The organism is Bacillus sp. BS1807G30, from assembly GCF_040047675.1.
Lineage (GTDB): Bacteria > Bacillota > Bacilli > Bacillales > Bacillaceae > Bacillus > Bacillus altitudinis.
On the sequence record NZ_CP157353.1, the window covers coordinates 1,612,326 to 1,669,996 of the forward strand.

Consider the following 57,671-nt stretch of genomic DNA (forward strand, 5'->3'; position numbering starts at 1 on the left):
GACACCTGAACCGGTGGCAAATGATCCTGAGTTTGTCAAAATGTTTGAAGAGTCGGAGACCCCGCTCCTTGGAGACGATTTAAGAAGTCACTTAGGTGCAACCACACTGCATACAGCTTTAATTGAACTATTAAAATCCCGCGGGATTGATATCACCAATACGTACCAACTAAATGTTGGAGGCAATACGGACTTTTTAAACCTAGCCAACCCTATGAGATCAACGAGTAAGCAAAAATCGAAGAGAAAAGCATTGTTCGCTTCAGGTATTGATGCCAGTGAAGTGGCAGCAGGTCCAAATGGTTATGTCAGCTACCTAGGGGATCATAAGGTCTGCTTCCTGCGATTAGAAGGGAATTCGGTTTTAGATTCTGACATTTCACTTGAAATTCGTTTACAAGTAGAAGATAGTCCGAATTCAGCTGGTGTCATTGCGAATGCGATGCGTGTTGCAAAAGCAGCGAAAGATATGAATCATAGCGGTGTCATACATGACGTCTGCCCATTCTTATTTAAGAGTCCACCAATTGGACAAGTCGATTCAGAATCATTACGTCTGTTCAATGAATATGTGGCAAATGCTGAGCTGAAAAAGGTGTAACCAGTGGAAGCGGAACTCAATCTTCGCAAGATAAAATTTGCCGCTTTTGACTTGGATGGAACATTAATTGATGACAGAGGCGAGCTTATTGGTGATGTCCATGGCGCAGTGAACATGCTGCGCCAAAGAGGCATTATACCCATTATTGTGACAGGAAGAACCTATGATTCTTTCTTCTCTCTGGATTTAGATCGATCTCTACTCGCCTTATTTCATCATGATGTTTTGCTGAATGATGGGAATGTCATTTGTCATCATGAAAAGAAAACATTTGAGGTGAAGCAGTATGTAGATGCAGCTTTATGCCAACAGATCATCACATCACTTGATGGAAAAGCTGAATTTGTCATGGAATCTCATGGAAAGCACGTGGCATCAAGTAAAAGCGCTAAGTTGAAATACTGCATGCTATACACCTTTCCACGAGAAAAAATAGAGGTTGGTCACAAGAAAGAATTTAGCTTTGACCATGTAACTAAACTATTTATTTTACCAAAAGAAAAAGTGGATCTTGCTCATCAATTAAAAAATTGTCATTGCGACGTAGCAGATGCCCAGTTTTTAAATGCTCAAGTGATATCTCCAAAAGGGATTTGTAAGGCAGACATGCTTGAGCACCATTTATTCGATTGTTTTGGAGAAAGAGATTTAGATCGTGTGATTGCCTTTGGAAATGGTCATAATGACAGGCTGATGCTGAAGAAGGCCAAGTGGGGGCTAGCCGTTCAAGATAGTCATCCGTCGGCGATTGAGTTGAGTGATGTTCATTTACAGGAGCCTATTTCTGATTATCTATATAAAGTTTTACAATCATTTGAAACGACGCACGTTATCAATGAAAAGGGAGGTATTTAGTTGAGGACCCTTCAACTGCCTTTACCAGAAGCATTAGAAGATACAATGATATCGGATTTTATGGAAAGAGTTTCATTTCTATCTGCTCATATTGTGCACGTGGCTCTTAACGAAGAGGAATCTATGATTGAAGTAACCGTAGATAAAATGGGAGACAAAGAGGCAATATCAACTGCGTTTTCGAATCTATCGTCAAATATAGCACAGCTGCGGAGATTTCGTGAAAAAGAAATAAAATCAAATATTCATTTATCTAGTGAGTCTGTTCATTCAAAACTAAGCGAGGAAGATCAGAAAAGAACCTTCTATGATGAAGTTGAATTGGAACTTTCAAACTACTTTGATCAATTATTTTTAAATATAGGGATTTCACTTGGAGCAAAAGTAAGGCGATATCCTTCGACGATCAGTAAAGATTTAATGGAAAAATGTAAGTATCATACGAATTTTCCGCAAAATATTTATTCTGTTTTTGAGATCCCTCATGATTATCAAATCATTGATGATATTCGAGAAAAGCATCATGGTTTTCAGCCTGAACACTTCCAGCAGGCAGGCCGTTTTTTACAGCCGTGTATTTGTTATCACTGCTATGAGGAATGGGAAGGGAAGACGTATACAGACAATCAAATGATGACAGCAACGGGGCAATGTTTTAGACATGAAATCTCTTGGAAAGTGGACCCTCTCAGGAAAATAGAATTTAGTATGCGCGAAATTGTCTTTATTGGTCATCAAGAATTTATCAATGAAACGAGAAAAACACTCCTTGAAAACACATGGGAATGCTTTCATCAACTTGGTCTAAGTGGAAAGGTCACGACCGCAAATGACCCTTTTTTCTTTTATGATGATATGGATAAAGCGAATTATCAATTAATGGCTAATAGCAAATATGAATTAGTCGCTGTGACAGAAAAGAAAGACGTTTCGATCGCTTCTTTTAATGACTGCGGAGAGATGCTTTGCGAAAGGTTCCATATTAGCGGAGAAGATGGTATGCCGCTTTATTCAGGTTGTGCGGCATTTGGGATCGATCGTTGGGTTCAAGTGTTTTTACAAACATACGGTCGAAATCGAAAGGATTGGCCGAAAGACATGCGTCATTTAAAGGAGGAGCGCTATGCTGCAAAGTAATCTGACTCAAGAAGAACATACAGCTCTCATCTTATCCACTCCTTTTTTAAAAGCCAGTCAAATTGAAGAGATGCAGGAGCTTTTGTATAAGCAGCAAGACTGGAATGTCATTCTCGGAATGCTGCATGTTCACCGGACAGCAGGAATTGCGTGGAAGAATATTAAACGTTATGCCATTCATTTAAGAAAAGAGTTTAAAGCGACTTATTTTTTAAAGTCACTAGAGATTATGTATAAGGGTCAATTAGAAACGGCTCGAGACAATATCAAGTTCAATGATCAGTTATTTCAAGCACTTGATCAAAAAGGAATTGAGTATGCCATTGTAAAAGGAAGTGTGATTGGCCAGTGGGCCTACGGTGATGTTGGGCTTCGCTTATTTGGAGACAACGATCTCTTTATCTCACAAGATCAGCTGCAAGAAACTGGACGCGTATTAAACGAATTAGGTTATATTCAAGGTTCTTGGAACTATGAAACGGAGACAGTCACACCTGCCAAACGCAAAGACATCCTTTACCTCATCATGAACTCACATCAAACCTACACCTATATGAAACCTACACCAGATTGCCGCTTTATTGATTGTCATAAAATTGATGTTCAGTTTTCAGTTGATCTCATGACAGGGAACCGAACGGATTCAATCGTCAAAGAAATGCTGTCTAGACGAATTCAAACGTCTGTTGATCAGCACGATGTATGGTCTTTAAAAGAAGAGGATATGCTTCTTTTCCTATGTATTCATTTTTATAAAGAAGCGATTTATTTAAATGAAGTGGAGTCAATGAAAGACTTACTGCTTTATAAACTGCTAGATATATATGGCATGTTTATGAAGGAAGACCTACTCGATGTGGATTTGTTTGTCCGCCAGACGAAAGCGTATGGCTTTGAAAAGATGGTCTATTTTGCTTTTCATTATGTGAATGAGGTCTTTCCTCAAACGATTCCTGAACTTGTCATGAACGCACTTCAGCCTGAATCGCTTACTTATTTATCCGAAGTGCTGGATGCAAATGATGTCGTTCATACTTGGAATCAACCAATTCGCAAACGATTCTTTCATATTAATCGATCTTTAGATATTAACAAGCATTCTGTGCATAAGGAGTAGTGTCATGAAAGATCCGGCATCGCTATTTGATTTTAAGGGAAGAAATGACGTGATTTGGTATGGGAATATGAATCAAGAACAAAGCTGGGATCAAACAAGAGCTTTACCAGTCATGACAGATCATGTTCAAAATGAACTGGTTCTTCAGCAAGAACAACAACTGCTTTTGATTGCATCTAAAGAGCATCATGTCATCTTGCATCATCAGCCTGATAAAGCTTTTTTAGCCTATTTGGAAAATCAAGGTGTCCAGCTTCCGCATATGACTCAACTAGACCATGCATTTACATTAAATGGACTGATTGTACCGTATCTTTTAGATGAATCCCTTGAAAAAGAAGCATTGATTGAAAAAAGAACGATATACGGCTCAAATGCTACACTCGTAAAGCGGTTCAATCATAAGATTTCTACTAGAAGATGGGCAGAAGAACATCTGTTTAACGTCACGTGCGGAGCTATCTGTCATCATGCTGACGAATTAAAACAGACGTATGAAGAATTAAAGGCGAAGAATTTCTCAAAAATGGTTCTGAAAATACCTTATGGATCATCTGGGAAGGGGCTGCGTATTTTAAAAAATGACCGAGAATTTATGCAGCTGCTGACCTTTATTGAAAGAAGGAATATCGAAACGGATTTGCTCTTAGAGGGATGGCATCCGATTAAACGGTCCTTAAATGCCCAATTGCTCATTCAAGAGGAGGGGTCACACTTACTCTCCATTACAGAGCAGAAAATTAATGAGGACGGCATTTACTTAGGCACGGATTTTGCGCCTGTGTATGAATTGGACAAAAAACGTGAATACGAAGCAAGCATGCATCGAATCATAGAGCTTCTTTATGATGAAGGGTATCGTGGTGTGGTTGGTGTCGATTCAATTATTGATGAAAATGAACAGCTCATACCGATCATCGAAATAAATGCCCGGTTCACACAGGTCACTTATTTACTCCCACTGATTTGTCGTTTTTTTTCAACTTACGAATATATCGAAAGCCGCTTTAAAAGATTCTCATGCAGCGCTGACCTGCCATTTGAAGATGTCTTAACGGAGGTAACAGAAGCACTCAATCCGGGAGAAGATGGCGGGTTCTTTATTTATACTTTTGGTAAGACGAGATCTGATGATACGTGGCACTATCGATTGTTTATCTTGTTTTACCATATGAAGAAGGACAAGCAGATTCATATGCTGACAATGTTTGATGAGATGGAATTTTCATCAGAAAGGAGGAGGAGATGTGCTGGAAAATGACTTTACGCTCTTAGAGAAAGCAAATCGTTATGGGACGCCGATGTATGTATACGATGGAGATGCATTGAAAGAGCACTATGAGCACATTACATCATGGCTCCATCAAACAGCTGAGGTGTTCTTTTCATTTAAGGCCAATGGAAATGTCTCGATTGCATCATTGTTACGGTCTTTTGGGGCTGGTATAGAAGTGGCTTCTGAAGGAGAGCTTTTCATGGCGATAAAAGCAGGTTATTCACCGCAGCATATCATTTTTTCTGGACCGGGTAAGCAGAAGGAAGAGATTGATACCGCTGTTCAGCATGAGATCTATTGTATTATCGCCGAATCTAAGGAAGAACTCACCTACATCGCTGAGTCTGCAAAACGTCAAGATAAGCAGGCATCAGTAGGCATTCGGATCAATCCAGAATCAATTGAATCACGAGCCAAAATAAAAATGGGCGGAGTTCCAAGTCCGTTTGGAATAGATGAATCTAAACTGAATGATGTATTTGATCTGTTTCAGAAGTATGATCATTCGCTGCTATTTAAAGGTATCCATATGTATCTGGGAACTCAAGTTCTTGATGAAACATCGCTTTTATCATCGTTTGAATACACACTTAACACAGCTGTTCGAATCAAGAATGAATATGGACGAACATGCCAGATGGTTGATTTAGGTGGCGGTTTTGGCATTCCGTATTTTCAAAATGAAACACCGCTACATGCTGAAAGGCTATTTCAACACGTAGCGGATTTGATTAGATCATATGAAACGGAGCTTGAATTTCCGAGATTTATTATAGAAATGGGGAGATTTCTTTTAGCAGAATGTGGTGTTTATTTAACAACCATACAATATGTAAAAGAATCAAAAGGGCAGCCGTTTTTAATAGCAGATGGCGGGATGCATCATCATCAAGCGATGACGTTTAGAGGCAGACTGCTCCGCAATAATTACCCTATGCGGCTTATTAAACATTCCAGCAACACCGCCGCAGACGTAGTGAAACAATCAATTGTTGGTCCGCTTTGTACACCAGAAGACTTAATTGGCAGGCAGGTGGAGCTTCCGCAAGGGGAAGTAGGGGATCTTCTTTGTATTGAGAAATCTGGTGCATATGGACTGAGCTACAGCCCCACCTTATTTTTAGGTCATTCTTCGCCGCTTGAGCTACTGTTGTTTGAGGGGAACGATTATGTTGTGCGAGATAGAGGGACACCGGAAGATCTCTTATTGAAACAAAATAGATCACTCTTTAGACAAAGGAGGGGTGAAGATGAAACTGACAGAGCTTCGACAAGAAACGATTGATCGTCTCATTCACCAATTTTCAGAAAGAGCAGGGCAGCTGGATGCCGAATTTCAGTTCCCGCATCAGAATCTAGAGGAGCTGATTGATTGTGGATTACATGTCGCCAATATGCCGAAACAAGACGGAGGTCTTGGATATGGATTTGAAGAAACGATCACCTTGTTGTCACACATATCTAAAGGGTGTGCGTCAACTGGTCTCATTATGGCGATGCATTACTATTCGCTCGGCGCATTTTCTGAAGTGCTGACAAGTGAGCAGCAGGCTTCGGTATTTGACGATATTCGGCATTCAGGAGAGTTCATCGCTTCTGTCAGCGACCCGAATGTGATTTTTATTTATCAGCGAAAGCAAATGGAGGGAATTCCAACCATCACCGCCGAAAAAACAGATGGCGGATATCTTGTGAGTGGAACTAAGTTTACTGTGACAGGTGCACCGCGCATTAAATATTTGCCAATCTATTGTGAGTATGCCCCGTCGTCATGCACATCTCAATATGGAATGACGGCGCTCTTAATGACATTACCGAGTGAAGGTGCTGAGGTGGAGGAATCGTGGAATTATTCGGGAATGAGAGCATCGATGAGTCATCACATTCATTTTGATCAAGTGTTTATACCCGATCATCAGCTCATCGGGCGGGAAGGCTACGCAATAGAAGATACTGAACATTTAATCTATTGGTTTCGTTTAGCTGTTACCGCTGTTTATTACGGGATTGCAAAGGCAGCATATGAACATGCCCTCGGTATGGCATATAAAAGGAATGATCGAATTTCTAAGAAGAAATCAGCCTTTTTACCAGGTCAACAATTTCGTATTGCAGATATGAAAATGAAATTAGATGTTGCACATTCTCAGCTCATGGCCTGTGCCCAGCAAGCAGATCGAGAAAAGCAACAAACTCATTACTCGAGTGAGTTGTATACGAAGACGCTGATTACTAAACACTTTGTGACGCAGGCGGCAGAAGAAATCGTGGAGCTGGCTTCTCAGGTCGAGGGTTTTTCTTCATTACAGCAAGGATCTTTGCTCGAGCGCTTAAGCCGAGATGTGAAAGCGGCAAAATTTCATCCGCCTTCAGAAGATGTATTAAAAGAAGTGATTGCGAAAAAAGAGCTGGGCATTATCCCGTTAAAAAATCGCTGGGTATGATGGCGTAAAAAAGGAGGAGACATATGTGGCTACTGCAGCACCTATTTACCGAAACAATTATTTAAACTGTTCTCAATTAACGATTGCAGCCATGCTTCTTAGAAAAGGAATTCAAATCGACAGGATTTGGAGGCAAGCTGGTCTTGTTTATAGATCTCAAGACCAAGGATTTGTTTTGATCGGTTCCTTTAAACACTTTCGTGAAGATATTCTGCATCATAATGGCATTCATTTAGAAGAAATTTTTTACACCGAAGAGGAATTAGACCTCTATATGAATCGGGTATTTAAACAGCATCCAAAGAGAGGCACTGTGTCTGTTTCTTTAGATATATTTGAATTACCGTACTGTCCATTTTTTGAAAGAGAACACGGATATCATACATTGGAAGTACTTGAGGTGAATGATGATCATGTAGTGATCAGTGACCATGCTTATTCTTATCATGGCACTTTGAGTAAAGATCATTTGATGAAAGCCGCACGCTCTGTCTACGAACATACGCCTCGAACCGAAAATCGTTATAAATGGATCAAACAGGTTGATCTTGAGAAAGAACCGGATGTAATGAAAGTTTTAAAAGAGCATGTCGCCATATTAGAAGGTGCACCGCCACATTTTGAATTGCCTGGAGCTATCACAGGTCTTGACGCAATTTCAGTCATTCAAAGAGATTATATTGATAGTATTAAAGGTGATGAAAATGGTAATTTATTAGACAATGTTTATTTTGAAGGACTAAAGGATGTCGCCAACTCCAGAAAACATATGGTGACATTTTTATCATCATATGAAAAAGAGCATTTACAACCCCTTATTCAAGCATTTGAAGATGCTTATCAAAGCTGGACAGTGCTTGCTAATTTTACAGCTAGAGTCGGCCTCAGCAAAAATCCTCGCAGTATGATTGAAAGGACGTCGAATCGGTTTCAAAAAACATTAGAAGTGGAGACAAGCCTTCTCACGCAACTAAAAGAGGTGATTCAAAATGAAAACCTATCAACCCCTCACTCTTCATGATTATGTCAATAACAGAGGCATCACATATCAAAATGAATATGAAAAAGGCCAATTAACCATTGGCGGGGCTTCTTTGCCGGCTGAGTTGGTCATGAACGTGAAAGACTCTTTGGTCGAAGGCATTCCTTTTCAGTTCATTTATCAAGATCAAGGAGACAATATTGAATTAGAGGGTCAATCTATTCAACTTCAGGCAGTTGAAGCAGAAGCGCTCCATGTCGTTGGCTGTTCATCTAATGGTAATCTCTACGAAAAGATGACATTATTACGAGAGGGGACCGTTGTCTTGGAGTCTCGTCTTTCATTAACCGATGTGATTGAACGTGAACCTGCATTTGATGATCGATTGGCTTATGCATTTGATTATATTCATACGGTAGCCGGCATCAATCACCATTTGACATCAAACCTATGGATTGATTCGCTTTCCTTCTCGCAAAAAATCGTTTTTGATGAAATCCGCTTTCAAGATAATCCATTTATGCATATTTTCGCAATGACGATCCAGCAGTCAGATCATTGATGGAAGGGAGCCATGTTTATGTGCGGCATTGCAGGTTATTGTCATTTTAACAAAGCACTACTTGATCCACACATCTTACTGAAGATGAAAAACGCACTTAGTGTGCGTGGACCTGATGATAGTGGTGTATATCAAGACGACTCAGTTGGTTTGGTTCATACGCGGCTTTCCATTATCGATATTCAATCTGGGCCGCAGCCAATAACGAATGAAGATGAGTCTATTTGTGTGATTTTAAATGGCGAGATTTATAATTTCCAAGAATTAAGAGAGGACTTATGGAATAAAGGTCATACGTTTCGTACGCTGACAGATACAGAAGTACTTGTTCATGGCTATGAAGAATATGGGATTTCTTTTATTGAGCAATTAAATGGAATGTTTGCAGCTGCGATATGGGATCAAAAGAAGAAAGAATTCTTTTTATTTAGAGACCGGTCTGGGATTAAGCCGCTTTATGTTTCAGAATGTGGAGGAGGGCTTATTTTCGGATCGGAAATGAAGGCTCTTCTTCAGCATCCAGATATACAAATTGCCATTCAGCCAGAGGCTGTCCTTAGTTATTTATCCTTCCGTTATGCGATTGGCGAGCAAACTTTCTTTCAAGGAATTCAAACATTACCCCCAGGTGTCATCTTGAAAATAGATGAAACAGGAATGACAAAAGAGGCCTATTGGCAATATCCTTTCCCATCTGATGGAATTGACAGGGGAGAACGTTATTATCAAAAGGGATTGTTTGAATTACTTCAAGATAGTGTGCAAAAACAAATGATGTCTGATGTACCTGTAGGAGCTTTTTTGAGTGGAGGAGTGGATTCGACTTCTATTGTTGCTTTGATGTCCAAATATGCGAACGAGAATATTCACTGTTTTTCGACCAGCTTTGAAGAGGAAGGTTTTTCTGAAGAAAGCTATGCCAAGCTCGCAGCAGAACAATACAACGTCAAGCTTCACTCACATCGAATGAGTGAAGAAGAGTACTTTCAATTATTGCCAGAAGTTGTGAAACGAAGAGATCATCCTCTTTCCATTCCTCATGAAGTCGCTTTTTACCATATGTCACGTGAAGCAAAAAAGCATGTAACGGTTGTTTTGTGTGGTGAAGGAGCGGACGAATTGTTTGCAGGGTATGGACGTGTATTTAGGAGTCCGGCAGATTGGCGTAAAGTTTTATGGCTTCAAAAAAACCGAAAGCTGTCATCCATCCTTTCAAAGGTATTATTTGAACCATCCTTTCAGCAGCAGGTGCATCAATTTATCCATCTTGATGGGGAAATGGAACATTATAAAAAAAGATATGCTTGGTTTACTGATAGCGAAAAAGAGCAGCTCTTAGGTCAGCACGCTCATTCAATTGATTCTGCTGACTTGCACATGAATCAATTGATCGCCCATTGCTTTCAAGAGATGGAAGGGGCGTCGTATGAAAACAAACTGCTCTATTTATTTCAACAAATCCATTTACCCAACTTGTTAGACCGGCTTGATATGATGACGATGTCACACGGACTAGAGGCACGTGTACCGTTTCTTGATCATCGCATCATCCAATTTGTCAACGATATGCCTTTCAAGTACAAACTTCCTTATAAAGGGCTACCTAGCAGAGTGCAAGCATTTTTTCAATCGAGCCTTAAAACAAGTGAGGTCCAAGATATTCCGAAATATATGTTGAAAAAGACAATGGAGCAAACGGTGGATAAGCGTATATTATATAGAAGAAAAATGGGTTTTCCGGTTCCGGTGTATCATTGGATGAACAAAAGAATGGAAGAAATCGAAGAGAAACTTCTTGATCAACAAAGCTTTGCAACACAATTATTTCAAAAAGAGCCGCTAGAACAATTTTTGCGACATCATTCGAATCAGAAGAACAAAAATGGAGCGGACCAAAAAGTGTGGATGCTTTACAACTTGGAATTATGGCATGATCACTATATCAAAGGGGCGCGTCTTCCGCTCCAAACTAGTCATTAAGAGGCCCGGTCTATTCCCCTTGCCTGCTGCATATATGATATGGAAGGGGAGTGATGCGATTTTGAGGCTGAGTGAGCTGTCAGGAAAAGAGATCGTCGATATTAAAAGAGCGGAGCGGCTTGGCGTGCTTGGACAAACCGACCTTGAAATAAATGAACAGGACGGTCAAATTACAGCACTCATCATACCTTCCGTCAAATGGTTTGGCTTTCGAAAACAAGGAAATGACATCCGCGTTCCGTGGAATCACATTCAAAAAATAGGATCAGATATGATCATTCTCGATGTGCCTGAAGAACTTCAGCCGCACGGAGAAAAAGAGCACCCATCATAAATGGGTGCTCTTTTTCTTTTCTCTCCCCGATTTGTTCACAGGCTGAATCCTCTCCTCATATGCTGAAAGGGAGATTCGGAAAATATTACAGACTTTTTTAAATAAAGAAGGTGAACGGTCAGTATGTTGAGCGGTTTAACGGTTGCGGTGATCGGGGGAGATGCTAGGCAGCTTGAAATCATTCGCAAGCTGTCACAGCAGCATGCCAAAGTGTTTTTGGTCGGATTTGATCAGCTGGATCATGGATTTATTGGTGCTGAAAAGCTGAAAATGTCAGAGCTTCCATTTGAGCAGGTAGACAGTATGATCCTTCCGGTATCAGGTGCTACAGACGAAGGGGTCGTTGCCACCGTTTTTTCAAATGAGAAGGTCGTGCTAGAAGCTAAATATTTAGAAAGAACCCCTGCACATTGTACCTTGTACTCAGGTATTTCTAATATGTACTTAGACAATATGGCAAAGCAGGTGAACCGGAAGCTTGTGAAGCTGTTTGAGCGAGATGATATTGCCATATATAACTCTATTCCAACAGTTGAAGGGATTATCATGATGGCCATTCAGCAAACGGATTATACGATTCATGGGTCACATGTCGCTGTTCTCGGGCTTGGTAGAACAGGGCTCACCATTGCCCGCACATTTCGGGCGCTAGGTGCGGAAGTGAAAGTTGGTGCTGCGGATACAGCCCATTTAGCGCGAGCCTTTGAGATGGGACTTGATCCATTTTCAATGGACCGTTTAAAAGATGAAGTAACGGATGTCGACATCATCATCAATACGATTCCAAGCTTAGTATTAGATTCATCTGTCATCGTCAGCATGACACCAAAGACACTCATTTTGGATATCGCCTCCCGCCCAGGTGGAACAGACTTTGACTTTGCACAAAAGCATGGAGTGAAGGCGCTTCTTGCACCAGGACTTCCAGGGATTGTGGCACCAAAGACAGCCGGGCAGATCATTGCAAAAGTGCTTTCTGGGCTCTTATGTGAACTTGCGGAGGAAAAAAGGGGGATGGAATCATGACAACACTAAAAGGGAAAAGAATCGGCTTTGGTTTAACAGGTTCCCACTGCACGTACGAAGCCGTTTTTCCGCAAATCGAATCACTCGTGAAAGAAGGGGCAGAAGTTCGTCCTGTCGTGTCGTATACGGTGCAGAATACAAATACGAGATTCGGAGAAGGAGCGGACTGGATTGAGCGGATTGAGAAGCTGACAGGATTTCAAGCGATTGACTCAATCGTCAAAGCAGAGCCACTCGGACCTAAACTTCCACTTGATTGTATGGTCATTGCGCCTTTAACAGGCAATTCAATGGCGAAATTTGCAAATGCACTGACAGACAGTCCAGTCTTAATGGCTGCTAAGGCGACCATTCGTAATCATCGCCCTGTCGTTTTAGGCATTTCCACCAATGATGCATTAGGTTTAAATGGTACAAATCTCATGAGACTCATGTCGACAAAGAACATTTTCTTTATTCCATTCGGCCAAGATGATCCATTCAAAAAACCGACTTCCATGGTAGCGCATATGGATCTACTGACGAAAACAGTAGAAGAGGCGCTCGAGCATAGACAAATTCAGCCCATTTTAATTGGATCAAACGAATAATAGATTCACTAGAAAATCATGAAAGATTCAAAAAAGGTACTTCAAGCCTTGCTTTTCTATGGTAAAATAAAATGTAAAAAGTCATAGGATGGCCATCCGAAAGAAAAGAATCATGGATGGGTCGGAAGGAGTTTTACTGATGGGAAGAGGATTGCATGTAGCTGTAGTTGGAGCGACTGGAGCTGTCGGTCAACAAATGTTAAAAACACTAGCTGACAGAGATTTTGAAATGGATACACTTACTCTACTATCCTCAAAACGTTCTGCTGGAACAAAAGTGACATTCAGAGGTCAAGAGTATACCGTTCAAGAAGCAACACCTGAAAGCTTTGAAGGGGTCAATATTGCACTATTCAGTGCGGGAGGAAATGTTTCCAAAGCGCTAGCTCCTGAAGCGGTCAAACGAGGTGCAATTGTTGTCGATAATACAAGTGCTTTTCGTATGGACGAAAATACCCCTCTTGTCGTACCAGAGGTAAACGAAAAAGATTTGCATGACCATCAAGGGATCATTGCAAACCCTAACTGTTCAACGATTCAAATGGTGGCGGCGCTAGAACCGCTTCGTCAAGCGTATGGCATGAAAAAAGTCATTGTGTCTACTTACCAAGCAGTATCAGGTGCAGGACATGAAGCCATTGACGAACTGTACAGCCAGTCGCAAGCCATTCTAAATAAAGAAGATGTGAAACCAGAAGTCATGCCTTATCAAATTGCCTTTAATGCGATTCCGCAAATTGATAAATTCCAAGACAATGGCTATACATTTGAAGAAATGAAAATGATCAATGAAACGAAAAAAATCATGCACTTGCCAGAGCTGCAAGTAGCGGCAACATGTGTGAGACTGCCAATTGAAACGGGTCATTCAGAATCGGTTTACGTTGAACTGGAATCAAATGACGCAACGGTTGATGACATCAAGTCCATCCTAAAAGATGCACCAGGCATCACATTACAAGATGATCCGTCTCAGCAAATTTATCCAATGCCTGCAGATGCTGTTGGTAAAAACGACGTATTTGTCGGCCGCATTCGGAAGGATTTGGATCGTCCAAATGGCTTCCATATGTGGATTGTATCTGATAACCTGCTAAAAGGCGCTGCATGGAACTCCGTTCAAATTGCAGAAAGCTTACGAGCATTAAAATTAGTTTAACATTCAATGGATGATGAGGACGAATAGAAGAGAGTTAGGCATCTTTCGCCTACTCTCTTCTGTTACGTCAGAATGAACTTGGAGTGAAAACAGTGAAAATAATTGTCCAAAAATTTGGCGGTACATCTGTCAAAGATGATCAAGGGAGAAAAAGGGCACTTGCACATATCTTATCTGCAAAAGAGAAAGGCTATAAATCGGTCGTTGTCGTGTCTGCGATGGGACGAAAAGGCGATCCTTATGCGACAGATACGCTGCTTGGTCTGCTTTACGGCAATGCGCAGCATATGACAAACCGAGAAAAAGATTTACTCGTGTCTTGCGGAGAAAATATTTCAGCTGTTGTTTTTTCAAGTATGCTGAATGAAAACGGGCTAAAGGCTGTTGCGATGACTGGATCACAGGCAGGTTTTGTGACAGATAAAGAACATACAAATGCGAAAATTATTGACATGAAGTGTGAACGTCTTGAGGCGGCACTTTCAGAGCATGATGTGGTTGTCGTTGCTGGATTCCAAGGCGCTGCGAAAAATGGAGACGTGACAACAATCGGACGAGGCGGCAGTGATACGTCAGCTGCTGCGTTAGGCGCTGCATTGCAGGCAGATTTCATCGATATTTTTACAGATGTAGAAGGGGTCATGACAGCAGATCCCCGTATCGTAGAAAATGCAAAACCACTGAGAGTCGTGACATACACAGAAATTTGTAACCTCGCATACCAAGGGGCAAAAGTCATTCACCCGAGAGCTGTTGAAATTGCCATGCAAGCAAAAGTACCAATGAGGGTCCGTTCAACATACTCTGATGATGAGGGTACACTCGTGACATCGCACTACTCAGATAAAATGAGTCATGATGTGTACGACCGCCTGATTACGGGTATTGCACATGTCAATGATGTCACACAAATCAAAGTCCCAGCTAAAGAGGGACAGTACAGCGTACAAACAGAAGTCTTTAAAGCAATGGCAAATGCCCAAATCAGTGTCGATTTCTTCAACATTACACCGAGCGAAATCGTCTATACGGTGACAGGTGCAATGACTGAAAAAGCAACGGCGATCCTAAAAGATCTGGGCTATACGCCGATTGTCACGACAAACTGTGCAAAGGTATCAGCTGTTGGAGCAGGCATTATGGGTGTACCAGGTGTCACATCTAAAATTGTATCTGCACTATCTGAGCAAAATATTCCGATCTTACAGTCCGCTGACAGTCATACGACGATTTGGGTGTTAGTGAACGAAGAAAACATGAGAGCGGCTGTCAATGCCCTTCATGAAGTGTTTGAACTTTCAAGATAAATGTGATTGAATCATGATGAGGTGAAAAAAATGAATTTCGGAAATATCGCAACAGCTATGATTACACCTTTTGATAAAAAGGGCAACATTGATTTCCAAAAGCTATCAATTCTCATTGATTACTTGTTAAAAAACGGCAGTGACTCTTTAGTCGTTGCAGGGACAACAGGCGAATCGCCAACTTTATCGACTGAAGAAAAAGTCGCTCTTTTTCAGCAATCGGTGAAATTAGCAAATGGTCGTTGTAAAATCATTGCAGGAACAGGCAGTAATAACACAAATGCGTCTATTAAACTAACGAAAAAAGCAGAAGAAGCGGGCGTTGATGCAGTGATGCTTGTCGTACCTTACTACAACAAGCCATCACAGGAAGGCATGTATGCACACTTTAAAGCAATTGCCGAGTCTACATCTCTTCCTGTCATGCTTTACAATGTACCAGGAAGAACGGTTGCTTCATTAGCACCAGAAACAACGATTAAGCTTGCGCAAATACCGAACATTGTCGCAATCAAAGAAGCAAGCGGTGATCTAGATGCCATGACAAAAATCATTGCAGAGACACCAGAAGATTTTGACGTTTACTCTGGTGACGACAGCCTAACGCTTCCTGCGGTTGCGATTGGTGCAAGAGGAGTTGTCTCTGTGGCTTCTCATATCGTAGGCCTTGATATGCAACAAATGTTAAAAAGCTACGCTTCAGGACAAACAGCGAATGCGGCATTGATTCATCAAAAACTGGTGCCGATCATGAACCAGCTGTTCTCAGCGCCAAATCCAACGCCTGTCAAAACAGCTCTTCAGCTGAAAGGATTAGATGTCGGATCCGTTCGACTCCCGCTTTTACCTTTATCAGAAGAAGAAAGACTGAATTTAAGCAGCGTATTAAACAGCTGATCAAAACAAAAAAATTCGTAAGCGGTCATTCTCAGATGTCCCTGAGTATGACCGTTTTTTATACATAAACACTTTCTTAAAATGTGACTTCATCTTGTTTTCTAAAATTAGATTCAGTTATAATAGCATTAAGCGATGATGGACGGGCTTGAGACTAGGAGGATAAGAATTTTGAAAAAGAAAAATACAGAGAACGTAAGAATTATTGCACTGGGAGGCGTTGGAGAAATCGGGAAAAACTTATATGTCATTGAGATTGATTCCGACATATATGTTGTAGATGCAGGACTCATGCATCCAGAAAACGAAATGCTAGGCATTGACGTGGTCATTCCTGATATCTCTTATTTAACAGAACGAGCTGATCGGGTGAAAGCAATTTTTCTTACCCACGGACATGATGAAGCAATCGGAGGCGTATTCCATTGCTTAAGTAAATTGTCTGTACCAGTTTACGGCACGAAGCTGACCCTTGCGTTACTTCGAGAAAAGTTAAAGCAATACGGCTTCAATCAAAAAGCTGATTTGCGTGAGGTTCATGCAAAGTCAGTCATTACATTTGAAACAACAAAGGTATCATTCTTTAGAACGAATCACAGTATTCCTGATTCAGTCGGAATCAGCTTCAAAACATCTCTTGGTTCAATCGTATGCACAGGTGATTTTAAATTTGATCAAACCCCAGCGCTTAACCAAGCCTGTGACATCGGAGAGATTGCGAAAATTGGAAACAATGGCGTTTTAGCACTTCTTTCAGACAGTGCAAATGCTGAAAAACCAGGCTATACACCTTCTGAGGCGCTCGTCCAAGACGAAATCTCAAATGCGATGTACAATGCTGAAAATCGTGTGATTGTCGCTGTATCTTCATCAAATATTAACCGTGTACAGCAGATCATTAATGCCACAAACCAAAATGGCCGTAAGCTTGCAGTAGCAGGAAAAAATATGATGACAACTCTTCAGCTTGCGATCAAACTTGGTTATGTGACAGCAGACGAAGAATTATTTGTTCCAGTCCAAGAAGTGAAAAAAATGGCGAAAAACAGTGTGGTCATTCTCACAGCAGGAAGCCACGGTGAGCCTCTCGCTGCTTTAACAAAAATGGCGAAACAAAATCACAAACAGCTTCATATTGAAAAAGATGACACGGTTGTGATTGCGTCTACACCTCTTCCGGGACAAGAACTCACATATTCAAAAACGGTGGATTTCCTTACAAGAAGCGGAGCACAAGTAATTTTTGCTCAAAAACGAGTGCATGTATCTGGACATGGCTGTCAAGAAGAGTTAAAGCTCATGCTGAACTTACTGAAGCCAAAGTATTTAATTCCAGTAAACGGCGAATATCGCATGCAAAAAGCACATTCTCGTATTGCTGAAGAAGTGGGAATGAAACGAAGCGACATTTTCTTAATTGATAAAGGCGATGTTGTAGAATTTAGAGGACAAAACGTAAAGATCGGTGAAAAAGTGCATCAAGGGAACATTTTGATCGACGGTCTTGGCGTTGGTGATATCGGGAATATTGTCTTACGTGATAGACGCCTATTGTCTCAAGATGGCATCTTAATTGTGGTCATTACGCTCGATAAACAAAAGAAACAATTAATTTCTGGACCTGAGATCATCACAAGAGGATTTGTTTATGTAAGAGAATCCGAAGAGCTGATTGTGAAAGCAACAGAAATGGTCAAAGGGATTGTGAAAGAGCAAACGGAAAACTCAATTGTTGAATGGTCAACACTGAAACAATCCATGCGCGATGTACTAAATCAATTCCTATATGAAAAAACAAAACGTAAGCCAATGATCATTCCAATTATTATGGAAGTGTGATGAGAAAAGCCCAAAGAGCACAAGCTCTTTGGGCTTTTTTGATGTGACATGATGAATGCGGATGGAATGTGACGATCTTGTTCATAATAGGAGGAGAGTTTTTAGGAAAGGATGGAGACAAATGGACGAACAGAATGAACAGCAGCCTGAGCGAAAACCAGAAGAAAAAGATAGCATTATGAGCAAAATACAACAGCTTGGTGAAACAGCCGTCCCGCAGTTGTCACAAGATACAAACATACATTGCCTGACTATTATTGGACAAATTGAAGGGCACATGCAGCTGCCGCCACAAAATAAAACAACCAAATACGAACATGTCATTCCACAAATCGTAGCAGTTGAACAAAACCCAAAAATTGAAGGGCTTCTGATCATTTTAAATACAGTGGGAGGCGATGTAGAAGCAGGACTAGCTATTGCAGAAATGCTCGCTTCTTTATCAAAACCGACTGTATCCATTGTGCTTGGCGGCGGCCACTCTATTGGGGTTCCAATCGCCGTATCGTGTGATTATTCATACATTGCCGAAACAGCAACGATGACCATTCACCCTGTACGCTTAACCGGTCTAGTCATCGGTGTTCCGCAAACCTTTGAATACTTAGATAAAATGCAGGAAAGAGTCATTAATTTTGTCACGAGTCACTCAAACATTACAGAAGAGAAATTTAAAGAGCTTATGTTCTCTAAAGGCAATCTGACAAGAGACATCGGGACAAATGTCGTTGGCCATGAGGCGGCTGAATACGGACTAATGCATGAAGTCGGAGGCGTTGGACAAGCGATTAAAAAGCTGAACGAGCTTATTGGCGAACGGGCTGCACAAAACGAGGGGCTGATCCAATGATTTTATATACACCTATGCCTTATGAAGCCATTTACGCTGAGGAACAAGGAGAACGCAAACTCCAGCAGGTAAACATTCAGGGCGTGCCAGTGATGGTTGAAATGAAAGAAGATGAAGCGGAAATCGTTCAAGTAATGAGTACAAATCCAATGGACTTTTTGAATCAGGAGCTTGCACCAGGTAAGCGATTGAAGTTACATTTAGGCACCAATCAAACCGACTCATATGAATGATTCTATGCTATAATAAAGGGAAAACTTACAACAAGATGCAGCCAAAACCAGGCTGCTTTCTTTCTGATCTTTTCGTAGGTTATATTTTCTTTTGTAGTAAGGTGATGAGTATGGCGAAAAAGAGAAAACGTAAAACAAGAAAAAAACAAAATAAACAGCTAAAACTGAAATATGAACTAAATGGGTTAGTCTGTATTGCCATAGCGATCATTGCCATTTTACAGCTAGGTGTAGTTGGACAAACCTTTGTACATCTATTTCGATTCTTTGCAGGTGAATGGTTTATTCTCTGCCTTATCGGATTATTTCTTTTTGGTGTGACGATCTTTTGGAAAAAACAAATTCCTGATTTACTGACAAGAAGAAAAGCAGGTTTATACTGCATCATTGCGAGTATCTTGCTTTTGTCACATGTGAAGCTTTTTCAGCATCTTTCAGCTGCAGGCGTGATAGGCTCTCAAAGTGTGATCAGAAATACGTTTGAGTTATTCTTAATGGATATGAAAGGTGAGACAGGCTCGCCCGATTTAGGAGGAGGTATGATCGGTGCTGTATTATTTGCGGCCTCCTATTTCTTGTTTGCACAAGCAGGGTCGCAAATCATGGCCATTGTGCTAATGCTGATCGGAATTGTGCTGATCACAAACCGGTCACTGCAAGAAATGGTCAAAAAAGTGACGCTGCCTGTATCACAATTTTTGGTGAAGCAGTGGAAAGCATTTATTGAAGATATGAAAGGCATAAGGCAGGCGAAAAAGAATGCACCTGCGCAGAAAACAAGTGAAAAGAAAAAACGTTCACGCTTGCAAGAAGAGGCCGAAGAAGATCATGATCATATCTTGATCGAGGATGAAGAACAGGCTTCTGACAATCGTCAGCCGATTATCTCAAGTTTTGCTGATCGAGATGACATGCTCACACCGCCGGTTCAAAAAGATCAGCCGGTCAAAGAGCCAGATCCTCTTCAAGAAACTGTACAAGGCACTCCGTCTCATGATAATGGGGATGAACCGAAAGAAGCTCCGCCTATGACGTTTACGGAGCTTGAAAATAAGGATTATGAGCTGCCATCGCTTGATATTTTAGCTGAGCCGCAGCATTCAGGTCAGCAAACAGATAAGAAGAATATTTATGAAAATGCAAGAAAGCTTGAAAAGACCTTCCAAAGCTTTGGTGTAAAAGCAAAAGTGACACAAGTTCATTTAGGGCCGGCCGTCACAAAATATGAAGTATACCCTGATGTCGGCGTGAAGGTAAGTAAGATCGTCAACTTGAGTGATGATTTAGCCCTTGCATTAGCTGCAAAAGACATTCGAATTGAAGCGCCGATTCCTGGTAAATCTGCCATCGGAATTGAAGTTCCCAACGCAGAAATTGCAATGGTTTCTTTAAAAGAGGTTTTAGAATCGAAACAAAATGACCGCCCAAATGCCAAGCTGCTCATCGGACTGGGCCGAAATATTTCTGGTGAAGCTGTGCTGGCTGAAATGAACAAAATGCCGCATTTACTTGTGGCTGGCTCGACAGGAAGCGGAAAGAGCGTATGTATCAATGGCATTATCACAAGCATTCTCATGAGAGCAAAACCTCATGAAGTGAAGATGATGATGATTGACCCGAAAATGGTTGAATTAAATGTTTATAACGGCATCCCGCATCTGTTGGCTCCAGTTGTGACTGATCCTAAGAAAGCCTCACAGGCACTTAAAAAAGTGGTTAGTGAAATGGAGCGCCGTTATGAATTGTTTTCGCATACGGGCACAAGAAATATTGAAGGGTACAATGATTACATTAAACGAATGAATCAATCAGAAGAGGCGAAGCAGCCAGAACTACCTTATATTGTCGTCATTGTAGACGAGCTTGCTGATTTAATGATGGTCGCTTCCTCTGATGTAGAAGATTCCATTACAAGGCTTTCTCAAATGGCACGTGCTGCGGGGATTCATTTAATTATTGCTACACAAAGGCCTTCGGTTGATGTCATTACAGGTGTCATTAAAGCAAATATCCCTTCCCGCATTGCATTTAGCGTATCGTCACAAACCGATTCAAGGACCATTCTTGATATGGGAGGCGCAGAAAAATTGCTGGGCAGAGGGGATATGTTGTTCTTACCTGTCGGTGCGAACAAACCAGTTCGTGTACAAGGCGCCTTTTTATCAGATGAAGAAGTGGAACATGTCGTTGATCATGTCATCACGCAGCAAAAAGCACAATATCAAGAAGAAATGATCCCGAGTGAAGAAACGCAAGATCAGCTTGGGGCTGTGGACGACGACTTATATGATGAAGCAGTTGAACTGATCATTGGCATGCAGACGGCCTCTGTTTCTATGCTGCAAAGGAGGTTCCGCATCGGTTATACCCGTGCCGCACGTCTTATTGACGCAATGGAAGAACGCGGGGTTGTCGGACCATATGAAGGCAGTAAACCGAGAGAAGTCCTCCTCTCAAAAGAACAACATGACGAGCTCTCTTCATAATTCGAAGAGAGCTTTCCTAACAATAAGTTAACGATATATTGATTATGTTAACTGGATGTCAGACTATTTATTTATTTGCAAAAACGTGATATAGTTATGTTCATCTTATCTCGGAATAGAGATTTCTCATCTTATCATTTGCATTGATTAGACGGAGGGAAAACATGTCGACCAAAACAGACAATCGCCATTTATATTTGAAAGTGATTGACCGTATTAAAGAAGATATTCAAACAGGTGTATATGCCGAAAAAGAAAAGCTGCCTTCTGAGTTTGAGCTCTCAAAGCTTTTAGGCGTGAGCAGAGCGACCCTTCGTGAAGCCCTTCGTATATTAGAAGAAGAGAAGTATTTAATTAGAAGGCATGGTGTGGGAACTTTCGTCAACTCAAGACCGCTTTTTTCTACTGGCATTGAACAGCTGACAAGTGTCACAAAAATGATTGAACAGGTCAATATGACGCCAGGTACCATCTTTTTGTCCTCACAAGAAGGAGAGCCGACAGAGAATGATGTCATTCGTTTTCAGTGTGATGAATCCGAGAAGGTTTTTTCAATGGAACGCGTTCGAACAGCAGATGGACAGCCAGTCGTCTATTGTTTAGATAAAATTCCGGTCAAACATCTTCCCGCTTCTTTTACTCATGAGGAAGAATCGCTTTTTGAGCTGTTTGGCAGAGAACCGCACAGCGGAATTAAATATGCAGTGGCAGACATCGAACCGATTGGTTATCACGATCAGGTTTCACCGATACTAGAATGTGACCCAGAAACAGCCTTACTATTACTGAAACAAATGCACTATGATCAAGATGATCAGCCGGTCTTATACTCGCTCAATTATTTTCGAGCGGATAAATTCAGCTTCCATGTCATACGTAAACGATTTTAACAAAGCAGTCGCTTCCATAGGCGGTTGCTTTTTGTTTGCCCATACATAAAACCCGTGAAACATGCCACACTAAACGTAACAGTATATAGAATTGGGTGAATGATGTTGGGCGAGAAAACGGTCAGTAAAAAGAATATTATTGCATTATCATCAGTGCCTCTAATCATGACACTTGGGAACTCGATGCTAATACCCGTATTACCAGAGATAGAAAAGAAACTCTCAATCACTTCCTTTCAAGTGTCACTCATTATTACGGTATACTCCGTTGTGGCGATTTTGTGTATTCCGATTGCCGGTTATTTATCTGACCGAATTGGGCGGAAAAAGGTACTTTTGCCGTGTCTTTTAATCGCAGGACTTGGAGGAGCTGTGGCAGCTGTTGCCTCAACCATCATGAAAGAACCCTATATGTGGATTCTATTTGGCAGGGTCCTTCAAGGAGTTGGCTCAGCCGGGGCAGCACCTGTCGTTATGCCGTTTATTGGCGATTTGTTTCACGATGATGAAGAGGTAAGTGCGGGACTTGGAGCAATTGAAACTTCTAATACAGCTGGAAAGGTACTAAGTCCTATTATTGGGGCACTTCTCGCTTCTTGGTTTTGGTTTGTACCGTTTTGGTTCATTCCATTCTTTTCAATCATCAGCTTTGTGATGGTACTGTTTATGGTTGAATCCGCAAAGAAAGAGGAAGATCCGCCTACATTTAAAGAGTTTTTAAAATCAACAAAGACGATTTTTAAGCATGAAGGACGCTGGCTTTATGCCATTTTTGCTATTGGCGGTTTTATTATGTTTCTTCTTTTTGGCGTGCTCTTTTATTTGTCAGATAACCTAGAGGCGGCGTATCAAATAACGGGTGTCAAAAAAGGCTTGCTGCTAAGCATCCCGCTCCTTTTTTTATCAATCAGCTCGTACATTGCTGGAAAAACAATCGGAAAAGAAAAGGGGAAAATGAGGATATTTCTCATCGTTGGTATGGCTCTTTTATCACTTTCGTATCTATTTTTATGGTGGAATCACAGTTTTTACGTGTTGTTTGTCTGCTTAAGTATTGGCGGCGTAGGGATCGGCATTGTGCTTCCAGCACTTGATGCGTTGATAACAGAAGGTATTGAAAAAGAGCAGTGCGGAACCATTACGTCATTTTATAGCAGCATGCGGTTTATCGGTGTTGCTTTAGGACCTCCAATTTACGCATTTCTGATGGATAAAGGAGACTCCATCGTTTTTATTCTATCGACCATATGTAGTCTCATTTCATTATTTTTGGTCCTCTTTTTCATCCAGCCAGATGAAAAGGATGAAAGTGAACAATTGAAAACGGTTTAAACATAGAAAAAAGACGGTATTTTGCCATCTTTTTTCTTTTTTATAAATTGACATGTAAAATTTTGATAGTTAAACTAATGTATAGTAATATCTTTTAAATTATCCCAAATAGGAGGTGTTCAAAAACATTCATTTTCTGTCTTTATTTTAAGGCAGAAATTGAGCTCGTGGCTGATGATGGATATGCGTTTCTTCAACACGAAAGGACAATTGAATAGGTCATCCTGCCATTAGCACGTTGAAGGAGACGAAGTCAGCACTTCAGACACGCTCAAAAACAGCAAATTGATTGATGAACTAGAAGGAGCTTGAAGCAGCTATGTTGCAAATAATTAAAGCAAGATGGATTGTATTACTGGTGTGGATGATAACAGCTGTGATTCTGTTTATTACTGCGCCCAATTTAGAGGAATTAACAAGAGAAAAAGGGCAGTTAAAGGTTCCAGAGGGGACACCAACAGCTGAGGCACTTCACTTATTGGATAAGCTTTCAGATCATAATGGGAAAAAAGATACTGGTGTGATTGTATTCTCCGAACAACATTTGTTCCCTGCCAAAGAGCAGGAATTAAAAAAGGCTTTAGCTGCACTCATGACACATGCCCCAGAACTCCACATTGACGGAATTACTTCGTATTTTCATGTAGAACGTGACATTCAAAAACAACTTTTATCAAAGGATAAAAGTACACTTCTTGTTCCATTCAAATTCGACCACTACGAAACAAAAGCTGTGAAGGTTAAAGAACGAATTGAGGAAGTTTTAAAGCCCTACAACGTCTCATATGAAATGACAGGTCAAAAATTTGTGGACTCAGATGTCATTAAAAGCTCTCAACAAGGTCTGAAGAAAACTGAACTTATTACGATGATTTTTATTTTCTTTATTTTAATAATTGTATTCAGATCGATACTGGCACCTGTTGTCCCGCTTATTACGATTGGCATTTCTTATGCTGTCAGCCGGTGTATTGTTGCTTTTCTCGTAGAATATACACCATTCCCTCTGTCTAATTTCACTCAGATTTTTATGGTAGCTATTATGTTCGGTATAGGAACGGATTATTGTATATTACTTTTAAGCCGTTTTAAAGAGGAGATTGGTCAAGGGCGTGATGTCAAAGAATCGATTATCATCACGTATCAATGTGCAGGGAAAACAGTCTTTTTCAGCGGTTTAGCTGTGTTAGTCGGCTTCTCAAGTATTGGTTTCGCAAAATTCCAGTTGTACCAATCAGCCGTCAGCGTTGCCGTAGGCGTTGGCATTCTGCTCATTGCACTTGTCACAATCGTTCCCTTTTTTATGTCGGTTTTCGGAAAATCCCTTTTTTGGCCGTCTAAAAGAGAAAACATTCGTCATCCACAAAGTAAGATTTGGGAATGGGCTGGGCGTTTTTCATTTAAAAGACCGCTCATCAGCTTAGGGGTAGTTGCACTCATCACTGTTCCTCCAATTCTGATGTATGACGGCACTCTTTCTTATAATAGTTTAAATGAGATTGGGACAAAGTATGAGTCAGTGTCTGCATTTAATACGATATCTGAGCAATTTGGCTTTGGTGAAGCGCTGCCGCTGAATGTGCTTGTCGAAAGTGACAATGAGCTCGATAATCAAGAAAAGATTGTCATGATTGAAAAACTGACCCGTAAGTTAAGTGACATTGAGGAAGTAAAAGCGGTTCGCAGTGTCACTCGCCCAGTTGGAGACGGGTTAAGTCAGCTCTACGTTACCTCTCAAGCGAAAGAGCTGGGAGGAGAGCTTGGGAAAGGTCATGAGGGCATCGGGAAAATTACAGATGGCTTGACCGAAACAAACTTAGCACTTCTCAAACAAAAACCAAAAATTGAAGAATCCGCTAAAGGGATTGATCAATTGATTGATGGGACAAAAGCCATCAAAGGCGGGATCGGAGAAGTGAGGAAATCACTCATTTCTTTAGAGGATGGTGTGAGGCGCAGTAAAGAGGGCGTAGGAACCATTCGCACTGAAATCAAACAAGCGAAAAAAGAATTAGAGCAAGAATACCGCAGAAGTGAAACCATGATTCAAGACCTTGAACGAGTCGTAAGCACACTGGAAGGTCACGCAACATCAAATGAGCAACTGATGACAACGATTAAGAAAGTGAAACAATCCTATGAAAACGTATCATTTGAAGGACTTGAAAACCGGCTTCCAGAAATCAAAGATATGAATGAATATAAAGAAATCAAAAAAGTATTCAAAGACACAAAAGGAATGCTCGATCAAGCTGGAGAGCAAATGAGCGTCTATGAAGAGGAAGCATCTGCCTTTAAACAAAAGATCAAGAAAGCAGATCAAGTCATTCAAACGGTCTCAAACAAGCAAAAAGAAATCAAACAACAAGTAAAGGCGCTGATGACAGGTCTAGATCAAATTTATGATGGTCTTGATGAAACGAATAAAGGACAAAAACAGCTCATCAAAGAAATGCCTAAAATTGAAAATGGTGCAGATCAACTGACTGATGGCCAAAAAGCCGTGAAAAAAGGGTTTAACCAGCTATCATCTAAACTCTCACTATTAACAGATGGATTAGATGAAAGTATTTCCGGACTTGAGCAAGTAAAAAGCGGCTTTACCGAGGCGGACAGCTATTTAAAACAGCTTCAGGAAGCACCAGATGAAGAAGTAACGGGCTGGTTTATACCAGAAGAAGTATTGAAACGCCATGAGTTTAAGAAAATATTTAATACGTATATGTCCCCAGATCGTAAATTAACTACCTTTGAAGTGATTTTAAATGTAAATCCATACAGCAATGAAGCCATGAAAGGTGTAGCAAAAATTGAAGAAACCCTTGATCAATATTTACCTGTAAGTGGTTTGAAAAACGCCAACTACGGTGTATCTGGTATCTCCAGTTTAAATGTTGACTTAAAAGAAACGTCAGACGGTGACTTTATCAGAACGGTTATTTTCATGTTAATTGGTATCTTTATTATTTTAGTTATATTATTAAGGTCAATCGTCATGCCGATATACTTAACACTTTCACTTATATTAACGTATTTTACATCCATTGGCTTAACAGAATGGATTTTCAAAACATTCTTTGGCTACGATGGTGTCAGCTGGGCTGTTCCATTTTTCAGCTTTGTGATCCTTGTGACCCTCGGCATTGATTATTCGATCTTCCTCATGGATCGTTTTAATGAATGGAAGGGAGAGCATGTTCAAGCATCCATGATATCAGCGATGAGAAATATGGGGTCGGTCATTATTTCAGCAGTTGCTATTTTAGCGGGTACTTTTGCTGCGATGCTGCCCTCGGGTGTATTATCATTAGTTGAAATTGCAACGGTCGTACTCATTGGACTTTTATTATATGCTTTTGTTGTTCTACCACTCTTTATCCCGGTCATGGTTCGCATCTTTGGAAAATGGAATTGGTGGCCGTTTAGAATGAAATAACAACCTGCGTCTCTGCTTTTAGCAGAGGCGTTTTTATTTCCTATCCTTTCCTCTGATTGATATAATGACTATTAAATGGCTGTTTCACGTATATATCAGCTATGTTCTAATACATAATAAATAGGATGAACAAAGGAGGTTTCTCATGACGTACTTACAAGAGAAGACATTTGATACACCTGGTCTTCATACTCATATTGTCAAAACAGAAAAATTTAAAACCGTGACAATCCTTTTTAAAATGCTTGCGCCTTTATCCAAAGATGACGTCACCATGCGTTCTCTTTTCCCGCATGTGCTTTTAAGAGGAACAGAAAAAATGCCGAAAACGGGAGAGCTTCGTGCTTATTTCGACGAGCTCTATGGAGCGACCGTTTCCGCAGACATGGCGAAAAAAGGTGAAAATCACATCATTACCTTCCGTCTAGAAATGGCGAATGAAAAATATTTAAAGGATCAAACCCCTTTACTAGAAAAAGGGATTGCCTTACTTTCTGAACTATTATTCCACCCGTACGTGGAAAACGGGGTATTTCATGAATTGTACGTTGAGCAAGAAAAACGAACATTGAAACAGCGCATTCAAGCCGTTTATGATGACAAAATGCGCTATTCAAACTTAAGACTTGTGCAGGAAATGTGTAAAGGTGAGCCATATGCACTGCACGTCAATGGTGAAATGGAAGACGTCGAAGCGATTACGTCAGAAGCGCTCTTTAAAGCATACGAGCATGCACTTCAGTCCAACCAGCTGGATCTCTATGTTGTGGGAGACGTTGATGAACAAGACATTAATCGAATGGTCTCGCAATACTTTAAAACAAGTGAAAGAGAGCCGGTCAAACAAAATACCGAATCATCAAGATCACAAATAGAGCCAAAAGAAGTCATTGATGAAGAGGACGTAAAACAAGGAAAGCTGAACATTGGCTTTCGCACACATACAACGATAGGGGATGAAGATTATCCGGCGCTGCATTTGTTTAATGGCATATTCGGCGGCTTCTCTCATTCAAAGCTATTTATCAATGTGCGGGAAAAAGCAAGTCTTGCGTACTATGCTGTTTCTAGACTTGAGAGCTTTAAAGGTTTGATGATGGTCATGTCAGGAATTGAAGTCGGCAACTATCAGCAGGCAGTAGACATCATCAAAGAACAATTTGATGCCATGCAAAAAGGCGATTTTTCTGATGAAGCAATTGAACAGACAAAGGCTGTCGTCAAAAACCAGTTGCTCGAAACAATTGATACGTCTTATGGAACAGCGGAATACTTATATCAGCATGCCGTCGTGCCAACAGGGGAGAGCCTCGAATCCTTTTTAGATGCGTTAGACAGAGTGACAAAAGAGGACATCATCAAAGTGGGTCAAAAAATCGAATGGGATACGACCTATTTTCTTAAAGGAACGGAGGGTGCTTCATGACAGTGAAAACAATTCAATTCGATCAGCTGCAAGAGACGGTGTATCATGAAAAAATGGAGAGCGGACTTGACGTCTATGTGCTGCCAAAACAAGGGTTTAACAAAACATATGCAACCTTCACAACAAAATATGGCTCTGTTGACAATGAATTTGTGCCGCTTGGCAAAGAAGACATGATCCGAGTGCCTGATGGAATTGCCCATTTCTTAGAGCATAAGCTGTTTGAAAAAGAAGATGGTGATGTGTTTCATACATTTAGTAAACAGGGAGCAGCCGCAAACGCATTTACAACGTTTACGAGAACAGCTTACTTATTTTCAAGTACGGCCAATGTCGAACAGAATCTTGAAACACTCATTGATTTTGTGCAAGAGCCTTATTTTACTGAAAAAACGGTCGAAAAAGAAAAAGGCATCATTGGTCAAGAAATCAACATGTATGATGACAATCCAGATTGGCGTTTATTCTTTGGTCTGATCGAAAACCTCTATCAAGAGCACCCAGTGAGAATTGATATTGCTGGAACCGTTGAAAGCATTGCGCCAATTACGAAAGACCATTTATATGAATGCTACGAAACGTTCTATCACCCAAGCAATATGCTTCTTTTTGTAGTGGGTCCTGTTGATCCGGCGCAAATTTTAGACCAAGTAAGAGCGAATCAGGCAAAAAAACCATTTACCGATCAGCCGGATATTCAGCGGAAAGAGATCAATGAACCTGATCGTGTATACCGAAAAGAATACGAACTGAAAATGAATGTACAAGGTTCTAAATGTATGTTTGGTTTGAAAACGAAAAACCCGCATAAAAAAGGAAAACAGCTCCTCAAACATGAGCTTGGCATGAATCTTATTTTAGAGACATTGTTTGGTAAAAGTTCTCTGCAATACGAGCGTATGTATGAAAAAGGCTTGATTGATGAGACATTCAGTTACGATTATACGGAAGAAGGCGGTTTTGGCTTCACTTCAGTTGGCGGAGACACAAATGACCCTGATCAACTCGCAGATGAATTAAAAGAAACGCTTCTTCAAGCAAAAAGCCTGATCACAGAAGAAAAGATTGAACTTGCTCGCAAGAAAAAAATTGGCAGCTTTTTAAAAGCGATGAACTCCCCGGAGTACATCGCCAATCAATTCACTCGATACGCATTCTTAGAAATGAGCTTATTTGATGTCGTGCCAGTACTGGAGCAAATCCAATTAACAGATATTCAGCAAATCTTAGACGAAGAAATTGATGAAGAACGAATGTCAGTTTTTAAAGTCGTACCGAAAACAAAATAAAACGAAAAAAGACAAACTCAACATATAAGAGTTTGTCTTTTTTGTGTCCAGCTAAAGAAAGCGCTTTATATGCGAAGATATTGATTGACAATTGTTTCGGTAATTAGTTAAACTCTTTAATAGTTAAACAATCAAACTAAAGGAGCAGCATATGGTACAAAATAAAATTGCCCAGCTCATCCAGAGATATGCGGACGTCTATCTCATGATGGAGAAAAAAGTATCGAGTATGATCACGGAAAAGCTCGATAAAGAACTGACACTTGATCAATATTACTCGCTTCGATACATCAATTTACACCCAGGATGTACATCAACAGACCTTGCCATCGAATGTAATGTCAACAAAAGTGCTGTGACATCCATGACCAATCGACTTTTTAATAAAGATTATATTTATCGAGAGCATGATCAAGCTGATCGAAGAAATGTTCATCTCTATGTGACGCCCGAAGGAAAAGACGTGGTCAGCCGAATGGAAAAGCAGCTTCAGGATCTTGTTCGGTCATATTTAGAAAAGTTTGATGAAAAAGAAATCGAATCATTTATTCAAACATATGAAAAGATTTATCAGATTATCATCGAAGAGGAGGCACAACATAGTAATGAGAGCAATCATAAAGGGTAGATGGCTGATCACGATCCTTTGGGTCGTACTAGCGGCTGTATTATTAATCACCGCTCCTAATATGGCGCAATTAACAAAAGAAAAAGGGCAGATTTCTGTTCCTGATGGTTATCCTTCTTCCTATGCCGATCAATTATTAAAGAACATGTCTGAAAATGGGGATACGGAAAAATCGATCGTCATTGTCTTTCAAGGAAAGGATATCGTCAAAGAAAGAGAAGCCTCTTTAAAGAAAGCGATGGAGATTTTAGAAAAGGATCAAGATCTCCATGTTGAAGACATCACTTCTTATTTTGATGCAAACAAAGATATTAAAAAACAGATGCTCTCTAAAGATCAAACAACACTTCTTGTTCCAGTTACATACGACTCGAACAAAATCAAAGCATCCGATTTTAAAGAAAGAGTCAATGAAAAGCTTAAGAGCCTGAACCTGAAATTTGAAATGACAGGGCAGCCGCTAATCGACGATGATGTCATCACAAGCTCACAAGAAGGTCTGAAAAAAACGGAATTCATTACAATAGGGTTTATTTTAATTGTTCTTGTGCTTGTCTTTAGATCCGCAGTGGCACCATTCGTTCCTTTAGTGGCCGTGGCGCTTTCCTATTTGGTCAGCCAATCAATTGTGGCTTACCTAGTAAAGTATGTTGATTTTCCGCTCTCGACCTTTACCCAAATTTTTATGGTCGCCATCATGTTTGGGATTGGAACCGACTACTGCATCTTATTGCTAAGCCGGTTTAAAGAAGAACTATCTCACGGAAAAGATAAGATTGAGGCGATTATTACAACATATAAGACGGCAGGTAAAACCGTTTTATTCAGCGGAATTGCTGTCCTCATTGGTTTTACGTGTATCGGTTTAGCCGAATTCCAACTGTATAAATCAGCTGTAGCCGTGGCGGTTGGTGTCGCCGTGTTAATTGTGGCACTGCTCACTGTCGTTCCATTCTTTATGGCGGTTTTAGGAAAAGTGTTATTTTGGCCGATCAAAGGCGATATTGCCCACCCGCAATCGAAAATGTGGGAAACAGCTGGTCGTTTTTCATTTAAGAAACCACTTCTCAGCTTGCTAATCGTTGCAATTATTACCCTTCCAGCGATTCTCATGTATAAAGGAACACTTTCATATAACAACCTAGACGAAATCGGCAATAAATACGAATCCGTCAATGCATTTAATACGATCTCTGACAAATTTGGACCAGGTGAAGCCCTTCCAGCAACCGTTGTCCTGAAATCATCCGATCTTTTAGACAATAACGAAGGTCTGATTGCTGTTGAAAAACTAAGCCGCGCTATTGAACAAACAGATGGCGTGAGTAAAGTAAGAAGTGCGACACGCCCTGTTGGAAAAGGACTGAATGATCTGTACGTGAAATCTCAAGCCAAAGAGCTAAATAGCGGGCTTGATAAAAGTAACGAAGGGTTGAAAAAGATCCAAGATGCTCTTACAACCATGAGTAAATCCATCGAGGATCAAACACCACAAATTAAATCATCTGGAAAAGGCATTAACAAATTGATTTCTGGAACCGAATCCGTAAAATCAGGTATTCAAAACGTCGAAAAATCGATGAGAGATCTGCAAAACGGAATTGATCAAAACAAAAAAGGTGTTTCTGAAATTAAAGAAAGAATAAAGGGTGCGAAAAAGGAATTAACAGATCAAGTCGCACAAGTAAATCAGCAAGTGGCACTGTATAAAAGCATTTCCAAAGAATTAAAAGCCGCATTGGCACAAGTCGATACGTCATCCTCTGCCGCAGCGGATGTGAAAGCTTTGATCAGTCAAGCGAATAAACAGTTCAGTACACTTGAGCAGCAAATTCCGCAGGTGAAAGAAAACCAATCATATCAAGCCATCAAAGCTTCATATAAGGAACTTTCTACTACCTTGCAAGAAGGAGCCAAACAGGCTGACAGCTATGCAAAACAAGCAAAAGAAGCAAAAAAACAGCTTGAAGCAGCAGATGCTTTTATCGCAAAAGCTTCAGAGCAGCAAAAAGTGTTTACAAATCAAATTGATGAGCTGATTGCTGGCTTAGAAGCCATTGAAAACGGGCTAGATCAAACGTCTAAAGGCCAAGGAAAGTTAGCTGATAGTATGCCTAAACTTGCAAATGGAGCCGGCGACATCATTAATGGTCAAAAACAAATGAAAGAAAAAATTGGCGGCTTTGGTGACGATCTGACCAAGCTGACGGATGGTCTAAACAAAAGTGTAGACGGACTTGAGAAAATTTCAAACGGCTTAATGGGTGCAGGAGACTACTTAGATGAACTGAAAAACGCGCCAGATCAAGACATGGCCGGTTGGTTTATTCCAAAAGATGTCCTAAAAAATAAAGCATTCAAGCAAGTGTTCGATTCCTATATGTCGGATGACCGCAAAATGACAAAGATTGACGTCATTTTAGAAGACAATCCATATGGAAACGACGCCATGAAAACAATTAAACAAGTAGAAGCTTCGGTCAAACGTGCACTTCCTGAAACAAACCTAAAAGATGTTTCATTTGGCGTATCTGGTGTATCAAGTATGAACGCTGATTTAAAACAGCTGTCAGACCAGGACTTCAATAAGACAGTTCTTTACATGATGATCGGTATTTTCCTGATACTAGTGATTCTGTTCCGTTCTCTCGTGATGCCGCTTTACTTAGTGGGCTCGCTTATTTTGACATATTTTACAGCAATCGGTATAACCGAATTTATTTTCACCCATTTCTTCGGATATCCGGGCATCAACTGGGCTGTTCCATTCTTTGGCTTTGTCATCTTAATGGCGCTTGGAGTCGATTATTCAATTTTCTTAATGGAACGTTTCAATGAATACAAAACAAAAGACATCCAGTTTGCCATGACTGAATCAATGAAAAATATGGGATCTGTTATTATGTCTGCTGCCGTCATTTTGGCAGGAACATTTGCAGCGATGCTACCTTCAGGTGTATTGTCACTCTTACAAATTGCAACACTTGTTCTAACTGGACTTTTATTGTATGCACTCGTTGTGCTACCATTGTTCGTACCTGTGATGGTCAAATTGTTCGGTTCAGCCAATTGGTTCCCATTTAAACGAAAAGAATAAGGATTCCATAAAGAAAGTAGGAACAAAGTATGAGTCGTTGGGCGCTGATTACTGGTGCCAGTGGCGGAATTGGGCAGGCGGCAGCCAAAAAGCTTGCCCAAGAAGGCTGCCATCTGATGCTCCATTATCATCAAAATGAACAAGCGGCTAGTCGTCTTTCCGCTGATCTCAAAGAAACATATCAAGTAGAAACGCACGTCGTTCAAGCTGATTTAGCGAAAACAGGCGGAGCAGCAGAGCTTGTCAGCCGCCTGCCGCTTGATCCAGATATTCTTGTTTTAAATAGCGGAAAGAGTCATGTTGGTTTAGTGACAGATACTGAAAAAGAAGTTCTAGCCAGCATGGTGCAGCTTCATGTGACAAGTCCATATGAGCTTACTCAATCCATTTTGCCTACCATGATTCAAAAAAAGTCAGGTCATATTATTGCGGTTAGCTCAATATGGGGGGAAACGGGTGCCTCGTGTGAAGTACTGTACAGTATGGTCAAGGGTGCTCAAAATGCCTTCATTAAAGGGCTTGCCAAAGAGCTTGCACCAAGTGGAATTAGAGCAAATGCAGTCTCACCAGGTGCGGTTCAGACTGATATGATGAAATGCTTCACACAAGAAGACCTTGCGATGATGGAAGAGGAGATTCCGCTCGGCCGTCTTGCCGCACCTGAAGAGATAGCCGAAGCCATTTGGTTTCTTGCCTCCAAGCAGTCAAGTTATATCACAGGTCAAATTTTATCTGTGAATGGCGGCTGGTACTGTTAAAAAACGTGTATAATTCGTCTCTCCATGACAAAAGCTATGGCTGTAATTCATCTTTTCGAATGGAGGAATCGACATGTCTGTACTTGAGAGCTGGGACCATTGGAAAAACTTTTTAGGTGACCGTTTAAATCATGCACAGGATAAAGGTTTATCAGATGATACCATCAATAACCTTGCGTATGAAATTGGCGGATACCTGGCTAATGAAGTTGAAGCAAAGAATGAGCAAGAAAGAGTACTTTCTGACCTTTGGAGCGTTGCATCAGAAGATGAGCAGCGTGCCATTGCAAACATGATGGTCAAGCTAGTTGAAAATAATAGCTCGCACTAAACAAAAAGAGAGGTCGTTTGTGCCTCTCTTTTTATTTTAACCGTTTAGCAACATTGTGCTTTCTAAAAATGTGAAAATGCTTTATGATAAAGGAAGGTAAAAATTTGCCACAATGAAGGGGGTAATATCATTTGGCAAAGCTCGAATGGTATTTTGAATATGAGATACAGGTGAACCGTCCCGGACTTTTAGGAGACATTTCTTCTTTAATGGGGATGCTTTCAATTAATATTGTGACAATTAATGGTGTTGATGTATCAAGACGCGGCATGCTTCTTCGATGTGACCACACAGATCAAATTAAGCGGCTTGAATCAATTTTAAATACAATGGAAACGATAAAAGTAACGAAACTAAGACAGCCAAAACTTCGTGACCGTTTAGCTGTTCGTCATGGAAGATACATTCAGCGTGATGCGGATGACAAAAAGACGTTCCGTTTTGAAAGGGACGAGCTTGGTCTTCTTGTTGATTTTATGGCTGAATTATTTAAAAAAGAAGGACATAAATTGATTGGAATTCGCGGAATGCCGCGGGTTGGAAAAACAGAATCAATTGTTGCTTCAAGTGTATGTGCCAGTAAGAGATGGCTGTTTGTATCGTCGACTCTTTTGAAACAGACCATTCGCAGTCAGCTGATTGCAGATGAATACAGCCCAGATAACGTCTTTATTATTGATGGGATTGTGTCGACAAGAAGAGGTTCTGAAAAGCACTTGCAGCTTTTAAGAGAAATTATGAGACTGCCTGCTACAAAGGTGGTAGAGCATCCAGATATCTTTATTCAAAATTCAGAATATACAATGGATGATTTCGACTACATCATTGAATTGCGTAATAGTGCAGACGAAGAAATTACATACGAGCACGCTGAAGAACCACAAGTGTTTGATCATTCTGGTTTTTCTGGCTTCGATTTTTAATATGGTAATGGTAGGTGTTTGTTTTGACTGAATTGGGAAAACGGCTCGTTGAGGCCAGAGAGGAAAAAGGGATGTCGCTGGAGGATCTGATGGCGGCTACCAAAATCCAAAAGCGCTATTTGCTAGCAATAGAACAAGGAAACTATGATATCATTCCAGGTAAATTTTACGTCAGAGCGTTTATTAAACAATATGCCGAAGCCGTTGGACTGAATCCTGAACAATTGTTCGAAGAGTTTCGTAAAGATGTACCAAGTACGTATAACGATGAAGTGTCTGATAAATTATCAAATATTAAACCGCAAAGAGAGCTGCCAAAGCCTGCCTCAAAGGTACTGGAGCTGCTTCCGACGATTTTAATCATTGGAGGGATCCTTGTGGTGATCGCTATCATTTATGTGATCGTTCAAGCGGTTAATCATGATAGCGGACAGAAAAATAATCAGGCGGCTCCTCAGCAATCAGAATCAAAATACGAAGTGTCTGAGGATTCATCGCTGGCAAAGGATCAAAAGAAAAAGGAAAAAGCTTCGTCAGATGATCAAGAAAAATCATCTGAAAAAGACGATTCCTCAAAGGATTCATCTAAAGACGATGAAGATGTTTCTTTGAAGGCGACGAATACAGAGGGTTCTACGACAACGTATGAAGTATCAGGTGCAGAAGAGATGGAGCTAACCATTTCTGCCTCACAAGCTTCATGGCTTCGTGTGAGAGACGAATCTGGAAAAGTGCTGAAGATGGGTGAATTGAAAGATGGCGAATCGTTTAAAACAGACTTGACTGATCTTTCCCAAGTCGATATCCGCTTAGGAAATGCATCGGGAATCGATATTAAAGTCAATGACGAAACGCTGAAGTACGAATTAGACCCTAAAAACACCATGACACAAAACATTGTGATTGTGAATAAAGGAAAGGAAAAGTCATCTTAAGCAAGTAGATGACTTTTCTTTTGTTCCTACTATTATATACATAAAAAATGCTTTATTGGAGGATTGGAATTCATGTTTAACTTACCGAATAAAATTACTCTTTCTAGGATCGCCTTGATTCCTGTGTTTATGTTGATTATGCTTGCTCCATTAGATTGGGGTGTTGCGCGCTTTGGTGACGTCAGCATCGAAGTCACTCACCTTGTTGGAGCGATCCTGTTTATTGTCGCTTCGACAACCGACTGGATTGATGGTTACTATGCACGTAAGCTCAATTTAGTCACAAACTTTGGTAAATTTTTAGACCCGCTTGCAGATAAATTGCTTGTTTCAGCGGCTTTAATTATACTTGTTCAATACAACCTCACGCCGGCATGGATGGCAATTGTGATCATTAGCCGTGAATTTGCTGTAACAGGCCTAAGGCTTGTCTTAGCTGGAGACGGTGAAGTGGTCGCAGCCAATATGCTTGGAAAAGTGAAGACGTGGGCGCAAATCATTGCGATTTCGGCACTTCTTTTGCATAACCTGCCGTTTGAACTTGTATCATTCCCATTTGGTGATCTTGCCATGTGGGTAGCGGTGTTCTTCACTGTTGTCTCAGGCTGGGATTACTTTGCGAAAAACTGGGAAGCCTTAAAGAATTCTAACTAAAAAGGACGTGTACGCTTTGAAGTCAGAGAGAAAAGCAGAAATTATTGCAGTCGGTTCCGAACTTTTGCTAGGGCAAATTACGAATACGAATGCACAATTCATCAGCAAACAACTAGCTGAAATTGGTGTGAATGTTTATTACCACACAGCAGTTGGTGACAATCCAGAGCGTTTAAAAAGGGCCATTCAAGTGGCACAGGAAAGATCGAATTTTATTATCTTCTCAGGGGGTCTTGGACCAACGAAAGATGATTTAACAAAAGAAACCATTGCAAATACGCTCGGTAAAGAGCTTGTGCTAAATGAAGAAGCATTTGAGTCTATTCAAGAGTACTTCCGTAAAACCGGACGTGATATGTCGCCGAACAACCGTAAACAGGCGCTCGTTCTAGAGGGATCTGATGTGCTCGTAAACCGTTTCGGAATGGCACCTGGTATGTTTATACAAGAGGGAGATACGTTTTACATTCTGCTCCCTGGACCGCCAAGTGAATTGCACCCGATGTTTGAAAACGAAGCGAAGCCGCTTATTTCTGAAAAACTCGGCCTAAAGGAAAAAATCGTGTCTGTTGTCTTGCGTTTCTTTGGCATCGGTGAATCTCAACTGGAAACAGATCTTGAAGATTTAATTGATGCACAGACCAATCCAACGATTGCACCGCTTGCAGCTGACGGGGAAGTGACGCTAAGGCTGACAGCCAAGCATGAGGATGAAAAAGAAACAGAGCGTCTGTTAAAAGAAACAGAAGCACAAATTTTAGAACGGGTCGGCGAGTACTTCTACGGATATGGTGATACATCTCTTGCCTTTGAAGCTTCAAAGGCCTTGCATGAACACGGGAAAACAGTAGCAGCGGCTGAAAGCCTGACTGGTGGTATGTTTTCAGAGTGGCTGACAGATCTCGAAGGGGCATCATCCATTTTAAACGGCAGTGTGGTTTGTTACACAAATCAAGTCAAGCAGCAAGTGCTGGGCTGCCGTGAAGAAACATTGTCTTCTCATGGTGCTGTCAGCAAAGAGTGTGCTTTAGAGCTCGCAGAAGGCGTTAGAAAACTGACGGGAAGCGATATCGGTATTAGCTTTACAGGTGTGGCAGGTCCTGAACCACACGAAGGACAGCCGGTTGGAAAAGTATTTATCGGGCTATCGACAAAAGATCAGACAGACGTGTTTGAATGGATGTTTACTGGCAGTCGATCAGGCATTCGCAAGCGTGCTGTGAAATATGGTTTGCACCACCTTCTCAAATTATTAAAAGAAAGTTAATTTTGTTTTTTATGAGGTTTACTCCTTTATAAAAGAGCGTTTTTTCTAATAGAAACAGCTCTTTTCTTAAATAATCTGCCGAGAAAAAATCGAATATGTGTTCGTTTTTTTCTTGGCAAATGACGTAAAACAAGGTATAGTATAGATAGTGGAATTGATAAAGGAGGAAACAATAGAATGAGTGATCGTCAAGCAGCCTTAGATATGGCTCTTAAACAAATAGAAAAACAGTTTGGTAAAGGCTCTATTATGAAACTAGGAGAGCAAACAGATACACGTATTTCAACAGTACCTAGTGGTTCGTTAGCACTTGATACTGCGCTTGGAATAGGTGGATACCCTCGCGGCCGTATTATTGAAGTATATGGTCCAGAGAGTTCTGGTAAAACGACAGTAGCACTTCATGCGATTGCTGAGGTTCAGCAGCAGGGAGGACAAGCTGCATTTATCGATGCGGAGCATGCGCTAGATCCAGTTTACGCTCAAAAATTAGGTGTCAACATTGATGAGTTGTTACTTTCTCAGCCGGATACAGGAGAACAAGCACTTGAAATTGCAGAAGCACTTGTTCGTAGTGGTGCAGTTGATATTGTTGTCATTGACTCAGTAGCTGCTCTTGTACCAAAAGCAGAGATCGAAGGAGACATGGGAGATTCACACGTTGGTCTTCAAGCACGTTTGATGTCTCAAGCACTTCGTAAACTATCTGGTGCTATCAACAAATCAAAAACAATTGCGATCTTTATTAACCAAATTCGTGAAAAAGTAGGGGTTATGTTTGGTAATCCTGAAACAACGCCTGGTGGACGTGCACTTAAGTTCTATTCATCTGTTCGTTTAGAAGTACGCCGTGCTGAACAGTTGAAACAAGGGAACGACATCATGGGGAACAAAACGAGAATTAAAGTTGTGAAAAACAAAGTGGCACCGCCATTCCGTATTGCCGAAGTAGACATTATGTACGGTGAAGGGATCTCGAAAGAGGGAGAAATCATCGATCTTGGAAGCGAACTAGATATCGTACAAAAGAGCGGGGCTTGGTATTCTTATCAAGAGGAACGTCTTGGACAAGGACGTGAAAATGCGAAGCAATTCCTAAAAGAGAATAAAGACATTCTTCTTATGATTCAAGAGCAGATCAGGGAGCACTACGGTTTGGATACAAACGGAGTGAAATCAACTGACGAAGAAGGACAAGAAGAATTGGAATTGAATGACTAAAAAGACGCTGAAAAGCGTCTTTTTTTTACAATTACATAACAGCTAGCGGGTCAAAAGTTCTGTCTTTGCTTGAAATAACGACTTACGCCTCAGTCTGACTAGCTTGACAAGTATTTCCGACACAATTACAATGGGAATGTATCACTTGTTTTTCTTAACATGATTGATAACTAATTTAAACTTGACAAGGGCAGTGAGGATCTCATTCCCTGTGAAGGCCCTGTATGTTGAGACACAAAACAATGTACATGCCGACACTTTATTTGTAAAACCAAGTTCATAGCAAGAGGAGGTGAAAATATGTCGCCTACGATGTTTACGATCATCTCCATTTTGCTGAGCCTAATCTGTTTAGTTGTTGGCTACTTTGTTCGTAAAACCATTGCAGAAGCAAAAATATCCGGCGCAAGAAACATGGCCGAACAAATTGTTGAGGATGCAAAGCGTGATGCGGAAGCATTGAAGAAAGAAGCGCTCTTAGAAGCGAAAGATGAAATTCATTCGTTTCGTGTAGAGGCGGAGCAAGAAGTTCGTGAAAGACGTAATGAGCTTCAAAGACAAGAAAACCGTTTACTTCAAAAAGAGGAAAACCTTGATCGCAAGGACGAGACTTTAGATAAACGGGAGTCCCTGTTGGAGAAGAGAGATCATTCTCTGAATGAACGACAACAACATATTGAAGAGATGGAAAGCAAAGTGGATGATATGATTCGTTTGCAGAAAGCTGAGTTGGAGCGTATTTCTAGTCTAACTCGAGATGAAGCGAAACAAATCATTCTGGATCAAGTTGAAAATGAGCTTTCCCACGACATTGCAGTCATGACGAAAGAATCTGAAAACCGGGCGAAAGAAGAGGCTGATAAAAAAGCGAAAAACATTCTTTCACTTGCGTTACAGCGTTGTGCAGCTGATCATGTAGCTGAAACAACGGTATCTGTAGTCAATCTTCCAAATGATGAGATGAAAGGTCGTATTATCGGACGTGAAGGACGAAATATCCGTACGTTAGAAACGTTAACAGGTATTGACCTGATCATTGATGATACACCTGAAGCTGTCATCTTATCGGGCTTTGATCCGATAAGACGTGAAACAGCGAGGATAGCTCTGGACAAGCTAGTCCAGGATGGACGTATTCATCCTGCACGAATTGAAGAAATGGTGGAAAAATCACGCCGTGAAGTCGATGATTATATCCGCGAGATGGGTGAGCAAACGACATTTGAAGTCGGAGTTCACGGTTTGCATCCGGATCTCATCAAAATTCTCGGTCGCTTAAAATTCCGTACAAGTTATGGACAAAATGTCCTGAAGCATTCAATTGAGGTTGCACATCTTGCAGGTCTCATGGCTTCAGAGCTTGGAGAAGATGCAAAGCTTGCAAAACGAGCAGGTCTTCTGCATGACATTGGAAAAGCCATTGATCATGAAGTAGAAGGAAGCCACGTGGAAATTGGCGTTGAGCTTGCGACGAAATATAAAGAGCATCCTGTTGTCATCAACAGTATTGCATCTCACCATGGTGACCAAGAACCGACATCTATTATCGCTGTTCTTGTTGCGGCAGCCGATGCATTATCTGCAGCACGCCCTGGTGCAAGAAGTGAGACGCTTGAAAATTACATTCGGAGACTTGAGAAATTAGAAGACATCTCTGAATCTTATGAAGGTGTTGAAAAATCGTTTGCGATACAAGCTGGACGTGAAGTGCGTATTATGGTGAAGCCAGATTCAATTAATGATCTTGAAGCTCACCGTCTAGCAAGGGATATTCGTAAGCGGATTGAGGACGAGCTCGATTACCCTGGTCACATTAAAGTGACAGTTATTCGAGAAACTCGCGCAGTAGAGTATGCAAAATAGAGCGGTGCGCTTAGCGCCGCTTTATTTTTTTGTGTAAATATGCAACACTGATAAGAAGATCATTTTATAAGAGAAAGGGTTCAAAACGTATGAAAATATTATTTGTTGGAGATATCGTTGGTTCACCTGGCAGAGATACACTGAAAGAATACTTGCCAAAGCTAAAGAAAAAATATCAGCCGCACTTTACGATTGTCAATGGAGAAAATGCGGCTCATGGGAAAGGTCTTACTGAAAAAATCTATCACGAGCTGCTTCAAGCTGGGGCTGATGTGCTCACGATGGGGAACCATACATGGGATAAAAGAGACATTTTCGATTTCATCGATGATGCACCCCATATTGTTCGTCCGGCAAACTTCCCGCAAGGTACACCAGGGAAAGGGCTTACTTTTATTAAAAAACAAGGTAAAGAACTAGCTGTCATCAACTTGCAAGGCCGCACATTTTTACCTCCGATTGACTGCCCATTTCAAAAAGTAGATGAGCTTATAGCAGAAGCTTCAAAACGTACATCGTTTATTTTTATTGATTTTCATGGTGAAGCCACAAGTGAAAAGCAAGCAATGGGTTGGTATACAGATGGCCGTGCATCATGTGTCGTTGGAACACATACACATGTTCAAACAGCAGATAACCGCGTCTTGCCAAAAGGAACTGCTTATATTTCGGATGTTGGCATGACTGGTCCTTATGACGGCATTTTAGGTGTTGATCGGGAAACGATTATTAAACGATTTAAAACGAGCCTTCCTGTCCGTTTTGAAATTGCAGAAGGCCGCACGACATTAAGTGCAGTGATCGTAGAAATTGACGAACCGTCGAAAAAAGCTGTCAAAATTGATCGAATTTTGATAAATGATGACCATATTTTCTTTGAATAAATATTCACATATTTATTTCAGAAAAATATTAATCAGAAAGAAGGAATATGCGCCCTCTATCGTGAATATAGTAAAAATGGTAGGTAGCCTGCTATTTTTGAAAAACATTTTGGGGATGGATTTTCAAAAAAATAGCAACATCTAACAAAGATTGTTCTAATGAACACTCACTTATCCATTGTAAATTTAAGGGGGAGCAAAAATGGAAATTTTAAAAGTTTCAGCAAAGTCAAATCCAAATTCAGTAGCAGGAGCATTAGCCGGCGTTTTACGTGAACGCGGTGCAGCGGAAATACAGGCTATCGGCGCTGGAGCACTGAATCAGGCGGTCAAGGCTGTCGCCATTGCAAGGGGATTTGTTGCGCCTAGCGGAGTGGATTTGATATGCATTCCAGCCTTTACTGACATTCTTATCGATGGAGAAGAAAGAACAGCAATCAAACTGATTGTTGAACCACGATAATTCTAATTTTATTATTTTCAACCTGCTTACATCATGTAAGCAGGTTGTTTTTGTTTACCGCTATACATTTCTCATATAACATATTTCTTTCACAAAATAGATAGAAAATGACATATTAGAGCTTGCATTTTTTCACCATGATGATAAATTAAGATTAAGTTGAAAATACTTCATCAAAAATAAATATTTAAGTAGGTGAAATAATGGTTGAAGCTTTTTTAAAAAGAGGAAAGCTTGTTTTTATTTTATTTTTTATCGTTCTCATTGCTGGAGGTTATTTGTTTACACAGCTTCCTAAACGAGAACTGCCAGAGTTTCAAGCGAATATTGTAACCATTTCGACTGTTTTCCCTGGTGCAGATGCAAAACAGGTAGAAAGTGATGTCACCAATAAGCTTGAGTCGGCCATTTCTGATATCAATGGTGTAGAGAAGACAAGCTCTGTTTCTGCTATTGGTTTCTCAAATATTGTGCTTGAAATTGATGATCAAGCCGATTTTCAAAAGGTGGCAAGTCAAATCAAGAGTGAAACCACAAATGCCGCCTCTTCTTTTCCAGATGGTGTGCTGGAGCCAGATGTAAAGGATGAGTTTGGTAACGTGCCAGTTGGTTCTTATATGATTGTATCAAGTAATTCATCTGATTTAGCAAAAAGTCAGGAATCGCTGCGTGCGTTAAAAGAAAAAGTGGAGGACATCAAAGGTGTTGATGGAGTCGTCATCAAAGGGTTCAATGACAAACAAGCAATATTGAACTTGGATTCAAGTAAACTGGAGGATAACGGGTTAAACGTGACCGATGTCACAAATGCCATCAATCAAGAATTTGACACATCCCCTCTAGGTGACGTTCAGGCAGATGGAGAAAAGGTCAAGCTGTCCATTGATGCCTATGATCGTTTAGATCAAATCAAAAAGATTGAGATCTTCTCAAAAACGAGCCGAGAGCCTGTTACAATCGGTCAGCTTGGTCGTTTAAAAGAAGTAGAAAAAGAGAAAAGTGATATCGTTTCATATAACGGAAAGCCAGCCTATTCATTTACAGTCAATATCAAGCCGGGACTGGATATTCCTAAAATGTATGACAAAGTCAGTGCGGTCATTGAAAAAGAGAAAGAGCTGCCAAATGGTGTGGATTGGATAGACTACTATTCACAAAAAAGTGAAGTAGATGCTATTTTTAACGATTTAATCAAAGAAGCGATCGTGGCCGTCATCGCCGTCATTGTCGTCACCACACTTGGTCTAACCATTGGTGGTGCGTTTATCGTTTCACTTGCGATTCCGCTATCCATAACGATCGGAACCATCCCGCTGCCGTTTTTACAAGTGGACCTTAATCAAATTTCAATTATTGGCTTTATCATTGCCCTAGGGATACTTGTAGATGACGCCATTGTCGTCAACGATAATATTTTAAGGCAGATGAAAAAATACGAAAGTCCGCTTAAAGGAACAATTGCAGGTGTAAAAGAAGTGGCTGGATCCATTTTAACGTCAACACTGGCAGTTGTCTTTGCCTTCTTGCCGCTTGTTTTCCTTTCTGGTGCGAACGGTTCATTTATTCGAGCGTTACCGTCTGTTCTAGTCACAACTGTACTTGCGTCAATGGTTATTTCATTGACACTTGTGCCAGTGTATCAATATACAGCAAACCGAAAAAGAAAGAACAAGAAGATTCAAAAGGAACCGGGCTTTTTAGGCAAACCATTAAAAAGATTAGCTGATTTTTATGCAGATCGAGTACTGACAAACATCGTGAAGCGGCCACTTCTCATTGGATTAAGTGGTTTGCTCGTTGCCACACTTGCCTTTTTGCTTATTTTCGCCACACCATTTGAGTTTTTCCCTGCGGCGAATAAGAAAGAAGTTGTTGTCACTGTGACACTTCCAAGTGAAACAACCTTAGATAAAACAAATGACACATTAGAGAAAATAGAACAAGAGATCAAACAGCAAAAAGGCATTGAAGAGACGGCCATTTTTGCAGGCGGCGGTGTGCCGAACTTGTTTAATGAAAGCATTTCAAACGCAAGTGATCATACTGGTCAGATTGTTGTCAGAGTAGACAATAATCAGATGACAAGCAAAGCATTGATCGATCGTATGACAGAGCCATTGCGAAAGAAATATAAAGATGCTGATATCTTTATGAAAACCATTGTTCAAGGACCACCAACAGGAGCGCCTGTGACCGTCACTGTTGCAGGAGAACAATTTTCAAAACTCGTTGATGTGAAAGAGAAGCTCACAAAAGAAATGAAAGAAAGCGGAGCAAGTCTGATCACAGACGATGTCAATCAACCGGTGAAAACCATCTCATTTGAATTAAATCGTGACCGAATGGCAGAGGATGGGCTCACTGCTCAGTTTGTCAGCAGACAGCTTGGCCTTGTCACAGAAGGAATTCCATTAGGCACTTTTAAACAAGGAACAGATGACATCGACCTCGTAGTGAAACAGGACATGGGGACACATCAAAACGGACTGAAGCTAAAAGACATCAAGGTGCCTGTGAGTGCAAATGAGGGTGGCATGCCTCAACTTGAGCCGCTTAGCCGATACGTAAAAGAAAAAGAAACAGAGCAATTTGAAAGCATTCCGCATGAAAACGGGATGCCGACGATCACGTTAAAGGCATATCCTGGTACATCAGATACGTTTAAAGAGGATATGACAGAAGTCGTAAATGAAGTTGGGAAAAGCGATGCAGCGAAGAATTTGACCATTTCTCAGGGCGGAGAAAATGAAGATCAAACCCAATTCTTTATTGAAATTAGTCTCTTATTTGGGGTAGTCCTTCTGCTTATTTATGTGACCATCGCTTTCCAGTTCAATTCACTCATGCTTCCGCTTTTAGTTCTTGGAACGGTTTACTTAGCGATATCCGGCGCCATTATTGGACTATTTGTCACTCAAACGCCGTTTAGCTTTATGGCCACAATGGGGATTGTCTCATTGGCAGGTATTGTTGTCCGAAATGCGGTCGTTTTGTTTGAATTTATTGAACAGCGGCGCAAGCAAGGTCTCGATCAACAGGCAGCTGTGATTGAAGCGGGGAGAGCAAGGATTAGACCTATTTTGCTGACAGCATTTACAGCACTTGTCGCTCTTATGCCCGTTGCTTTAAGTAATGACCCACTCTTTAAGCCGCTAGCGATCTGCATCGTATCAGGTGTCTTTTTCTCAACGATTCTGACACTACTGATTGTGCCGGCTTTATATGTGGCCGTTTCAAAAAAACGCTGACAACTTAAAAGCAAATCTCCGAATAAAAGGAGATTTGCTTTTTTTTTTTTAGAAAAATATCTAAAAAAATATGTGGAGTGTTCATTTGTCTTCTCCTGAAAGACATCGGTATTTACGTCTAAAATAAGACATGATAAGATCTGATTGGGAGAAGTTTTTTAACAAAGGGGTTGTACGTCATGTGTGGAACGATGAAAGCGATTGTTAAAAAAGAGAGCGCTTACGGAGCGACGATGATGCAAATGCCGATTCCAGAAATAAGTGATCATGAAGTGCTCATCCAGGTAAAGGCTACATCAATATGCGGAACGGATGTGCATATTTATAATTGGGATGATTGGGCGAAGGGGAGAGTCAAAGCACCGTACATTTTTGGTCATGAATTCACAGGGGAAGTTGTCAAAACGGGGAACCAAGTCTCTCGAGCAAAAGTAGGGGATTTTGTATCGGCTGAGACGCATATTGTCTGTAATCAGTGTTACATGTGTTTAACGGGTCAGCAGCATTTGTGCAGCGAAACGAAAATTTTAGGGGTCGACATTGATGGCTGTTTTGCTGAATATGTCAAAGTACCAGAACAAAATGTGTGGCATAATCCAGCTCAAATGCCAGTGGAACTTGCATCTATTCAAGAACCGCTTGGAAATGCTGTTCATACAGTTCTGCATACATCTGTTTCAGGAAAGTCAGTGGCGGTTTTTGGCTGCGGGCCCATTGGTTTAATGGCGATTGCGGTTGCAAAAGCCTCCGGGGCTGTCCAAGTGTTCGCTGTTGATAAAAATGAATACAGACTGGATCTTGCCCGTAAAATGGGTGCAGATCATATCGTGGATATCGGAAAAGATGATCCTGTTGCCATGATCAAGCAGCTCACGCGGATGGAAGGGGCAGACGTGATGTGTGAGATGTCAGGACATCCCGTTGCGATTAATCAAGCACTCGAAGCTTGTGCAAATGGAGGGAAAGTGAATATACTAAGTTTGCCAGAGCGGCCGGTAACCATTGACATTACGAATCAAATTGTTTTTAGGGGATTAACCGTGCAAGGGATCACGGGGAGAAAAATGTTTGAGACGTGGCGTCAAGTATCTGAACTTTTAAGAACGAATACCATTGATGTACAGCCGGTTATCACCCATACGTTGCCATTTGAAGATTTTGAAAAGGGATTTGAACTCATGAGAAATGGTACGTGCGGGAAGGTGGTACTGATCATGCCATCATATCAAAGGGGGACGAAATGATGAAAGAATTTACGTATTTACAAGATGAATTGGACACAATGAAGCAGCAAGGCACCCATCAAACACTGAAAGAAATCGATTCCAAACAATCATCCACGGTGACATTAAATGAACAATCCGTCATACAACTCTCTTCAAATAACTACTTAGGTCTCACCTCACATCCAAGGCTGATGAAAGCGGCAAAAGAGGCGATTGATGAATTCGGTGCTGGAACAGGATCTGTACGAACCATTGCTGGAACGATGACAATGCATGAACGGCTTGAAAAAAAGCTCGCCGCTTTTAAAAAGACAGAGGCAGCCCTTGTATTCCAATCAGGCTTTACGACCAACCAAGGGGTCTTATCCAGCATTCTCACAAAAGATGATATTGTCATTTCAGATGAGCTGAACCATGCCTCAATCATCGATGGGATTCGCTTAACAAAAGCAGATAAAAAAGTATATGCTCATTCTAATATGGAAGAGCTTGAGAAAATTTTAAAGAAATCGATGAATTACCGCGTTCGTCTTATCGTGACAGATGGTGTGTTCTCAATGGATGGAGATATTGCACCGCTTCCTGAGATTGTAAGACTTGCAGAAGCATATGATGCCTTTGTGATGGTAGACGATGCCCATGCGTCTGGAGTACTTGGTGAAAATGGGCGCGGAACGGTGAATCATTTTCAACTTGACGGCAGAGTGCATATTCAGGTTGGCACACTTAGTAAGGCAGTTGGTGTGCTAGGCGGTTACGTCGCTGGTTCTGCCGTTTTAATCGACTACTTAAAGCATAAAGCAAGACCGTTTTTATTCAGCACCTCACATCCGCCGGCTGTCACAAGAGCCTGTGAAGAAGCCATTGAAGTGCTGTTAGACGAACCGGAGCGCATTGAAACACTTTGGGAGAACGCAGCCTATTTTAAAGAAAAAGTCATCGGTCTTGGATTTGAGGTGGCACCAACAGAAACGCCTATTATTCCAATGATGATTGGAGACGAGGCACTCACTTTCCGGTTTTCAAAAGCATTAATCGAGCGCGGCGTTTTCGCTCAAGGCATTGCTTTCCCAACTGTAGCGAAAGGAAAAGCGAGAATTAGAGCCATCATCACAGCAGAGCACACAAAAGAAGAGCTTGACCGTGCACTGACAATCATCGAAGAAGAAGCAAAAAAACTGAATATACTTGATTGAGAGAGCTGAGGCTCTCTTTTCTTTTGCGCTAATCTTTCCATATTTCATCAAATCTACCGTTTGTTATGTATAATGTATGTAAAAAGATCTATTGAGGTAAGTGGTGAGACAAATGTTATTTAATAAAGAAGACTTTTATGAACAATTTTTAGATTATAAGAACAAAGGGAGAACAGATAAAAACCATCCTTTTCACAACATGTTTAATAAAGAAATCCCAAACAACATTCGTTATGAATTAGAAAAACGCCATATGAGGAATTTGGATAGGATCGATATTAAAGCTTCTACAGGAAATGGGAAAGTTGCAGAATGTTTTTGGATTGCACTTTTAGACAAGAGATTAACCACAAATCCTAATTCCCAAAAAACAACGACACAAAAAGGAATATTTATTGTTATTTTATTCGCTGAGAACGGGGAAGATTTTTATTTAACAATTGAAACTGGAACTGAAAATTTATCTCTATCTGAAATTAAGGAAGAGACAGCCATTTGGAGGGAAAGGCTACAGCCTGAATTAAAGCATCATAAAAAACTAGATGGCTTTCATATAGGTGATTTTCATTTAGGTAAATCATTAAGACCTAAAAAATATGTAGCAAGCTCATTGGTCTATAAAAAGTATAATATTGATCATTTTGACCATCACCAATTAATACAAGATATCAATTCTTTAAATGAGTTTTTTTATGATTTTGTTTACGAAGTATATTTGGATCAGGACCTTATTCCAAAAGTGGAACATCAGAACAAATTTAAAAGAAAAAGAATCATTCATAGAGATGTTTATAAACAATTAAGAGAAGAAAGATCAAAGCAAAACGAAGAGACAGGTAGAATAGCAGAGCAATTTGTTTATCATAAGGAAATAGAGCAATTAAAAGCAGTGGGAAGTGAACAATTAGCGGAAGCTGTCGTTTGGGTAGCTGAAACAGAAGATGGTCACGGATTTGATATCAAATCTTATTACCCCGATGGAAAAGAGAAGTTTATAGAAGTAAAAGGATCTAAGCTGACTCACCATGACTTTACATTCTTCTTATCTGAACAAGAAAGAATGGTAGCAGAAGAAGAAAAAGAATCATATGTAATTACTTTAGTTGAGAGTGTCGGTACACAGCAGATGAAGATTGTCAAAGAAATACAAAACCCTTTAGGAAAAGACGATTTCCATCTCAAGCCTACTCAATATTCATGTAAAATTCGTGTGGATTGAAAAGTGTGGACACATATGAATTTATTTTCAATTCACGACAAAATAGTCTATACTGTAGGGTGGAGCTTGGTTTGAAAGGAGTACAAATTCATGAATGAAGAGCAGAGAAAAGCGAGCGGACAAGTAAGTTCATCGGACAAAAAATCCGAGAAGGACTACAGCCAGTATTTTGAAGCTGTGTACATTCCGCCTTCCTTAAAAGATGCGAAAAAACGGGGTAAAGAAGAAGTCGAATACAATCAATTTCAAATTGACGAGCGATTTCAAGGGTTAGGGAACGGCCGCAAGTTTTATATTCGCACATATGGCTGTCAAATGAATGAGCATGACACAGAAGTGATGGCTGGTATTTTTATGGCGCTTGGTTATGAACCAACAAATTCGACTGAAGATGCGAATGTCATCTTATTAAACACTTGTGCCATTCGTGAGAATGCAGAAAACAAAGTGTTTGGAGAGCTTGGTCATTTAAAAGCATTAAAGCGTGAAAAGCCAGATTTAATCTTAGGCGTCTGCGGATGCATGTCGCAAGAAGAATCGGTTGTTAACCGTATTTTAAAGAAACACCCATTTGTTGACTTGATTTTCGGTACCCACAACATTCACCGCCTGCCAGAGCTATTATCTGAAAGCTACCTTTCAAAAGAAATGGTCATTGAGGTTTGGTCTAAAGAAGGCGATGTGATTGAAAATCTTCCGAGAGCCCGCCAAGGAAAAATTAAGGGCTGGGTGAATATTATGTACGGCTGTGATAAATTCTGTACATACTGTATCGTCCCTTACACGCGCGGTAAGGAAAGAAGCCGCCGCCCGGATGAAATTATTCAAGAAGTCAGACGCTTAGCAGCAGAAGGATATAAAGAAATTACCCTTCTTGGTCAAAACGTGAATGCGTATGGAAAAGATTTTGAAGACATGGAATATGGTCTTGGTCACCTAATGGATGAGCTGCGTAAAATCGATATTCCACGTATCCGTTTTACAACAAGCCACCCGCGTGACTTTGATGATCACTTAATTGAAGTGCTTGCCAAAGGCGGAAACCTTCTCGATCATATTCATTTGCCGGTTCAATCAGGAAGTTCTTCTGTGCTGAAACTCATGGCAAGAAAATACGACCGTGAACGTTACCTTGACCTAGTGCGTAAAATCAAAGAGGCAATGCCAAATGCTTCATTAACAACGGACATTATCGTTGGGTTCCCAAATGAAACAGATGAGCAGTTTGAAGAGACGCTTTCCCTCTATCGTGAGGTTGAGTTTGATGCGGCTTATACGTTCATTTACTCTCCAAGAGAAGGAACACCAGCAGCCAATATGAAAGACAACGTGCCAATGCGTGTCAAAAAAGAACGTCTGCAGCGCCTGAATGCACTCGTAAATGAAATTTCTGCGAAAAAAATGAAGGAATATGAAGGGCAGACTGTCGAAGTATTAGTAGAGGGTGAAAGTAAAAACAACCCTGAGATCCTAGCCGGATATACAAGTAAAAGCAAGCTTGTGAATTTTAAAGCACCAAAAGAAGCGATTGGCAACATCGTCAAAGTGAAAATCACACAAGCCAAAACTTGGTCTCTTGACGGAGAAATGGTTGGAGAAGCTATCGAGGTGAATTAAAATGACGCTTTATTCAAAGAAAGAGATTGTCGAGCGCGCAAGAGAGCTCGCGAAAATGATTTCTGAAACAGAAGAAGTTGATTTCTTCAAAAAAGCAGAAGCGCAAATCAATGAAAATACAAAAATTGCAGCGATCATTAATCAAATTAAGGCGCTTCAAAAGCAAGCTGTGAATTTAAAGCATTATGGCAAACATGAAGCCTTAAAACAAGTGGAAGAAAAAATTGATGCCCTGCAAGAAGAACTGGATGAGATCCCAGTGATTCAAGAATTCAAAGAATCACAAACAGAGGTTAATTCCCTGCTTCAGCTTGTAGCGCACACAATTTCTAATCAAGTAACGGATGAAATCATTCTTTCAACCGGCGGTGACCTCTTATTAGGAGAAACCGGTTCAAAAGTGAAAAACTCATCCCCAAGTTGCTCCATTAAATGAGAAAACCCCGCAGATGCGGGGTTTTTTGTTTTCTGATGTAAGAATTGTATACCTTCTTTCTCCTTCAGCTTCCATCAACCCCAATCTCTCACTCTCCAACTTTTCCAATTTTCAAGGCAAGTTTATGGGCGACCATGCATACACTGAAACAGAAATGAATTTAATTGAACATGAGACTCAAAATCGTGACACACTAGACGAATGCCCAGCATAAGATAAAACGATCAAGAACAAGGAGGCATGCCGGAATGTCTGAATACAGAGAAATTATTACAAAAGCGGTGGTTGCAAAAGGGAGGAAATTTACCCAAAGCACACACACCATTTCTCCATCGCAAAAACCAACCAGCATCCTAGGCGGTTGGATCATTAATCATAAGTACGATGCTGAAAAGGTCGGTAAAACAGTTGAGATTGAAGGTACATTTGATATTAACGTGTGGTATTCTTACGCAGACAACACGAAAACCGAAGTGGTCACAGAACGTGTAAAATATGTAGATATCATCAAACTGAGATATAAAGATAAAAACTTCCTTGATGATGAGCACGAAGTGATTGCGAAAGTCTTACAGCAGCCCAATTGCTTAGAAGTCACCATTTCTCCAAATGGCAATAAAATTGTCGTTCAAGCAGAGCGTGAATTCATTGCTGAAGTAGTAGGGGAAACCAAAATCGTTGTAGAAGTCAATTCAAGCTGGAAAGAAAAAGATGATCACGAATGGGAAGAAGAAGTGGATGAGGAATTAGAAGATATTCATCCAGAATTCCTCGCAGGTGATCCAGAAGAGTAATTGATGACTAGGGCGCATATCCCCCTAGTTTTTTTGTGCTTTGATCTAGGGAAAAAAGGTGAATTTTTATGCTATAATGAAAGATGGTATGAATTCGAAAGTAATATAGTGAGGGATTAGAAATATGGCAAGTTATACGCCCATGATACAGCAATATTTAAAGATCAAGGCAGATTACCAAGATGCCTTTTTATTTTTTCGCTTAGGCGATTTTTATGAAATGTTTTTTGATGATGCAAAAGAAGCAGCACAAGAATTAGAAATTACGTTAACAAGCAGGGATGGCGGCACGATTCCAATGTGTGGTGTTCCATATCATTCTGCGTCTGCATACATAGAACAACTGATTGAAAAAGGTTATAAAGTCGCCATTTGTGAGCAGGTGGAAGACCCTAAAACGGCAAAAGGTGTGGTCAAAAGAGAGGTCGTTCAACTGATTACACCAGGTACGGTCATGGATGGCAAAGGACTGAATGAAAACGAAAATAACTTTATTGCGTCTGTTTCCAGCTTTCAAAATGGCTATGGTCTTGCACTTTCCGATTTATCAACAGGTGAAAACATGGTGGCTTTCATTGAACGGTTAGATGAAGTTGTGTCTGAAATTTATTCTGTCGGTGCAAAAGAGATTGTGGTATCAAAGCAGCTCGATGAAGAAACGGTGAAAACCCTGAAGGAACGCTGCCAAGCGACCATCTCATACGAAGATAGCGCTGAATTAATAGATGAAGCTGAACGACTCGTTGCTCATCTTGACGAACATCTGAAAATAGCATTTTTAACACTCTATGCATACTTAAGAAGAACGCAAAAAAGGAGTCTTGATCATCTTCAGCAAGTTCAAGTGTTTCAGCTTGAACAAACGATGAAAATTGATCTTTACTCAAAAAGAAACCTTGAATTAACAGAAACCATCCGTTCAAAAAGCAAGAAGGGTTCTTTATTATGGCTCTTAGATGAAACAAAAACGGCAATGGGCGGAAGATTGCTGAAGCAATGGATCGATCGTCCGCTCATCCGCCTTTCACAAATCAAAGAACGCCAGGAAATGGTGCAAATTTTGATGGAACATTTCTTTGAGCGAGAGGATCTGCGAGAACGTTTAAAGCAAGTGTATGACCTTGAACGTCTAGCGGGCCGTGTGGCATTTGGAAATGTGAATGCCCGTGATCTCATTCAATTGAAAGAATCTCTCAAGCAAGTGCCGGCTATTAAAGAGCTTGTCCATTCTCTCCCGGAGGAAATGGCAAAATCTAGAGCAAATGACATTGACCCATGCGGTGATTTACTTGATTTATTAGAAGATGCTCTTTATGAGAATCCGCCGATGACGTTAAAAGAAGGCAATTTGATTAAAGACGGCTACAATGCAAAATTAGATGAATATCGTGATGCGAGCCGAAACGGGAAAGATTGGATCGCTCGTCTTGAACAGCAAGAAAGAGAATATACAGGCATTCGTTCGTTGAAAGTCGGCTTTAATAAGGTGTTTGGCTACTATATCGAAGTGACCCGTGCCAATACGCATTTATTAGAAGAAGGTCGTTATGAAAGAAAACAAACCCTTGCCAATGCAGAGCGGTATATTACACCTGAATTGAAAGAAAAAGAAGCCCTTATTCTTGAGGCGGAATCAAATATTAGTGAATTGGAATATGAACTATTTTCTGCGCTTCGGGAACAAGTAAAAGCGTATATTCCTAGATTACAGCTGCTCGCAAAACAAATGAGTGAGTTTGATGCGCTGCAATGCTTTGCGACTGTGAGTGAAAAGCGGCGTTATGTCTGCCCTGAATTTTCAGCAGATGAAGTGGAAGTCATTGATGGACGTCATCCTGTTGTTGAAAAAGTGATGGATCATCAAGAGTATGTGCCGAATGACTGCCAAATGGGCAAAGGGAGACAAACCTTGCTCATTACTGGTCCGAATATGTCAGGGAAAAGCACATATATGAGACAAATGGCATTGATCTCAATTCTTGCGCAAATTGGCTGTTTTGTGCCAGCATCAAAGGCAACCCTTCCGATATTTGATCAAATCTTTACACGCATTGGGGCGGCAGATGATTTGATTTCTGGTCAAAGTACTTTTATGGTAGAGATGCTCGAAGCAAAAAATGCAATGGTACATGCGACAAAGAACAGCTTGATTTTATTTGATGAAATTGGACGCGGGACAAGCACTTATGATGGAATGGCTCTTGCGCAGGCAATCATTGAATTTGTGCATGATCATATTGGTGCCAAAACCCTTTTCTCCACTCATTATCATGAACTGACGGTACTTGAATCCCAATTAAGCGAGCTGAAAAATGTCCACGTACGAGCTGAAGAGCATGAAGGGACAGTTGTTTTCTTACATCAAATCAAAGAAGGAGCAGCGGATAAAAGCTACGGCATCCATGTAGCGCAGCTTGCTGAACTGCCTGATGCGATCATTGATCGAGCTCAGACCATCTTAACGGAGCTTGAGAGCGGATCACATGAAGTGATTCCGCGCGTGTCTAAAGCCCCTAAAAAAGAAATGGCTGAGGAAAAACAGCAGCTTTCTTTCTTTGAAGTGGAAGAAAAACCGCAAACAAAACCTGTGCTGAAAAACAAAGATCAAGCAGTGATCGAAGAATTGAAGTCATTTAATTTAATGGATATGACACCGCTTGAAGCGATGACAAAGCTATATGAATTGCAAAAGAAATTATAATGTAAGGTGAGGTGAGCAAGAAATGGCAAAGATTATTCAGTTATCCGATGACCTATCAAATAAAATTGCAGCTGGTGAAGTGGTCGAACGTCCGGCTTCTGTCGTGAAGGAGCTCGTGGAAAATGCGATCGATGCTAGTAGTACTGTCATTGAAATCGATGTAGAAGAAGCAGGACTTTCTTCTATTAGAATTATTGATAATGGGGTGGGAATCGATGCTGAAGATTGTAAGCTCGCCTTTCAGCGTCATGCGACGAGTAAAATCAAAGATGAAAATGATCTGTTTCGTGTCAGGACGCTCGGTTTCAGGGGGGAGGCGCTGCCAAGTATTGCCTCTGTCTCTCACTTAGAAATGAAGACAAGTACCGGTGAAGGTGCTGGAACACACTTAGCTCTCCAAGGCGGGAAGATCATTTCGGAGAAAAAAACCTCTGGCCGTCGCGGCACCGAAATTGTGGTCACCAACTTATTTTATAATACGCCAGCCCGTCTAAAATACATGAAAACTGTTCATACGGAGCTTGGCAACATTTCTGATGTTGTGAACCGAATTGCACTTGCTCATCCAGAAGTGTCGATTCGTTTGCGACATCAAGGAAAAGTGCTGCTTCAAACAAACGGAAACGGAGATGTGCGGCATGTGCTTGCGTCCATTTATGGAACGGCAGTGGCCAAAAAAATGCTGCCACTACATGTACAATCACTTGATTTTGAAGTGAAAGGCTATATTTCCTTACCAGAAGTGACAAGGGCATCACGTAATTATATGTCTTCTGTTGTCAACGGCAGATATGTCAAGCATTTCCCGCTGGTGAAAGCCATTCATGAAGGATACCATACACTGCTCCCGATCGGACGCCATCCGATTACATTTATTGAGATGAAGATGGACCCAATTTTAGTCGATGTGAACGTACATCCTTCAAAACTTGAAGTAAGACTAAGTAAAGAGCAGGAACTTCATGAGTTGATCAAACAAGGGATTAAGGACGTCTTTCAAAAGCAGCAGCTCATTCCAAGTGCTTCAGTGCCAAAAAAAGCACCAATGCCAGCAGTGAAAAATGAGCAGCAGTCTTTATCTTTTGATTCTAAACAAACAATGAAAAGCCGAATGGAAACACCTGTTTCCTATGAGCCGGACTCGCTCGAATCGGCTGTATACGAGACCAGTCAGAACGACACATACGGGATGCGTGAACCGGAAAGTACGGAAGCGACTTTACCAGCATCGTCTGAAGAAACGTTTGACCATGTATATGTAGAGGAATCTGCAGCTTCGCATGAACAACATGACGAAGTGATACTGGAAGACAGTGCAGCCCAGCATCAGGCTGAAAGTGAACGTGTCCCTGTCATGTATCCGATTGGACAAATGCACGGAACGTATATTTTAGCTCAAAATGAACGCGGTCTTTATATCATCGATCAGCACGCTGCCCAAGAGCGAATCAAGTATGAGTACTTTCGTGAAAAGGTAGGAGACATTGAACAGGAAGTGCAAGAAATGCTTGTTCCATTAACTTTTCACTACTCAAAAAACGATATGTTGATTATTGAAGAGCATATCGATATTTTAGCAAAAGTAGGGGTCTTCTTAGAGCCATTCGGATCAGGCAGCTATATCGTTCGATCGCATCCGCAGTGGTTTCCTAAAGGAGAAGAGGCTGAACTCATCGAAGAAATCATTCAGCAAGTACTTGATGAAAAGCGTGTGGATATCAAGAAACTGAGAGAAGAAGCGGCGATCATGATGAGTTGTAAAGGCTCGATTAAAGCAAATCGTCATTTGCGTCACGATGAAATCAAAGCCTTATTAGATGAACTCCGGCAAACACAAGACCCATTTACATGTCCGCATGGCCGGCCAATTATGATTCATCATTCCACATATGAAATGGAGAAGATGTTTAAACGGGTCATGTAGCGAGGTTTGAGATGGTGGGTGAATCGGTTTGCCCACCAATTAATTTTTCAATCCGATAGTTTGGTTCGTGTTTTTGTGATGTGAAGATAAACACCCGCTGTCATGTTGTAAGGATAACCCCTTTCCTCAAATGGATAGGGGTTTTTGTTATTTGGTTATACGATTAGGTGTAGCGTGATATGATTGTAAAAAGAAGGGAATATGATGACATTCAAAAAAGCGTTCAATATAGGTTACT

General features: G+C 40.7%; 46 protein-coding genes (1 of these 46 only partly in view). All 46 read left to right on the top strand.

Annotation, left to right across the window (positions count from 1 at the left end):
- Window positions 1-601: the 3' portion of a myo-inositol-1-phosphate synthase gene (locus ABG082_RS08245; protein ID WP_057079536.1), read on the top strand. The gene continues 482 nt to the left of window position 1, outside the view; only the last 601 of its 1,083 coding nucleotides appear in the window; the start codon falls outside the window, past its left edge; it ends in the stop codon at window positions 599-601.
- Window positions 602-604: 3 nt separating this feature from the next.
- Window positions 605-1,456, top strand: a complete 852-nt coding sequence (locus tag ABG082_RS08250) for an HAD hydrolase family protein (RefSeq protein WP_348936746.1) — start codon at window positions 605-607, stop codon at window positions 1,454-1,456.
- Entirely contained in the window at window positions 1,457-2,593 is a 1,137-nt protein-coding gene (locus ABG082_RS08255) for an aminoacyl--tRNA ligase-related protein (RefSeq protein ID WP_348936747.1), read from the top strand.
- Window positions 2,580-3,710, top strand: coding sequence for a nucleotidyltransferase family protein (locus ABG082_RS08260; RefSeq protein WP_348936748.1), 1,131 nt, complete (start codon window positions 2,580-2,582; stop codon window positions 3,708-3,710). The genes ABG082_RS08255 and ABG082_RS08260 overlap by 14 nt, the downstream gene beginning before the upstream one ends.
- A 4-nt stretch (window positions 3,711-3,714) precedes the next feature.
- The gene (locus ABG082_RS08265) at window positions 3,715-4,971 is read left to right on the top strand and encodes an ATP-grasp domain-containing protein (RefSeq protein WP_136944362.1); all 1,257 of its coding nucleotides are present in this window, start codon (window positions 3,715-3,717) and stop codon (window positions 4,969-4,971) included.
- Entirely contained in the window at window positions 4,958-6,271 is a 1,314-nt protein-coding gene (locus tag ABG082_RS08270; protein ID WP_348936749.1) for a type III PLP-dependent enzyme, read from the top strand. The genes ABG082_RS08265 and ABG082_RS08270 overlap by 14 nt, the downstream gene beginning before the upstream one ends.
- The gene (locus ABG082_RS08275) at window positions 6,237-7,430 is read left to right on the top strand and encodes an acyl-CoA dehydrogenase family protein (protein ID WP_113747373.1); all 1,194 of its coding nucleotides are present in this window, start codon (window positions 6,237-6,239) and stop codon (window positions 7,428-7,430) included. Before ABG082_RS08270 ends, ABG082_RS08275 begins: the two co-directional genes overlap by 35 nt.
- Before the next feature lie 25 nt (window positions 7,431-7,455).
- A complete protein-coding gene (locus ABG082_RS08280) occupies window positions 7,456-8,451 on the top strand; it encodes a hypothetical protein (RefSeq protein ID WP_348936750.1) in 996 nt (331 codons plus the stop codon).
- A complete protein-coding gene (locus ABG082_RS08285) occupies window positions 8,420-8,974 on the top strand; it encodes a hypothetical protein (protein WP_041507274.1) in 555 nt (184 codons plus the stop codon). The genes ABG082_RS08280 and ABG082_RS08285 overlap by 32 nt, the downstream gene beginning before the upstream one ends.
- Before the next feature lie 12 nt (window positions 8,975-8,986).
- Entirely contained in the window at window positions 8,987-10,954 is a 1,968-nt protein-coding gene (gene asnB, locus ABG082_RS08290; RefSeq protein ID WP_348936751.1) for an asparagine synthase (glutamine-hydrolyzing), read from the top strand.
- Between the two features lie 61 nt (window positions 10,955-11,015).
- Entirely contained in the window at window positions 11,016-11,288 is a 273-nt protein-coding gene (locus tag ABG082_RS08295; RefSeq protein WP_008344726.1) for a YlmC/YmxH family sporulation protein, read from the top strand.
- Between the two features lie 123 nt (window positions 11,289-11,411).
- Window positions 11,412-12,314, top strand: a complete 903-nt coding sequence (dpaA, locus tag ABG082_RS08300; RefSeq protein ID WP_017359065.1) for a dipicolinic acid synthetase subunit A — start codon at window positions 11,412-11,414, stop codon at window positions 12,312-12,314.
- Window positions 12,311-12,904 carry a dipicolinate synthase subunit B gene (dpaB, locus tag ABG082_RS08305; RefSeq protein ID WP_017367267.1) on the top strand — a complete coding sequence of 198 codons (594 nt, stop codon included), beginning with the start codon at window positions 12,311-12,313 and terminating at the stop codon, window positions 12,902-12,904. The genes dpaA and dpaB overlap by 4 nt, the downstream gene beginning before the upstream one ends.
- A 139-nt stretch (window positions 12,905-13,043) precedes the next feature.
- Entirely contained in the window at window positions 13,044-14,063 is a 1,020-nt protein-coding gene (gene asd, locus ABG082_RS08310; RefSeq protein WP_019744172.1) for an aspartate-semialdehyde dehydrogenase, read from the top strand.
- A 92-nt stretch (window positions 14,064-14,155) separates the two neighbouring features.
- Entirely contained in the window at window positions 14,156-15,370 is a 1,215-nt protein-coding gene (gene dapG, locus ABG082_RS08315) for an aspartate kinase (RefSeq protein WP_019744173.1), read from the top strand.
- 30 nt (window positions 15,371-15,400) lie between these two features.
- Window positions 15,401-16,267, top strand: coding sequence for a 4-hydroxy-tetrahydrodipicolinate synthase (dapA, locus tag ABG082_RS08320; RefSeq protein WP_019744174.1), 867 nt, complete (start codon window positions 15,401-15,403; stop codon window positions 16,265-16,267).
- 171 nt (window positions 16,268-16,438) lie between these two features.
- Window positions 16,439-18,106, top strand: coding sequence for a ribonuclease J2 (gene rnjB / locus ABG082_RS08325; RefSeq protein WP_008344715.1), 1,668 nt, complete (start codon window positions 16,439-16,441; stop codon window positions 18,104-18,106).
- Between the two features lie 121 nt (window positions 18,107-18,227).
- A complete protein-coding gene (locus ABG082_RS08330) occupies window positions 18,228-18,956 on the top strand; it encodes a ClpP family protease (protein WP_008344713.1) in 729 nt (242 codons plus the stop codon).
- A complete protein-coding gene (locus tag ABG082_RS08335; RefSeq protein ID WP_008344712.1) occupies window positions 18,953-19,189 on the top strand; it encodes a YlzJ-like family protein in 237 nt (78 codons plus the stop codon). The genes ABG082_RS08330 and ABG082_RS08335 overlap by 4 nt, the downstream gene beginning before the upstream one ends.
- Before the next feature lie 110 nt (window positions 19,190-19,299).
- Window positions 19,300-21,675, top strand: a complete 2,376-nt coding sequence (locus ABG082_RS08340) for a DNA translocase FtsK (RefSeq protein ID WP_348936752.1) — start codon at window positions 19,300-19,302, stop codon at window positions 21,673-21,675.
- Window positions 21,676-21,839: 164 nt separating this feature from the next.
- The gene (locus ABG082_RS08345) at window positions 21,840-22,565 is read left to right on the top strand and encodes a GntR family transcriptional regulator (RefSeq protein WP_008344706.1); all 726 of its coding nucleotides are present in this window, start codon (window positions 21,840-21,842) and stop codon (window positions 22,563-22,565) included.
- 99 nt (window positions 22,566-22,664) lie between these two features.
- Complete coding sequence (locus tag ABG082_RS08350) at window positions 22,665-23,897, top strand: MFS transporter (protein WP_281201650.1); 1,233 nt, start codon at window positions 22,665-22,667, stop codon at window positions 23,895-23,897.
- Window positions 23,898-24,216: 319 nt separating this feature from the next.
- Window positions 24,217-27,333 carry an MMPL family transporter gene (locus tag ABG082_RS08355; protein ID WP_348936753.1) on the top strand — a complete coding sequence of 1,039 codons (3,117 nt, stop codon included), beginning with the start codon at window positions 24,217-24,219 and terminating at the stop codon, window positions 27,331-27,333.
- A 145-nt stretch (window positions 27,334-27,478) separates the two neighbouring features.
- Window positions 27,479-28,759, top strand: a complete 1,281-nt coding sequence (locus ABG082_RS08360) for a pitrilysin family protein (RefSeq protein ID WP_348936754.1) — start codon at window positions 27,479-27,481, stop codon at window positions 28,757-28,759.
- The gene (locus ABG082_RS08365) at window positions 28,756-30,048 is read left to right on the top strand and encodes a pitrilysin family protein (protein WP_348936755.1); all 1,293 of its coding nucleotides are present in this window, start codon (window positions 28,756-28,758) and stop codon (window positions 30,046-30,048) included. Before ABG082_RS08360 ends, ABG082_RS08365 begins: the two co-directional genes overlap by 4 nt.
- A 151-nt stretch (window positions 30,049-30,199) precedes the next feature.
- Complete coding sequence (locus tag ABG082_RS08370; RefSeq protein ID WP_007499493.1) at window positions 30,200-30,676, top strand: MarR family transcriptional regulator; 477 nt, start codon at window positions 30,200-30,202, stop codon at window positions 30,674-30,676.
- Window positions 30,654-33,773 (top strand): MMPL family transporter, encoded by a 3,120-nt coding sequence (locus ABG082_RS08375; RefSeq protein ID WP_348936756.1) that lies wholly within the window; start codon window positions 30,654-30,656, stop codon window positions 33,771-33,773. Before ABG082_RS08370 ends, ABG082_RS08375 begins: the two co-directional genes overlap by 23 nt.
- 29 nt (window positions 33,774-33,802) lie before the next feature.
- Window positions 33,803-34,531, top strand: a complete 729-nt coding sequence (locus ABG082_RS08380; RefSeq protein WP_348936757.1) for an SDR family oxidoreductase — start codon at window positions 33,803-33,805, stop codon at window positions 34,529-34,531.
- 73 nt (window positions 34,532-34,604) lie between these two features.
- Window positions 34,605-34,862, top strand: a complete 258-nt coding sequence (locus ABG082_RS08385) for a DUF3243 domain-containing protein (protein ID WP_008344693.1) — start codon at window positions 34,605-34,607, stop codon at window positions 34,860-34,862.
- Window positions 34,863-34,993: 131 nt separating this feature from the next.
- Complete coding sequence (locus ABG082_RS08390) at window positions 34,994-35,785, top strand: DUF3388 domain-containing protein (protein WP_003211480.1); 792 nt, start codon at window positions 34,994-34,996, stop codon at window positions 35,783-35,785.
- 23 nt (window positions 35,786-35,808) lie between these two features.
- Complete coding sequence (locus ABG082_RS08395) at window positions 35,809-36,720, top strand: helix-turn-helix domain-containing protein (RefSeq protein WP_019744182.1); 912 nt, start codon at window positions 35,809-35,811, stop codon at window positions 36,718-36,720.
- A 72-nt stretch (window positions 36,721-36,792) separates the two neighbouring features.
- Complete coding sequence (gene pgsA, locus ABG082_RS08400) at window positions 36,793-37,374, top strand: CDP-diacylglycerol--glycerol-3-phosphate 3-phosphatidyltransferase (protein WP_348936758.1); 582 nt, start codon at window positions 36,793-36,795, stop codon at window positions 37,372-37,374.
- Window positions 37,375-37,390: 16 nt separating this feature from the next.
- Window positions 37,391-38,641, top strand: coding sequence for a competence/damage-inducible protein A (locus ABG082_RS08405; protein WP_116306871.1), 1,251 nt, complete (start codon window positions 37,391-37,393; stop codon window positions 38,639-38,641).
- A 177-nt stretch (window positions 38,642-38,818) separates the two neighbouring features.
- Complete coding sequence (recA, locus tag ABG082_RS08410; RefSeq protein ID WP_007499478.1) at window positions 38,819-39,862, top strand: recombinase RecA; 1,044 nt, start codon at window positions 38,819-38,821, stop codon at window positions 39,860-39,862.
- A gap of 300 nt (window positions 39,863-40,162) precedes the next feature.
- Window positions 40,163-41,725, top strand: coding sequence for a ribonuclease Y (gene rny / locus ABG082_RS08415; protein WP_007499477.1), 1,563 nt, complete (start codon window positions 40,163-40,165; stop codon window positions 41,723-41,725).
- Window positions 41,726-41,814: 89 nt separating this feature from the next.
- Entirely contained in the window at window positions 41,815-42,609 is a 795-nt protein-coding gene (locus tag ABG082_RS08420; protein ID WP_348936759.1) for a TIGR00282 family metallophosphoesterase, read from the top strand.
- Window positions 42,610-42,811: 202 nt separating this feature from the next.
- A complete protein-coding gene (gene spoVS, locus ABG082_RS08425) occupies window positions 42,812-43,072 on the top strand; it encodes a stage V sporulation protein SpoVS (protein ID WP_003211281.1) in 261 nt (86 codons plus the stop codon).
- A 203-nt stretch (window positions 43,073-43,275) separates the two neighbouring features.
- A complete protein-coding gene (locus ABG082_RS08430) occupies window positions 43,276-46,320 on the top strand; it encodes an efflux RND transporter permease subunit (protein WP_348936760.1) in 3,045 nt (1,014 codons plus the stop codon).
- A 179-nt stretch (window positions 46,321-46,499) separates the two neighbouring features.
- Entirely contained in the window at window positions 46,500-47,564 is a 1,065-nt protein-coding gene (gene tdh / locus ABG082_RS08435; RefSeq protein ID WP_317329228.1) for an L-threonine 3-dehydrogenase, read from the top strand.
- Window positions 47,561-48,742 carry a glycine C-acetyltransferase gene (locus tag ABG082_RS08440; RefSeq protein ID WP_007499472.1) on the top strand — a complete coding sequence of 394 codons (1,182 nt, stop codon included), beginning with the start codon at window positions 47,561-47,563 and terminating at the stop codon, window positions 48,740-48,742. The genes tdh and ABG082_RS08440 overlap by 4 nt, the downstream gene beginning before the upstream one ends.
- Window positions 48,743-48,854: 112 nt before the next feature.
- A complete protein-coding gene (locus ABG082_RS08445; RefSeq protein WP_348936761.1) occupies window positions 48,855-49,961 on the top strand; it encodes a DUF3578 domain-containing protein in 1,107 nt (368 codons plus the stop codon).
- Window positions 49,962-50,051: 90 nt separating this feature from the next.
- Complete coding sequence (gene miaB / locus ABG082_RS08450; RefSeq protein ID WP_348936762.1) at window positions 50,052-51,578, top strand: tRNA (N6-isopentenyl adenosine(37)-C2)-methylthiotransferase MiaB; 1,527 nt, start codon at window positions 50,052-50,054, stop codon at window positions 51,576-51,578.
- A 1-nt stretch (window position 51,579) separates the two neighbouring features.
- Window positions 51,580-52,014, top strand: coding sequence for a RicAFT regulatory complex protein RicA family protein (locus ABG082_RS08455; RefSeq protein ID WP_008344661.1), 435 nt, complete (start codon window positions 51,580-51,582; stop codon window positions 52,012-52,014).
- A gap of 248 nt (window positions 52,015-52,262) precedes the next feature.
- Window positions 52,263-52,808, top strand: coding sequence for an outer spore coat protein CotE (gene cotE, locus ABG082_RS08460; RefSeq protein WP_007499466.1), 546 nt, complete (start codon window positions 52,263-52,265; stop codon window positions 52,806-52,808).
- Window positions 52,809-52,932: 124 nt separating this feature from the next.
- Window positions 52,933-55,509: a DNA mismatch repair protein MutS gene (mutS, locus tag ABG082_RS08465; RefSeq protein ID WP_348936763.1), complete on the top strand. Its 2,577-nt coding sequence runs from the start codon at window positions 52,933-52,935 to the stop codon at window positions 55,507-55,509.
- A 22-nt stretch (window positions 55,510-55,531) separates the two neighbouring features.
- On the top strand, window positions 55,532-57,433 hold the full coding sequence (mutL, locus tag ABG082_RS08470) for a DNA mismatch repair endonuclease MutL (RefSeq protein ID WP_046343564.1): 1,902 nt from the start codon (window positions 55,532-55,534) through the stop codon (window positions 57,431-57,433).
- The last annotated feature ends 238 nt before the right edge of the window (window positions 57,434-57,671 follow it).

Excerpts from the sequence above, each read along its gene's own strand:
- recA (WP_007499478.1), top strand. The coding sequence starts at position 38,819 with ATGAGTGATCGTCAAGCAGCCTTAGATATGGCTCTTAAACAAATAGAA.
- mutS (WP_348936763.1), top strand. The coding sequence starts at position 52,933 with ATGGCAAGTTATACGCCCATGATACAGCAATATTTAAAGATCAAGGCA.
- ABG082_RS08335 (WP_008344712.1), top strand. The coding sequence starts at position 18,953 with ATGATTTTATATACACCTATGCCTTATGAAGCCATTTACGCTGAGGAA.
- ABG082_RS08330 (WP_008344713.1), top strand. The coding sequence starts at position 18,228 with ATGGACGAACAGAATGAACAGCAGCCTGAGCGAAAACCAGAAGAAAAA.
- cotE (WP_007499466.1), top strand. The coding sequence starts at position 52,263 with ATGTCTGAATACAGAGAAATTATTACAAAAGCGGTGGTTGCAAAAGGG.
- ABG082_RS08420 (WP_348936759.1), top strand. The coding sequence starts at position 41,815 with ATGAAAATATTATTTGTTGGAGATATCGTTGGTTCACCTGGCAGAGAT.
- ABG082_RS08345 (WP_008344706.1), top strand. The coding sequence starts at position 21,840 with ATGTCGACCAAAACAGACAATCGCCATTTATATTTGAAAGTGATTGAC.
- rny (WP_007499477.1), top strand. The coding sequence starts at position 40,163 with ATGTCGCCTACGATGTTTACGATCATCTCCATTTTGCTGAGCCTAATC.
- ABG082_RS08350 (WP_281201650.1), top strand. The coding sequence starts at position 22,665 with ATGATGTTGGGCGAGAAAACGGTCAGTAAAAAGAATATTATTGCATTA.
- miaB (WP_348936762.1), top strand. The coding sequence starts at position 50,052 with ATGAATGAAGAGCAGAGAAAAGCGAGCGGACAAGTAAGTTCATCGGAC.
- tdh (WP_317329228.1), top strand. The coding sequence starts at position 46,500 with ATGTGTGGAACGATGAAAGCGATTGTTAAAAAAGAGAGCGCTTACGGA.
- dpaB (WP_017367267.1), top strand. The coding sequence starts at position 12,311 with ATGACAACACTAAAAGGGAAAAGAATCGGCTTTGGTTTAACAGGTTCC.
- dpaA (WP_017359065.1), top strand. The coding sequence starts at position 11,412 with ATGTTGAGCGGTTTAACGGTTGCGGTGATCGGGGGAGATGCTAGGCAG.
- ABG082_RS08340 (WP_348936752.1), top strand. The coding sequence starts at position 19,300 with ATGGCGAAAAAGAGAAAACGTAAAACAAGAAAAAAACAAAATAAACAG.
- ABG082_RS08430 (WP_348936760.1), top strand. The coding sequence starts at position 43,276 with ATGGTTGAAGCTTTTTTAAAAAGAGGAAAGCTTGTTTTTATTTTATTT.
- mutL (WP_046343564.1), top strand. The coding sequence starts at position 55,532 with ATGGCAAAGATTATTCAGTTATCCGATGACCTATCAAATAAAATTGCA.
- ABG082_RS08455 (WP_008344661.1), top strand. The coding sequence starts at position 51,580 with ATGACGCTTTATTCAAAGAAAGAGATTGTCGAGCGCGCAAGAGAGCTC.
- ABG082_RS08360 (WP_348936754.1), top strand. The coding sequence starts at position 27,479 with ATGACGTACTTACAAGAGAAGACATTTGATACACCTGGTCTTCATACT.
- ABG082_RS08265 (WP_136944362.1), top strand. The coding sequence starts at position 3,715 with ATGAAAGATCCGGCATCGCTATTTGATTTTAAGGGAAGAAATGACGTG.
- ABG082_RS08275 (WP_113747373.1), top strand. The coding sequence starts at position 6,237 with ATGAAACTGACAGAGCTTCGACAAGAAACGATTGATCGTCTCATTCAC.
- ABG082_RS08380 (WP_348936757.1), top strand. The coding sequence starts at position 33,803 with ATGAGTCGTTGGGCGCTGATTACTGGTGCCAGTGGCGGAATTGGGCAG.
- ABG082_RS08445 (WP_348936761.1), top strand. The coding sequence starts at position 48,855 with ATGTTATTTAATAAAGAAGACTTTTATGAACAATTTTTAGATTATAAG.
- spoVS (WP_003211281.1), top strand. The coding sequence starts at position 42,812 with ATGGAAATTTTAAAAGTTTCAGCAAAGTCAAATCCAAATTCAGTAGCA.
- ABG082_RS08385 (WP_008344693.1), top strand. The coding sequence starts at position 34,605 with ATGTCTGTACTTGAGAGCTGGGACCATTGGAAAAACTTTTTAGGTGAC.
- ABG082_RS08260 (WP_348936748.1), top strand. The coding sequence starts at position 2,580 with ATGCTGCAAAGTAATCTGACTCAAGAAGAACATACAGCTCTCATCTTA.
- ABG082_RS08365 (WP_348936755.1), top strand. The coding sequence starts at position 28,756 with ATGACAGTGAAAACAATTCAATTCGATCAGCTGCAAGAGACGGTGTAT.
- pgsA (WP_348936758.1), top strand. The coding sequence starts at position 36,793 with ATGTTTAACTTACCGAATAAAATTACTCTTTCTAGGATCGCCTTGATT.
- ABG082_RS08440 (WP_007499472.1), top strand. The coding sequence starts at position 47,561 with ATGATGAAAGAATTTACGTATTTACAAGATGAATTGGACACAATGAAG.
- ABG082_RS08355 (WP_348936753.1), top strand. The coding sequence starts at position 24,217 with ATGTTGCAAATAATTAAAGCAAGATGGATTGTATTACTGGTGTGGATG.
- asd (WP_019744172.1), top strand. The coding sequence starts at position 13,044 with ATGGGAAGAGGATTGCATGTAGCTGTAGTTGGAGCGACTGGAGCTGTC.
- ABG082_RS08375 (WP_348936756.1), top strand. The coding sequence starts at position 30,654 with ATGAGAGCAATCATAAAGGGTAGATGGCTGATCACGATCCTTTGGGTC.
- dapA (WP_019744174.1), top strand. The coding sequence starts at position 15,401 with ATGAATTTCGGAAATATCGCAACAGCTATGATTACACCTTTTGATAAA.
- asnB (WP_348936751.1), top strand. The coding sequence starts at position 8,987 with ATGTTTATGTGCGGCATTGCAGGTTATTGTCATTTTAACAAAGCACTA.
- ABG082_RS08370 (WP_007499493.1), top strand. The coding sequence starts at position 30,200 with ATGGTACAAAATAAAATTGCCCAGCTCATCCAGAGATATGCGGACGTC.
- ABG082_RS08285 (WP_041507274.1), top strand. The coding sequence starts at position 8,420 with ATGAAAACCTATCAACCCCTCACTCTTCATGATTATGTCAATAACAGA.